The organism is Skermanella aerolata KACC 11604, assembly GCF_000936425.1.
GTDB lineage: Bacteria > Pseudomonadota > Alphaproteobacteria > Azospirillales > Azospirillaceae > Skermanella > Skermanella aerolata.
The window spans coordinates 57,672-115,342 of record NZ_AVFK01000023.1 but is presented as its reverse complement, the minus strand read 5'-3'; the positions used below and the strand labels follow the sequence as shown (position 1 = coordinate 115,342).

Below are 57,671 nucleotides of genomic sequence, written 5' to 3'. Positions count from 1 at the left end.
AGTGAAGTTCGCTTCCGCTCCAAATAGTGATTGAGGCCCCGGAGGGCCTCAATTTTCGCCCTGTGGGCCGCAGGCCGCTCAGCCGACATCAATCGCGGCCATGCCTGATCAGCGATTCGATCTGGCTCTTATGTTCGATGCCGACATCGCGCAGCATCTCGTCGTCGAGCTGTTCCAGGGATGCTGTCAGCCGAGCGATCTCGCGCTCGCGGCGCCAGTGGGACCACAGCTTCGTGATAAGCGCTCCTGCCTTGGCGCCCCAACTCCTGGAACCGGGAAAATCGACGCCACGCCGTGATCCACGGTACTCGATTTGATAAAGATTGGTGGGATGGAGGGACGCGCCGTACAGGCCGAAACCTTCGACGATGTATTGGAACCGCGTGTTCAGCATTTATCAAGATCCTCTTCGCTACTGGAAGGGACATCTTGCTGGCCGCATGTTACGGGGTGATCACAACCCGAAGCGACCTCGTTACAGCCGTAGCGCCGCTAGCCCTGACCGTCAGCTCTCAATCGTCAGTTCTCATTCACCTCGAAGTATCTGCAAACAGGTTCTCAGGTACGGTCGAGGTTCCAGCGCCCGATGCGGCTGTAGATCCCATCGCGCAGCCTCCTTACCTTCACATTGAGGTCATCCAGTTCCACGGGGGATTGGCCGGACGCTTCGAGCAAGGCTTCGCCGAGGCATCCAGCCCTTTCCTCCAATGCACGCCCCTGGTCCGTCAGCGCCACGATCACCTGCCGTTCGTTGTCGGGATTGCGAACTCGCTGCACCAGCTTGGCTAGTTCCAGGCGCTTCAGGAGGGGGGTGAGGGTGCTCGCTTCCAGCGCAAGCTGCTCGGCCAACCTGCCGACGGTCTGCCGATCCTCGTGCCATAGGAGGTTGAGGACGAGATATTGGGGATATGTAAGCCCCAGTGCGTCGAGCAACGGCTTGTAAGCTCGCTGGATGGCCATGCCCGCCGAATAGATGGCATAGCAGAGCTGATCCTCGAGGAGCGGCGGGCGTTTGGATTTGGCGGACATGATGGACTCCTTGCCACCTATATAGCACGTCTCGTAAAGATTCTTATCACGATAAATATTATGCTGGACGACACTCGCTGACTGAGCTACAAGGTTACTTATCGCGATAACATTTATTGCATAAGAAGGAGGTCCCGATGATCATCAGAACGCGCAACCTCATTGCCGCCCTCGCGGTCGCTGCCAGCGTCGCTGGCGCCAGCGCCGTGCAGGCCCAGCCCGCCCTTCCGTCCGCCTCGGCACAACCTGTCAGGAACATCGTGCTGGTGCATGGCGCCTTCGCCGACGGCTCGGGATGGCGGGGCGTATACGACGAACTCACCGCTCGCGGATACAGGGTCAACATCGTCCAGAACCCGCTGACGTCGCTCGCCGACGATGTCGCGGCGACCCGCCGCGTGCTCGATCGGCAGGATGGTCCGGTTATCCTCGTCGGCCATTCCTACGGCGGCACGGTCATCACCGAAGCAGGGGCAGATCCCCGTGTGGCAGGCTTGGTCTATGTCGCCGCCCTTGCGCCGGACGCCGGCGAGTCGACGCTCGACCAGTTCGCCGAGATCCCGCCGCCGCCGGACTTCGTCATCGAGGAGCAGTCGGACGGGTTCGGCTTTGTGAACGGTCCGAAGTTCAAGGCCGGCTTCGCCGGCGACACGAGCGATGCCGACGCGGCATTCATGCGCGACTCCCAGGTGCCGATCGCGATGTCCGCCTTCAAGGCCAAGGTCACTCAGGCGGCGTGGCGGATCAAACCCAGTTGGTTCGTCGTGGCGACCGAAGATGGCGCGATCGATCCGAAGCTCCTGCGTAAGACGGCGCACCGCATGGGAGCGGACACCGAGGAGGTGAAGGGCAGCCATGTCGTCTTTCTGACGCAGCCCAAGGCCGTCGCCGACGTGATCGACCGTGCCGCCAAGCACACCGCACACCCGGCGCGTTGAGACGACGGAAGCCTCTTCCGTAACTGCCTCACGCCGTCAGGGAGAAACCCGGCTTTCCAGGCACTGTGCCAGTGCCCCAGCAAGCTCCGTGGTGACCAGGGGACAATGCACAACCTCCGTCACGCCGGCAGCCGCCAAGGCCGGGGCGTCTACACTGCGCGCCGACCCTGTCGCCAGGATGATCGGCAGGCCCGGCGCCGCCTCATGAACAACTGCCGCTCCTTCGATCGCGATTCCGAGGGGGTGGCAGACCAGGGCGGCGTCGAACCGCATTCGCGTCGAACGGCAGGCATCCGCCGCGTCGCCCGGTTCGGTGAAGCCTACCGGTTCATAGCCGAGTGCCGCCAGGATCTCCTCGTTCCGGAGCAGCCGTTCACGCTCGACATCCAGGATCAGAATTGTCTCACCGCTGCCATACCGCGTCGCGGTGACGCGGGGTCGGCTCGGGATGTGTCCGGTCTGGTCTCGATCCGGTTCGCGAGCCGGTGCGGCGCAGGGCAGCAGAATCTCGAAGCGGGTTCCCTTTCCGGCAGCACTCCGCACGGCTATGGCTCCGCCGAGTTCCCGGACGATCTGGCGCGCCGTCGCAAGACCCAGCCCGTTTCCTTCCAGGCGGGTCGTGAAGAACGGCTCGAAGATGCGCTCCTGCGTGGCTTCGTCCATGCCACGTCCGGCGTCGCTTATCAAAACCGACATGTATTGGCCGGGGCCAAGTTCGTCCGGCCCGTGCCGGAACGCGGTTTTCGAAGCACGGACATCCAGATCGATGTCGATGGTTCCGGTGCCCTCCATCGCCTGTGCGGCGTTGTTGCAGAGGTTGAGGAAGACCTGCTGCAACCGGGCCGGGTCCGCCAGGACGACCATCTCCTGCGGAGCCTCCCGAACCTTCACCTCGACTTCGCCCGGAAGCCCTGGAAGCGAGGCATGAAACATCGATACCGTTTCCTCGATCAGGGCTTGGACACGGACCCGTTCCCGCTTGTCCGCTCCGGCACGGCCGAATGTGAGGATCTGATCGACAAGGTCGCGTGCCCGTTCGCCCGCGCGCCGGATCTCGTCGAGACTGGCGGCGGTCCTGCTTTCCGGTCTGACATGGGCTTGCGCTATCTCCGTGTATCCCAGGATGGCGCCGGCGATATTGTTGAAGTTATGGGCGACCCCGCTGGCAAGTGCTCCGACGGTTTCCATCCGGCGCGCCTGCTGAAGTTTCGCCTCCAGCCGCTGCTTTTCGCGGCTGAGGGTTTCCCGGTCGAGGGCGCTGGCGATGGCATCGAACGCCGAGCGGAACATGCCGTATCCATCGCCTCGGGCCAGGGGGCCTTGCCGCAAGGCATCGAAACCGAGAACGGCACCGGGACATTCGTCGCTGAAGGATGGGATGCACAGCCAACTGCGCAGGCCGACGGCTGCCAGGAGATCCATGTTGCCGCCCCGGGACAGGTGATCGACCCGCGGGATGTGGATGATCCCATCCTCTTCCGGCATCGACTGCCGTGCGAGTTTCAAGGCGCCGGCGGGCCAACCGCTGGGCAGGGTGTCCGAGCTGCCGGACCACTGGTAGACCTGTACCGGATCGCCCTCGATGACGAAGTAGGCCCGATCCGCCGATATGATCGCCGCAAGTTCCTCCAGCGCACGCTCGATGTGGTACCGGACTTCATCCGGCCGGGAGGTGATGAAACGCGTCGAGATGCCTGCGATCACATGCTCGAAATCGGCCCGCAGGCGCAGCGCCCGTGCCCTCGACTGAAGCTGGACGCCGAGATAGACCAGCAGGCAGACCAGCACTACCGACATCCCATACAGGATGTTTCGGAACATTTCGGCCGCACTCTCCGAAGCGTCCGCACGCGCGACGACAAGGTCGCGGACGCGATCCTGGTGACGCCCGCCGGCCGACGAAAACATCTCCTTCAGGATGCCGTCCGTTTCCGGCAGCAGGTTCCGAAGCATCCGGGCATGCTCGATCAATGGTTTGGAGGCGGGGGAATCCCAGCCTGGCGAGCCGCCGGCGGGTGCGCCGTCCAAGGACATCGCCCTGAGCCGCGCATCGACATCCGCAACGATCGGAGCGGAGGAGTCGAGCGTCAGATGCAGGATGGCGGCTGCCAGACCGCTGACCTGGGCGGCCCGGTTGCGGTCCTGCTCCTCCTTGATCAAGCGCTCGCCGAACACGATGAAGTAAGCAAGCGAGTTTTGCAGCAGCGCGTTCCGGCTCTTGAACCGTTCCGTCAATCCCTCGGTCTTGTCAACCGACCTCATCACCTCGTCGATCGCGGAGGCGATCTCGGGTTCGTAGCCAGCGGTTTCGCGCAGGCGGGTCACCGCTCCGCGCATCTCGTCAATTTCCCTGACCAGGGGATCGTAGTTGCGCAGCAAGCCCGAGCGCGCGCTGAGCACGTCGCGATGGAGCGCGCTTTCCGCCTTCTCCAGACGGTCGATCGCCAGAAGGGCGTCCTGGGAGGTTCCCACCTCGGCGCTCATTCCACGCATGGCTATCCAAGTCAGCAGGATCAGCAGCGTCGCGGCGGCGGCGACGGTCAAGCCGGTTCTCACCGCGATCCTCCGACCCGCGATTCCTCAACCTGGCGGTCCCGAAACTCGCCGGTAAGCGTCCGCAGGAACGCTACGATCACCTCCGCCTGCCGATCGGTCAGCTCCGAATTGAGCTGTGCCCGAGCCATCTTCCGGACCGCGACATCGAGTGTCGAAGCGCTGCCGTCGTGAAAATAAGGCGGGGTCGTCGCGACATTGCGCAAGCTGGGGACGCGCAGGACCGCTGGTTCCGGCGACGCCAGCGGATGAAAGATCCCATGCCGCTGGAACAGGTTGCCGCCGACATTGACGCCCTGGTGGCAGGATGCGCACCCAAGCGATTTGAACTGCCGGTATCCGTCGATCTCCTCGTCGGACAGGGCTGCCGTGTCGCCGCCGAGCCAGCGGTCGAACCGGCTGCCGGGCGTCAGCAGGGACCGCTGGAATGCGGCAAGGGCTTCAAGCAGTCCGGCAGCGTCCGGGTCGCGTCCGAACGCTGCCCGAAACCGGCCAACCATCTCAGGGTCCAGCTTCAGCTTACCGACCGCGTCGTCGATGCTGCCGCCCATGATCCGGGGGTTCTCGATCAACGCCTGCGCCTGGTCCTCAAGGGTGCGGAAGCCGCCCTCCCAGTTGAGCCGGAAGCTGAGCGCCGCATTGAAGACGGTGCTGGTATTAAGCGGGAGGTCGGACCCGTCGAGCGCCTTGTCGCGAGCGCTCCCGGTCGCACCGTTGGAGCCAAGATCATGGCACGAGGAACAGCTTCGCGAATTGCCGAGCGAAAGACGGGTGTCCCCAAACAGGCGTTCGCCGAGCAAGACTTTGAGCGGGTCCTCCAGCCGTGGCTCCGGGACCGGCGACACCGGCTCTTCGGCGGCGGCATGCCGCTCCAGCGGCAGCACCTGGGCCGGCAGGAGCGATCCGACTGCAAAGACGGCCACAAAGACGCCGGTCGCGCGACAGAGCAGCGCCCGCCGGAATGAAGTCGTCGCGTTGGTTCTGGTTGCTGCCGGGGGTCCGTCTTTCACCTTCGAAAACATTGCTTCTCCGACAAGAGGCGTTTCCCAGGAGACTGAAGGCAACCGGTTACGCGATCGTCACGGCTAGGAACTATCCTGTTACAATTGTAACCCGGCAGGGCATTCGCTGCCCGTACATCATGCTTGCGAGCAGGCATGACGGCGCAGTTTCCTCAAGAATCGCTGCGGCTTCGTCCGGCCGGATTTAACCGTTCGGGTTTAAAATGGCTCGACGGCGAGCGTGAAGACGTACCCGACGCCGCGCTCCGTCCTGATCACGCGCGGCGCGCTCGCGTCGATCTCGAGCTTCCGGCGCAGCCGCAGAACCTGGACATCTATGCTGCGGTCGAAGATGTCTTCATGGACCCGCGTGGCCTGAAGCAGATGCTCGCGCGTCAATGGTCGGCGCGGCGCGTCGAGGAACGCAAGCAGCAGCGCATACTCACCCTTAGTCAGCGAAACCGCATTGCCGGCAGGATCGAGAAGCTGCCGGGCACGGCGTTCGAGTTGCCAGCCGCCGAACCGGTATCCACCACGCTCCGGATCGCGGGACCGCGCCGCCCGTCCCATCTCCTGGCGCCTCAACACCGCCCGGACCCGTGCCAGCAGTTCCCGCAGGCTGAAGGGCTTGGTCACGTAGTCGTCCGCGCCAAGTTCCAGACCGATCACGCGATCGATCTCGTCGCGGCGATGACCGGTCATGATGATGATGGGAACGTCGGAACTGGATCTGATCTGCCTGAGCAGGTCCAATCCGTTTTCCTGGCCGAGCCGCAGGTCCAGAATGATCGCGCTGGGATGTATGCCTTTGAAATAACGGCACATGTCCTGTCCGTTGGCCACCGCGCTGGCCGGAACGTCATGATCCTGGAAATAACCGGTGACCATGCGCCGCATCGCCGGGTCGTCGTCTACGACAAGGATGTAGCCTGCCTTGGGTTCGCCTCCGCCCGACCTGTCGCCACCATAAGCCCGATCGTCGGAAGCCGATTCCGAATCCTCGGTACTTCCTGGCATTCGTCGCTGGGATTCCATCAAGTCTCCACTTTGCTGCCGGACAGGTTCCAGGCCGCTCCTGGACAGGGGGACGGCGCTGCCTGTCGGAAGCACGAGCGGGCCTGTCCGAATACCGCGACGGCCGGATGCAGGTTATGTCCGTACGACCTACGCTCCGCAGTGAATAGCAGCCCGGAAGGACAGGCGTCAAAGTCTAGAAAGTACATGCCCGTGTTCGACATATTTTCCGCAGAATCGTACTATACTTGACTTGACACTGAAAAGCCCTGTTCAGCAGGACAGTGAGAACCAAATAATGGTTCGGCAATATTCTACTTTGACCGATTTTACGACGATTTCCAATGTAATGGCGTGAGCGTTAAGTCCCCGGCATCGCTCTCAACCGGACGGCGGCCCAGCCATGTGGTCCAGCCAAGCCGCCCCTGGCGGCCAAGTTTCAGGTGCGGAACCTGATCGGCGCGGAGGACGAGCGCGAGCGTCCAGTCCAGTTCGTCGCCGACATAGTTACGCACCAACGGCACCGTCAGCCCGACGCTCTCGCCACCGGGCAGCAGCCGCTCATACTCTTCCAGGGTCAGCGGACCCATGACGATGCAGAAGCGGTGATAGAACAACCTGATGCGCCGGCCCACCGTGGCGGTGACGCCGAGCGTTCCGTTCTCAGGGTCCGAGCCGAGAGCCAGGCGCTGGCCCGGTGCGATCTCGACCCATTTCGGATCGAACTCCTGAATATCGACCGGCATCGCGAAGAAGCCGCTCAGGATTGCCCGGAGCCCTTCGGCATTGCGGGTGTGGGAACCGATGCGCCCAGCGAAGTGCAGTTTGGCCAGATCGGGCATCCCGTCCCGGCCCCGAAGCTCCTGCATGCCATAGCCGGCCAGGGCGCCGATCTGGGCCGCGAAGGCATCGTCGCCGGGGCGGTCGTGGGACACCGTCGGCTCGCTCGCCGCCCAGGCGCGGAACAGCAGGGAGGCCATGCGGTGATGGAAGATGTCGCCGAAGCTAGCGAACGCTTCGTCGCCGGCGTTGTGGAGACGCTGATGGGCATATTCGGTCAGGTGCAACGGCAGCGGACCGTTGGGACCGAACAGGCCGAAGAAGAAGGTCATGATCCGGGTACGGCCGCCGTCCGCCCTGACGCTGTCCAGAGCGCGGGGCGGGAAGATCGTGCTCGGGGACTGGCCAAGCCGAACCGGGTCCTCCTCCGGATGCCGCGACGCCCCGATCCTCGGACTGGTTGGCGAGCCGGCATCGATACGGCGCAGCAGCGCGAAGAAATCGAATTTCTCGGGTGCCCGGCTCGCCTCCCCGAGGATTTCGGACAGGGCGTCGTGAACCGGCGGGACGGCGGCGTCGGGCATCAGGCCAGACGCCGCCGTCCCGGTTTCATCGGCCATCGCATGATCTCCCCGCGCTGCGTCGTCCGCAGGACGCTCTCCGTAAAGGCGTTGATCGAGACGTACTGGGCAAAGAAGTGGTTCAGCACCGCGGCGAAGGGAAAACAACCGATGCCCTCGAAGGCGGCTTCATCAAGCGCCATCTCGATCTCCAGTCCGCGCGCCACCGCCGCAAGCCCGCCCGAAGGAAGACGGCGGACAATGGGACGCGAGTGGATGTTGCGCGTGCCCGCGACCTGCTGCATGGCACTGGCGTCGCTGGGATCGGCGTATAGCCGGAGCAGCGCCCGCAAGGCATCGGCTCCCCCTTCGTCGCTATCGGTGAGCGACAGATGGTTAAGCGACAGATGACTGATCAAATGCCAGGCGACCTCTCCTTCGGCCGGGGATGGGCGCGGTCTGGTGGGACCGGCGATGCAACGGATTCGGGCGACCGGTGCTCCGATTTCCAGGGTGAAATCGGTTTCGCCGCGACCGAGAGGCATCAGCAGCGGCAGGTCCCGGTTGGTACACAGGCATCGGACAGCCAGTTGCCGCAGGCTGGGACGGTAGGGTGCCGCGTGTGCATCGACGATGGAGACGAAGACGTCGCTCCCCCCATACGATGTCCGCTGCCCTTCCCTTTGCTCACGGCTGGAGATGAGCCGAGGTGCCCGCCGGATCGTATAATAGGAGCCGCCGGCCGCTTTCGGTTCGAGGTCCTCGATGGCGTAAAAGGGACGGAAGACCGTGGCAGCCGATCCGTCGTCGTGTTCACCCTGGACATCGAGCACGGAATGCACCTCGACATCGAGCGGACGGACCCGGTCGACGGGAAGATGGTGCTCGAAGGTCCGTTCGCTGACGACGATACGATCCGCCTGCCGTTCGAACAGGTTGGTGATCGGGCTGGCGAACAGGACCACCGAGTCCCGGCTGAGGCCCCGTTGCAACCGCGGCTCGATCCGGCGGAGCAGGAAGACGAGTTCGAGTTCCTCGTCGCTCGACGACCGAACGGCATCCGCCAGCCCTCCGATTTCCACGAACAAGGCCCGTTCCGGCAGGGCGAAGTATTCCTGCAAAGCCCGGTAGCCGGTGAAGGACCGTGCCGGGAAGGGCAGCAGCGCCTCGTCGTCGCCGAGCCCGACATGCAGGATATGGGCGGCGGCGATCACTTCCTGCCAGGGCGAGGGCCGGACAGTGGGCCGGGCGACGACGGCCGTGACATCGGCCAGGAGTTGTTCGGCGAGCGCCCCGCCGGTACCGCCCGCCGGCGGCAGGTAGAGCCGAAGCGACTTCAGCTTCAGGCGGTCGAAGGGCATGCCGTTGGTCGTGCGAAGCCGCACCCGCAGGGCGGCCGCCATCCGATGCCGCCTGTCGATCGCCAGTCCCGATAGCTCGGATGCCGCCGCGAAATAATCGACGGCGGCGACCGTGATCGGCCACAGATGGACATCCTGGGCGGTCCTGAACTCGCACTGGGTAACGGCATCGGCGGCCAGTTGCCCCACCAGCGACGTCCCGCGCGGTATGACGTAGCCGTTCTCCAGTCGGCCGCCCTCGCGATCCGGATCGAAACGCGCAATGCCCAGCGACGGCGTCGGCGCCAGGAAATGAGGATAGACCATTTCCAGCAGGTGCTGGGTGAATGCGGGAAAACGGGCGTCTAGCTTGAGCTGGACGCGCGCGGCCAGGAAGGCGAAGCCTTCGAGCAGGCGTTCGACATAGGGGTCGGAGACTTCGGCCGTGTCCATGCCGAGCCGGCCGGCGATCTTGGGAAAGGTGCGGGCGAACTCGCCTCCCATCTCCCTGATGTGGCGAAGCTCCTGATTGTAGAAGCGCAGGAACGTTTCGTTCATCTACTCCGCCTCGGTAAGTTGCTCGGCTATCCTGACGGTGTTGCGGTCCCGGTCCACTTCCGTCCGGAGCCTCAGGCGAAGCGGCACCGGCTCCGCCCACAGATCGGCCTCGATGATGAAGACCAGCGTGGTGTCGCTGGAGCCGGCCGGAAGCAGCTTGACCTGAACGCCGCTCATCAGGCGGGGTTCGAACACGGTCAGCGCTTCCTGGATCGCCCGTTCGAAGTGGCTGCGGTCCATGGCGCCGCCGCCCTGCCCGGCCAGCGGCCGCACGCCGTAGTTCAACACACCGGCCGCGACGTCAGGATAGGCAGTGAGATCGACGGAGGAGCCCAGCGGGGTCGCGTTCAACAGCCAGGAAACGTCACGCAGGATGACGGCGCGCAACTGCGAGAGCGAAAAGGTGCGCCCGCCATCCTCGGACACTCCCTCCCCGCCATCGGTGAGACGGTCCAGGAGCGAGGGCTGGACGAGATCGCGATAGCTGGCCTTGGGCATATGAGATGACCGGAGCAGGGGGAGGGGTTTCGAACCGGCGCGGCTATTAGGTCACCTTATCGGTGGCGCTGTTGGCGATCTGGCTCCAGGCGCTTTCGCCGGCATCGGCCAGTTGGCCGGTCTTGTCCTGCTTCTTGTAGGCGATCTTGCAGGCGCCAAAGCGGAAGACGATCGATTCGTCAGGGGCGGGATCGCCGTAGCTCCACTCGATGCGTTCGACCGCCAGCATGGAGAAGGTCCAGGTCAGGAACACGTTGGACTGCGCCTGGGTGCCCGCTCCCTTGTCGCCGGTCGATTTCAGCAACACCAACTGCACATTGTCGAAATGCGCGCCGCTGCCGCAGGCGACGAAGAGATCGGCGGACGCGGTATCCACCTGCTTCTTGATTGTAAACGCCTCGAACTCGGCCTTGCCGGCGCCGGCGCCGGCGGTGTGCGAGGTGATGTTCAACTTGTTCTCGAGCGAGAAGCTCCATTCGTCGCCAAGCGTGATCGCGTTGGTCTTCAGCTTCGACTCACCCTTGGGATGAATGCCGCTCTTCGAGGCTTGGGTGAAGAGAAGATAAGCATCGAAAGACATGATGAACTCCGGTGGAGAGGGATAACTCTTGAACTCATACCAACGGCATTAAACATTGACCGGTCTGGAGCGTTAGATGTCGGGCTGAAGAGGCCCGACCTACGCCAGAGTGTACTTGTAGGTCGGGCCTCTTCAGCCCGACATCTTTGCCGAAACTCACCTATCAAGCTTCAATGCCGTTGGTATCACGCCAGCTTGGCGGAAGGCAGCCGGGAGACGAGACGAAGCGAAACCGTCAGCCCTTCGAGCTGAAAATGCGGTCTCAGGTAGAAGCGGGCCTGGTAGTAGCCTGGATTGTCCTGGACTTCCTCGACGATGACCTCGGCGGCGGCCAGGGGTTTCTTCGCCTTGTCCTCCTCGCTCGCGAGGTTGGGCGACGAGTGGACGTAGTTCTGTATCCAGCGATTGAGCCAGGCCTCGACATCCGACCGGTCCTTGAAGGAACCGATCTTGTCGCGCACCAGGCACTTCAGGTAATGGGCGAAGCGCGACGTCGCGAACATGTAAGGCAGCCTGGCACTCAGTTCGGCATTGGCCGAGGCGTCCGGATCGTCGTACTTGACCGGCTTGTTGAGGGTCTGCGCCCCGATGAAGACCGCCATGTCGGTGTTCTTCCGGTGAAGCATCGGCAGCAGCCCGCTCTTGGAAAGCTCCGCCTCGCGCCGGTCGCTGATCGCGATCTCGGTCGGGCATTTCAAGTCCACGCCGCCGTCGTCGCTCGGAAAGGTATGGGCGGGGAGTCCCTCGACCAAACCACCGGACTCGACCCCGCGGATCTGCGACATCCAGCCATACAGTTTATAGGAGCGCGTGATGTTGACGCCCATCGCGTAGGCGGCGTTGCACCAGAGGTATTTGCCGCTGTCGCCGCCATCGACGTCCTCTTCGAAGGCGAATTCCGCGACCGGGTCGGTCTTGCTGCCATAGGGCAGGCGTCCGAGCGTGCGAGGCAATGTCAGCGCGATATAGCGCGAGTCCTCGGAGTCCCGCAGCGATCGCCAGGCCGCGTATTCCGGCGTCTGGAAGATCTTGGTGAGGTCGCGCGGATTGGCGAGTTCCTGCCAGGACTCCATGTTGAGGAGCTGAGGGGCCGCCGCCGCGATGAAGGGGGCATGCGCCGCCGCAGCGATTTGCCCCAAGGACGCGAGCAGCTCGACGTCGGGCGGCGTGTGGTCGAAGTGGAAGTCGCCGATCAGGCAGCCATAAGGCTCGCCGCCGATCTGGCCGAACTCCTCTTCGTAGATCTTCTTGAACAGCGGGCTTTGATCCCAGGCGATCCCCCGGTACTTCCGCGCGGAACGCGCCAGCTCCTTCTTGCTGGTGTTCAGCACCCGGATCTTCAAGGTTTCGTCGGTTTCGGTGTTGGAGACGAGCTGGTGAAGCCCGCGCCATGCCGCTTCCAACTGCTGGAAATCGGGATGATGGATGATCAGGTTCAACTGTTCGGTCAGCTTGCGGTCGAGTTCCGCGACGATCGCCTGGATCGTGGCGACGGCGTCGTCGCCGATCAGCTGGGTTTCGGCCAGCGCCTGCCCTGCCAGGGTGCCGACCGCGCGCTCGATCGCGTCGCGGTACTGTTCGGTGCGCGGCTTGAACTCGCGCTGAAGGAGCTGGGCAAAGCCATCGTCGGTCAGGGTGGCTTCCGCGACAGGCAATGCTGCCTGCTGCATCCGGGCCTGCTGCATCCGGTCCGGGCTCATGACTGTGCTTCTCCCTCGTCCGATGCGGCGCTTTCTTCAGGGCTGGCGAAAGTGCCGGCCTTGGCCGAGACGGCCTTCAGCAACTCGGGGTCGGCGAGAAGCTGGCCCAGCAGGCGTTCGGCGCCGCTTTTGCCGTCCATGTATGTCAGCAGGTTGCCAAGTTCCGTCCGGGCATCCAGGAGCTTCCGGAGGGCATCGACCCGGCGCGCCACGGCGGCCGGCGAGAAGTCGTCCATCTGTTCGAATGTCAGATCGACCGGCAGGCTTCCTTCACCGGTCAGGGAGTTTTTGACGCTGATCGCCACCCGTGGCTTCATCGAGCGAAGCCGGGCGTCGAAGTTGTCAATATCGATCTCGACCATCTTGCGATCGGCCAGATCCGGCAGCGGCTCGACGCGCTTTCCGGAAAGATCGGCCATCACCCCCACGACGAAAGGCAACTGGACCTTCCGCTCGCTGCCGTAGAGTTCGACGTCGTACTCGATCTGGACACGGGGCGCCCGGTTGCGGCGGATGAACTTCTGACTGCTTGCTTTCAACATGATTTAATCTTCGTCCTCTTCGATCGGTCCGGGACTGCGAAGCCCGGCCACGTTGCGGAACTGAGGAGCGCCATCGGGCGCCAGCTCCATCAGCAGCGCCAGAAAATCCCGCGACACCATCTGCTTGGCCCGCTCCAGCAGAATGGGGACGGGGCTCGACGGCTCGTTTGTGCGGTACCACTGGCAGATGCGGTCAAGCAGGCCGATCACGTCGGCGCGGCTGGCGATGCCGCCGGTCATGGATTGCGGCGGATCGTCTTCCCGCCCGGTCTCGATATCGGCCGGATCGACGGTGCGCCTGGGCCGGTGATCGTCGATCACCGACTTGACCTGCGCCAGCAAGTCCTTCAGCGGGTCCAGCCGGATCGTGTCGCCCGGTCCGACATGGGTCCGGATGCTGCCTTCGATGGCGGCCAGCGAGGCGAGGCACGATGCGATCGCGGCGCTCGCCTCGTCGAGCGCCGCCGGACCGGTCTCGCCGAACGCTCCCTCGACCTGAGCCAGCGTCGGACCTTCGCCATCCGGGTTGCCATGCCGGACCGCCTGCCAGTCGTTGAAGGCGAAGCTGCCGACACCACGGGCGGCCACAAGCGGAATACGCCGGATTTCGGCCAGCAATCCGGCAGCATCACGGAGATTGGCCAGCGCGTTCAGGCGTATCGTCTGATCGCCCCCGTCGTCGGCGTCGGGAGCCGGGTGCAGTTCGTCCCAGTAGCCGTCCAGATAACCGGCAATCAGCGAAAGGCCGCCGGCAAGCCCGGTAAACCCCTCGGTAGCGAGCCAGGCACGAGCCAGGGCGACCGCTATGCGGATATCCTTGCTGCGCCCTGCAAGTTCGACCCCTAGTTCGGCGACATGCCGCCAGTCCTGCGTTTCCCCGGCCACGGTCTGGTCGCCGGCCTGCCGCTCGGGGCCGGCACGGGTGGCGCGTTCGAACTCCAGGAAACCCGGATCGTAGTCCAGGGGCTCACCGCACGGGAATGCTCCGTCGATGGGCTCAAGCAATTCCGCATAATCAGCGCTTCGCATCTTTCGCCTTCCGGGCTTGCGATACTCCAGCGATGTCGATCCAATCGATCCGATGTTCGTTCGACACTGCATGCCGGGATTATTAAGTCATCACCTGGGATAAGTCGTCATACGGTATTGGCATATCGATATGCCGGCAATGAAATCCCCCTGAATTACATGGATGAATATCGTTATTACTTCAACGCATGGAAGAACAAGCCTGGACCTGTCTATGTTGAGGCCATCAAATCCAGCTTCCAACAAATCCACAATAGGCGGGCCGCGCGAATGTCGTGGAACAACAAGGTCATCTGGTCGGAGGGATTGTTCCTGCGGCCGCAGCACCTTCAGCAAGCCGATCGCTACATGGAGAAGTTCGTACGCGGCCGGACCCAGGCGCTCCGTGGTTACGGCTGGGGGTTCACCGAACTCCGGATCAACCGTGAACTCCTGAGCCTCGGCAAGATCGCCATCGAGTATGCAGCCGGCGTCATGGAGGACGGCACGCCTTTCGCCATCCCCGACGAAGCCGACCAGCCGGCCCCCTTCGCTCCCCCCGGCAACCTGCGCAACGCGGTCATCCATCTCGCGCTGCCGGCCTATCAGCCGGGCGCCGCCGAAGCGGATGCGAGGACCGGAGATGAAGTCGTCACCCGCTACACGATCGCCGAACAGGATCTCGCCGACGGCAATGCCGGAGAACGGGAGCAGGTCGCGATCGACATCGGCCGCCTGCGCTTCCGGCTGATCGCCGAAGGCGCCGAACGGACGGGTTTCATCTCCATGCCGATCCTCCGCCTGATCGAGGTCCGCGCCGACCATCAGGTCGTTCTCGACGAAAGCTTCGTTCCTCCGGCACTGGACTGCGCCTGCTCATTGGTACTGGCGAGCTACGTGACCGAGATCGAGGGCCTGCTCCATCACCGTGGCGAAGCCCTGGCGGCGCGGGTCTCGCAATCCGGGACCAAGGGCGTCGCGGAAATCACGGATTTCCTGATGCTCCAGATGATCAACCGTCACGAACCGTCCTTCGCTCATCTGAGCCGGAGTTCAACGGTACATCCCGAGACGCTGTACGGCCTGATGGTTCAGCTTGCCGGCGAGCTTGCGACATATGCCCGCTCGGACAAGCGGACGCCCTCCTATCCGACATACCGGCACGAGGATCTGACGGCGACGTTCCAGCCCGTCATCCAGTCGGTCCGCCAGTCGCTGAACACCGTTCTGGAGCAGACGGCGATCCAGGTTCCGCTCCGAGAGCACAGGTATGGGATTCACTTGGCCGAAGTGAACGACCGGACCCTGTTCCGGACCTCGGCCTTCGTGCTGGCGGTACGCGCCGATGTCGAAGCGGAGCGGTTGCGCCGCGCCTTCCCGTCCCAGGTGAAGATCGGCCCGGTCGAAAGGATCAAGGAACTGGTCAATGTGGCTTTGCCGGGAATGGTCGTCGATCCGCTTCCGGTGGCGCCGCGCCAGATCCCGTTCCATGTCGGCGTGACCTATTTCGAGATCGACCGGAACAGCGCCTTCTGGAAGGAGATGCAAACCTCCGGCGGTCTGGCCCTGCATGTCGCGGGTGATTTTCCCAACCTTGAAATGACCCTCTGGGCGATCCGCGGCGATTGAGCGCCGCGACCGGTCCATTTGCCCCGCCCATCCGTCTCATCGTGGAGGCACGAACCCATGCCATTGGTCCTGCGCGTCGAGGGGCCGGGAACGATCCGGTACCGTGGATCGGACCTGCCCGAACTGATCGAGATCGACGACCGGCTGACGGTCGGCCGCGACGAGAACAACGACCTCGTCCTGAGCGACGAACAGCGGGGCATTTCGACCGAGCACTGCCGCATCGAACGGATCGACCGGGGATACACAGTGTCCGACCGCAGCCGCAACGGCACCTTCCTCAATGACGACACCGTTGCGATCGGACCTGACAAGAATCCTCCGCTGGATGCCGGCGACCTGATCCGGATCGGCACATTCGCCCTTCATGTCGTCTCGGTACAGGCGCCGATACCGCTGTCAGCCCTGGATGAACCGGACCTTCCGCCCGTAGCCGCGGACGTCGAGGCTGTTTCCAATCCGACATTCCCCGGCCCGGCGCAATCGATGTGGCCGCTCGACGACGACGAAGAGCCGGCCGAAGACATGACCTTCCCGGATGCCGCCGCCAGGAACGCCTTCGCGGACCACCTACGGCCGGAAGCTTCGGCCTTCATCGCACCCGTCGTCGGGCACGAGCGGATTCCGGACGACTGGGAGTTTTCAGCCGAAACGCCGCCCCGCGACACCGGAAGGATCGACCAGCCTCCGCCGGCTGCCGGTTCCGAGCCAATCCTCATCGACAATCCCGTCCTCATCGACAAGCCGGCCGGGGACCCGGCGTCCAAAGCGGTCGATGCGATGCTCAACATCTGCGGGTTGACCCGAGGCGACGTGCCGGACGACCGCCTTGTCGAAGTGATGAGCCGCATGGCTCACGCCTTCCGCATAGCGGTCGGCAATCTCCACGACATGCTGGTCGCACGTTCGGAAGCCAAGCAGGAATTCGGGGCCGAGCGGACGATGATCGCGCGGCTGGACAACAATGCGCTGAAGTTTCCCATGGACCTGAACGCAGCCCTGCGGACGCTGATGATGAACGACGTTGCCGGCTTCCTGCCAGCCGAGCGGGCGGTCGGCCAGGCATTCGACGATATCAAGGCACATCAGGTAAGCCTGCTGGCCGCCACCCAGGCGACACTTCAGATGCTGGTGCGCCAGTTGGCGCCCGGATCGGTCACCGCCGGCATGAAACGCGGCCCCATGGCCGGATGGGTGCCGGTCCTTGGCAAGGCGCGCGCCTGGGACCGTTATGTCCAGTTGCACGGCAGGATCGACGACGATCTCGCGGCCGGCGACATGAAGATGCCGGGCGAGATTTCCTCCCGTGTCTTCGCGCCGCGCGCGACGGGCGGCGGGCCATTCCGCCGAAGGGCGAAGACCGCAACTCCCGCAACCGGGAGGCCGACGCCATGACCGCTGACCACACTGCCGACCAGACCGTAATCGTTCCCGCCGATGTTTTCCTGGGTCTCCAGCGGGGCTACGACACGCCAGACCCGTCAGGGCAGGATTCGTCAAGGCCGTGGGAGCGGATCAGCCTCGGCCGTACCAGTCTGCTCGTCATGGCGGCGGCGCCGCTGCTCAGCCTGTGCGGGCGCATCAAGGGTCAGGCATCCCATGCCGACGTCGATACCCTGCGCCTGCATGTCCTTGGCGAGATCGACCGTTTCGAGCGCAGGATCACGCCGCTCGGCCTGTCGGCGCGATCGATCCGGGCAGGCAAATACGCTCTCTGCGCGACGATCGACGACATCGTTCTCAATACTCCCTGGGGCGGCAACAGCATCTGGACGACCCGAAGCATGGTCGGCACGCTGTTCAGCGAAACCTGGGGCGGCGATCGTTTCTTCGATCTGCTGGCCCAACTGAAGCGGGACCCCGGAAACAACATCGACCTTATCGAGCTGCTCTATTACTGCATCAGCCTCGGGTTCGAGGGAAAGTACCGGATAGCGCCGCGTGGCGCATCGGAACTCGTCACGGTCCGCGAAGACCTGTATCGCCTGATCCGAAACGTCCGGGGCGACTTCGAGCGCGACATCTCTCCGCACTGGCGCGGTACCGGCCTTGGACATCGCAGCCTTGATGCCGTCGTGCCGCCCTGGGTTGCCGCATCCGTGGCTGCGGCCCTGCTGCTCCTGCTGTTCTCCGGGCTCGTCCTTGCGATCAACCAGCACTCCGATGCCGCATTTTCAGAGTTGGCGGCCCTGCCGCCGGCCGGCGCCGTCAGCCTGATCCGTGCGGCTCCCGCTCCTCCGCCCCCACCGCCGGAGGTCGCCGCCGGCCAGACGGAAGCGTTGCGGAAGTTCCTGGAACCCGAGATCCGTCAGGGGCTGGTATCGGTGCGGGAGGATGCCCAGACGATCGGCGTACGGATCGTGGGCGACGGGATGTTCCCCTCCGGCCGCGCCGAAGTAATTGAGCAATTCAAGCCGCTGCTGGCCCGCATCGGTCAGGCGCTGAACGACCAGCCGGGCGATATCCTGGTCACCGGCCATACCGATAGCCAGCCGATCCGTTCCCTCAAGTTCCCGTCCAACTGGGACCTCTCGCTGGCGCGAGCCAAGGCGGCGGCTGCGCTGATCGGCGGCGCCATGACGGAACCGGCACGGCTGACCTCGGAGGGAAGAGACTCAAGCCAGCCGGTCGCTTCGAACGACACGGATCAAGGGCGCAAATTGAACCGGCGGATCGAGCTGGTCATCTCCAAGGCCAAGTGAGGGAAAATTCCATGATCGATGCTCTGAAGCTGCCGATCTCCCTGCGGACGGGACTCATTCTCTGCGGCCTCGCCGTTGTATCCAGCGCAGCCTTCGTCGTCGGGCCGCTGATTTCGATCGGTGGTGCTGCCCCTTTCTCCAGCCTGGCCGGCAGCGTCGGTTTGGCCGCCTTGGCACCGGCGATCTACGGGGTAACGAGGCTGGCCGAGAGTTGGAGAACGTTCCGGCAGAATGCGGCCATGCTCGATGCGGCGGTCCGGCCGGACGCCGTTTCCCTTGGCGGAGCCGAAGACGCCCAGGAGAGTGCTGAGATCGCGCAACGCCTGCGGGAAGCCCTGTCGGTGCTCAGGAAGCGCCGTTTCCAGGGAGCCGCAGGCAAACGCTGGCTGTACCAGATACCGTGGTACGTCATCATCGGACCGCCGGGTTCCGGAAAGACGACGGCGCTGGTCAATGCCGGCCTCAACTTCCCGCTTGCCGACCGGTTCGGCCGGAATGCCATGCGCGGCGTCGGTGGAACGCGAAGCTGCGACTGGTGGTTCACCGACGAGGCCGTGCTGATCGATACCGCCGGCCGCTACACGACCCAGGACAGCGATGCCGGCAAGGACCATGCCGCCTGGCTGAGCTTTCTGCGCCTGCTGAGACGATACCGCCGCCGCCAGCCACTGAACGGGTTGCTGGTGGCAATCGCGGTCAACGAGGTAACTGAAGGCGGGGAGGAGGCGCGTCTGGCGCATGCCCGGCTGATCCGCCGGCGCATTCAGGAAGTGCAGGCCGAGTTGCAGATCCAGTTGCCGGTCTACCTGCTCCTGACCAAGGCGGACCTGATCTCCGGCTTTACGGAGTTCTTCGACGATCTCGGCCGCGAAGGCCGGCAGTCCGTCTGGGGCTTCACCTTTGATCGGGATGGTGACCACAAGAACGACCTGGACGTCACGCCGGTAGACCACTTCGGCAGTGAATTCGACGCGCTGGTCGGCCGGCTGGACGAAAGACTGATCGACCGGCTGAATCAGGAAAGCGATAGCGTCCGGCGCAGCGCCGTCTACAGCTTCCCGCATCAGGTCGCCAGCATCAAGGACGCGATGACCCAGTTCGTCGAGGAGGCGTTCCGGCCGAATTCCTTCGAGCAGGGGATCATGCTGCGCGGCGCCTATTTCGTCAGCGGCACCCAGGTCGGCACGCCGATCGACCGCGTCCTGGCCGCCATGAGAAGAAGTTTCGGAATCGGTCCTCAGCCGAAAGCGGCCGGTATCCAGCAGAAGCGAAGCTATTTCCTGAACCGCCTGCTGCGCGAGGTGGTGTTCGGTGAAGCCGGGCTGGCGGATGCCGATCCCCGAATCGAGCGACACCGGCGCCGTATCGCCTGGAGCCTTCATGGCGCGATCGCGGTCCTGTGCGTCGCGGCGGTCGGAGTGGCGGGAACCGGCTATATGCTCAATCGGACGCTGATCACGAAGGTCGAAGCCGCCGCTGGCGACTACACCGCGAAGGCGCGGGAGATGGACCTGGACCAAGTTGGCGATATCGACCTCGCCCGTGTCCTGCCCCTGCTCAACGATGTGCGCGACTTGCCCACCGGCTATGCGGAACGCGGATTTCCCCGCTCGTGGCTGGCGAGTATGGGTCTGGGCTTGGGCCTGGACCAGACCGAAAAGCTCGGATCGCAGACGGTCGGCGCCTATCGGCGCATCCTCGGCTCCGTGCTGCTGCCGCGCCTGATCCTGAGATTGGAGGATCAGCTCCGCAAGCGACGCGACGATCCGAACTTCCTTTATCAGGCTTTGAAGGCTTATCTCATGCTCGGCGGACAGGGACCGATGGACCGCGCCTTCGTCGAGCGCTGGTTCGAGTTCGAGATCAGGGCATCCTTTCCCGACCAGCAGGATGCCCCGCTGCGGCAGGATCTCGGCGGCCATATCAAGGCCCTGCTCGAGCGTCCGCTGCCGCAAGTAGGATTGGACGGCGATCTGGTGAGCCAGCTCCGCGCTGTCCTGAAACAGACTTCGCTCGCCAAGCAGACGCTCGACGCGATTGCCGCCAGTCCGGAGGCCGCCGCACTTCCCGGCTGGACCATAGCCGATCATGCCGGCCCGGCGGGTACCTGGGTCTTCCACCGCGCCAGCGGCCTGCCGCTGGCCGACGGCATTCCCGGTCTGTATACCCGCGACGGCTTCTTCAGGACCTTCCTGCCGCTGCTGCCCCATTACGCCGAAACGACGCGGCGGGAGGCATGGGTCCTCGGCGCCAAGCTGGCTAAGATGAGCCCGGAAGCCGAGGCGGAGCACGAACGCGATACCGTCGGTCTCTATCTCCAGGCGTTCGCGCTCCAATGGGACAAGCTGCTGGGCGATGTCGCCGTCAATTCGGCCAAATCCTATGACGATGCCCTGCGCACGCTCAGCATCCTGTCCTCGCCGACCTCTCCGATCCGCCTTCTGGTGGTCTCGGCCGGCACCGAAACAGCGCTGACACAGCCGACGGGCGATGCGGCGTCCCCCGACCGTCAGGCGATGGCCGACGAGAAACTCGCCAAGCTCCTGCTTCAGCAGCGGAACCCCGACAGCATCGCTGCCCTGGCCGAGCGCTTCAGCGGCGAGCATTTCCGGGAACTGCATGCGCTGAGCACGGTTCCGCCCGGCAGTTCGGCCAGCGCGCGACCGCAGATCGACGAGGTGATCGCCAATCTCGGCAACCTCTACCGCTCGCTCAACCAGGCCCGCTTCGGGGGCGCACGCTCCGGGGACGCGGGAGGTAGCCCGCTGCAAGGCAGCGCCGAAGGTGCCGCTGCCCTGGCCGAGATCGACACGCAGGCCGCCAGCCTGCCCGCTCCGGTCCGCCAGTGGATCACCGGCATCAGCAGGACCAGTTCCTCCATGTCGGCGGATGGCGTGCGCCAACGGCTCACCGATGCCTGGCTGGGAAGCGGCGGGCAGTTCTGTGCCCAGGCGACGGCTGGCCGATATCCCTTCGACAAGAACGGCGCCAGCGAAATCTCGCTCGAAGACTTCGCCCGGCTCTTTGCGAAGGGCGGGCTGATCGACAGCTTCTTCGAACAGAATCTCGCTTCTTTCGTCGACAAGTCCGGCAAACCGTGGCGATGGCGTAAATTCGGCTCGGTCGATCTGAAGCTGTCGCGGGAGTCCCTTGCCCAGTTCGAGCGGGCGGCACTGATCCGCGACAGCATGTTTCCGCCCGGCAGCGCCAGACCGGAAGCCGGCTTCCGCCTGACACTGGTGCGGACCAGCTTCGAGACCAGCGGGATCGACGTCTCCGTCGGCGGCAGGACGGCCAGCCTTGCTCCAGGGAGCGCTCAGTCGGCGCAACTGAGCTGGCCCGGAAACGATCCTGCCGCCGGTACCAGCGTGATCTTCAAGTCCGGTCTTCCCAATTCCCGTCCGTCCGCGATCGTCATCGACGGTCCCTGGTCGCTGTTCCGCCTGCTCGACCGCAGCGTGCTCCAGTCTGCCGCCGCGACGCGCGATCGTCTTTCCGTCCGGATCGCCAGCGGTCCCGCCGAGGCCGACCTCGTCCTTCAGGAAAGCAGCCTTGCAAACCCGTTCGGGGCGAATCCCGTCAGCGCATTCCGCTGCCCCAGAACGCTATAACTTGGGAGCCGTATCATGACCGTTTCACGCATCGGCTATTACGGCAAGCTTCCCGCCCGAGCCGACTTCGTCAGCCGCCGTCTGCCCGAGGATTTCATCAAGCCCTGGGATGCCTGGATTCAGTCGGCTCTCGCGGCCGGCGAATCCTGGGGCGGCGATTCCTGGAGGCAGCGCTTCCTGGCATCACCCACTTGGCGTTTCGCCCTGCCGGCCGGCACATGCGGCCGTGCCGGCTGGACCGGGGTTCTGCGCCCGAGCACGGATGCCGTCGGGCGCTGCTTTCCATTCGTGCTGGCGGCGGAACTGCCGGGCGCTGCCGACATCTTCACCGTCATGGATGCCGGGACCGGATGGTTCGAGACATTGGAAGCGATGGCCGGCGCGACCGACCGGCCCGATTTCGATCTCGGATGGCTGGACCGGCCCCTGCCGTCCCTCCGGTCCGCCGCCGGCGGACCAACCCGATGGCCGTCGCTCAGCGCCGCGCACTCCGGCGGGTTCTGGCACGAACTTCCCAGCATCCTTGCCGTGACGGCGGCACTGCGCCGACAGGCGGTATCCGGGCGGGATGCTGCGATCTGGTGGACCGCCGGCACGCCGGCGTTCGGCTCCGGCGTCGCCCTCACTTTGGGACTGGTCCCTCCCGCCGCCTTCCCTGCCCTGATCGACGGTTCCTGGGGCGACCATGGCTGGACGGTGACGGACGGCGCTACGCAGGCCGACGATCCGGACCCGGCCCCGCTGGAATGGGACCGGACGGCATGACGCCGATCATAGGGAGGTCGCCATGCGGCTGATCGTAAAATTCAACCTCGTGATCACGCTGGCTTTCGTCGCCGGCCTGATCGTGTCTGCCCTGCTGATGCGGGAGAGGTTCGTTGCCGATGCCCGCACCGCAGTCCTCGCAAATGCCCGGATCATGATGCAGTCCAGCGACTCGATCATGCGCTACACCAAGCAGGAGGTCACTCCCCTGCCGCAGGCGCTCGGACATGACAAGTTCGTCAGGGCGGCGGTACCGTTCTTCGCCGCCGGTTCGATCTTCGAAGACCTGCGCCAGCACTACCCGGATTATTCGGTCCGCAATGTGGCGCTCAACCCGACCAATCTGCGGGATCGTCCGACCGAATCCGAAGCCGACATCGTCAACGGTTTCCGGTCCTTTCCCGACCGAACCGAAATGGTGACCGAGCGGCAGACGCCGAACGGTCCGATCATGAGCCTGTCGCGCCCGCTGGTCGCGGCACCGGAATGCCTCGTTTGCCACAGCACGCCGGCCAATGCGCCGAGTGCCATGATCGACACCTACGGCAGCGCCAACGGGTTCGGCTGGCAACCCAACGAGACTGTCGGGGCACAGATCGTTTCGGTACCCCTCAGCCTGCCGCTCGCACGGGCCGAGAAGGCCGTCGTTCACCTGCTGCTCACCTGCGGAACGGTCTTCCTGTCGGTCCTGGCCGTGCTCAACCTCTTTCTCTATTACCTTGTCGTCAAGCCGATCCAGGACATGGCGAAGATCGCCAGCGATGTCAGCCTGGGCAAACCGGACACGCCGGAATACGAGTGCCGGGGCAGCGACGAGATCGCGACCCTCAGCCTGTCGTTCAATCGAATGCGTCGCAGCCTGGAAGGTGCCCTTCGATTGATCGAAGGCACATGACCGCTTTGCCGGAGAACCCGCACGGCGGGGGGAGTATCGTCAATGGAACTGCCCTATGAATTGGGTCGCTATGTCCTGCTGGAGCGTATCGGTTCCGGTGCGATGGGGTCCGTCTTCCGGGGCGAAGACCCGGTGATCGGACGTCCGGTGGCGATCAAGGCGATCCACGCGAACTTGCTGAACCCCGACGACCGCGCCCAGCATCTGGCGCGCTTCAAGGTCGAGGTGAAGTCGGCCGGACGCTGCCAGCATACCAACATCGTCGCGATCTACGACTACCTGGAGCAGGACGGCGACCCCCATATCGTGATGGAACTGGCGCCGGGCAGGTCGCTCCAGCATCTGATGACCGGGCAGCGCCGGTTCCCGGCAGCACTCGCGGCCGATCTGATCGGGCAGTTGCTGGCAGCGCTCGGCCACGCGCACGGGCGCGGCGTGATCCACCGCGACATAAAGCCGGCCAATCTGATCGTCGGCGCAGACCGGCGGCTGAAGGTCACCGATTTCGGCATCGCCCGCATTGGCGGCGGCGATATCACGGTCAACGGGATGATGCTCGGCACCCCAGCCTTCATGGCCCCCGAGCAACTCAAGGGCGACGATCTGGATCACAGGGCCGATCTGTTCGCCGCCGGCATGGTGCTGCTCCATCTGGTCACCGGGCGCTCACCCTATCAAGGGGCGAGCTTGGCCGGAATGCTGGTCGAACTTGCCTCGGATCGCCCCATCGATCCGCACCGTGCCGGCGATTTCGATCCGCGCCTGACGCCCGTGCTGAAACGCGCCCTCGCAAAGCAACGGGATGACCGCTTCGAGACGGCAGACGCCTTTGCGGAGGCCCTTGCATCGGCCGTGTCGCGGCCGGACGACAGCGAACTCTGGCCTGCCGAGGCGTCGACGGCGACAGGCGGCTTGCAATCCGACTTTATCGAGCGCGTCGAGCGCGAGTTGATGGAAGTGACCGGACCGATAGCCCGCATCCTGGTGCGCGAAGCGGGGAGACGCGCCGCGTCGGAGGAGCAAATCGTCTCCCAGTTGGCGGCCGGTATTCCCGATGCGCGAAACCGCGACCGGTTCCTGCATGCGTTCGCGACGCGCAGGCCGAAGGTGCCCTCCCCCTCCCCCTCTCCCCCTCCCTCCTCGCCCGAACTTGACAGCGGCGCCGGACTGTCGATGTCGCCCGAGGCGCTGGAGGCGGTACAAACGCTGCTGGTCAGCTTCATCGGACCCTTCGGTCGTATCCTGGTCCGCCAAGGCTCGTTGCGAGCGGCATCGGTCAGCCAATTCTACGACCAGTTGGCGGTTCACATAAAACACGAGAAGGACCGGGAAGCATTCCGCAGGAAGTTCCTGGAAGAATTCCCGTCGAAGTCTTGATGTTGTTTCGGACCGTTCAGCACCTGAATATCGATAGACCGGCTTTGCATGAAGCCTTTCCCTCACCGACTGGTAACTGTGACGCGACAGTCCCCAACCGCCGGCATCCGGCATTTCGGGCATGCAAGTTAAAGAAAGATCGCTGCGATGACGATCATTACCCGCAACACCGTATTCGGCCGGCTCGGCGAGTTCTCGATGAAAAGCCTCCAGGGTGCCTTCGAGTTCGCGACCCTGCGCGGCGATACTTATATCGAACCGGTACACTGGCTCGATCGCTGGCTGCGTTCCGAGGACAGCGATGCTTCGCTGATCCTCGATCGGCTTCAGGTTCCGCGCGACGCCTTGCTGAAGGACATCGAAGCCGCGCTGTCGAGCATGGTCCGAGAACGCTCCTCCAGGCTCGACTTCTCCCGTGAGCTTGAACTCGTCATGGAGCGAGGCTGGATCAGCGCAAGCCTGCTGTTCAGCCAATCCAGAATCCGCACCGGCCACCTGCTGCATGGCATGCTCGAGGACACGCGGCTGCGCCGGCTGGCCTGTGACATCTCACCGCTTCTCAAGCGTGTCGAGGCGGCCGCCATCGCGGAGCGCTTGGGCGACCTGACCCGGGGTTCCTCCGAGGGGGGATCGTCCGAAGAAGGCATCGATCTTACCGGCGACGCCGCTCCGGTGGCAGCCGTACAGCTCGCCGGTCACGAGACGGCTTTGGGCCGATACGTCACCGACATGACCGCGGAAGCGGAGGCCGAACGGATCGACCCGGCAGCCGGCCGTGAACGCGAAATCCGGCTGATCGTCGATATCTTGATGCGGCGTCGGCAGAACAACCCGATCGTCGTCGGCGAAGCCGGCGTCGGCAAGACCGCCGTCGTGGAAGCCCTGGCCGCACGGATCGCGAAAGGCGACGTACCGCCAGCCCTGCGCGATGTAAGGCTGCTGTCGCTCGATCTCGCCGCTCTCCAGGCCGGGGCCTCGGCCAAGGGCGAGTTCGAGAACCGTCTGAAACAGGTGATCGCCGAGATCGGCAAATCGGCAAAGCCGATCGTCCTGTTCATCGACGAGGCGCATTCCCTGATCGGCGCGGGTGGGACCGCCGGAACGGGCGACGCCGCCAACCTGCTCAAACCGGCATTGGCGCGCGGGACGCTGCGCACGATCGCCGCCACGACCTGGGCGGAATACAAGAAGCATATCGAAAAGGACCCGGCGTTGACCCGCCGGTTCCAGGTCGTCCAGATCGACGAGCCGGACGAGGAGCGCGCCGTCGCCATGCTGCGCGGGATGGTCCCGGTCTTTGCCGAACACCACGGGATCGCCGTGCTGGACGAGGCGGTCGTGGCTGCGGTCCGCTTTTCGCATCGCTATATCCAGGGCCGCCAACTGCCGGACAAGGCCGTTTCGGTGCTGGACACGGCATGCGCAAGGGTGGCGTTGAGCCAGAATGCGGTGCCGGCGGCGATCGAAGAGGCGATGCGGCGGATCGAGGTTCTCGATACCGAACTGACAGCCCTGGCGGCGGAGCGGCAAGTCGGCCGTCTGGACGAAGCGCGAGAGGACCTGCTGTTCACCCAGCTGGCGGCGGAACGGTCGGCGCTGGCCGGGCTCCAAGCGCGCCATGCCGAGGAGTCCGCCCTGGTCTCGCAAATCGTCGGGCTGGAAGCCCGTCTGCGCGACCGGGAATCGCCGGATGAACTCGATGATCTCCGGGGGCTGCGCGTCGATCTCGCGGCACTTCAGGGTGGGCGTCCCCTGGTGCTGCCCGCGGTCGACGAACAGGCCGTGGCAACCATAATAGAAAGCTGGACTGGTATCCCCGTCGGCCGGATGCTGTCCGACGAGATCGACGCGGTCCTGACTTTGGCCGATACGCTGAAGCGCCGCGTGATCGGCCAGGACCATGCGCTCGACGCCATCGCAAGACGGTTGGAGACCGCGCGCGCCGGCCTAGGCGACCCATCCAAGCCAAAGGGCGTGTTCCTGCTAGTCGGTCCGTCCGGCGTCGGCAAGACGGAGACCGCCCTGGCGCTGGCGGAGAGCCTGTTCGGCAGCGACGACAACGTCGTCACGATCAACATGTCGGAGTTCCAGGAGGCGCACACGGTTTCGACATTGAAAGGCTCGCCGCCGGGCTATGTCGGATATGGCGAAGGCGGGCGCCTGACCGAAGCGGTGCGCCGCAAGCCCTACAGCGTCGTCCTGCTCGACGAGATCGAAAAGGCGCATCCCGATGTCCACGAGCTTTTCTTCCAGGTCTTCGACAAAGGCTGGATGGAAGACGGCGAAGGCCGGCGGATCGACTTCCGCAATACGATCATCCTGCTGACGTCGAATGTCGGGTCCGACCTCATCCTGCGGCTGTGCGAGGATGCCATGCGGCTGCCGGCGCCCGAGGACATTTCCCGCGCCCTGCGCGATCCCCTGCTGGAGGTATTCCCGGCGGCACTGCTCGGCCGCATCTCAGTCGTCCCGTATTATCCGCTGACGGACGCAATGCTCGATCGCATAATCGGCCTGCGTTTGAGTGCCATCCGAAACCGCATCGAAGCGAGCCAGGATGCGCCGTTCACCTATGCCGATGCGCTGGTCGCCCATATCCGCGCACGTTGCGACGAGGTGGAAAGCGGAGGAAGGATGATCGACGCCATCCTGACCGGAACGCTTCTGCCGGATATCAGCCGGGAGATCTTGAGACGGCTGCGCGACCGGCAGCCGCTCACCGGCATCCATGTCGGCGTGGACCGGGGGGAACTGCGCTACGAGTTCACATGAGGCTTCCCTACGGCAGAATCGGGGGCGGCAGAATCGGGGGCGGCAGAATCGGGGGCGGTAGGATCGGGACTGGCTATGTTACCGGCGTAACCGTCTTTCGCCATGCTGACATGCGACGGTAGCTTGAAGTAACGATGATCCGAAGTCACACGAGGCAAGCGGATGGCCCCACGACCGGGCCGCCGTGAAAGATGCAAGGTGACAGAAGATCATGCAAACCGGTTTCGGAACGAGCGTCGAACGTCCCCGTCTGCGGTCGGTCGGCACCCCTCCCCGGCAGGATGCCCGGCAGGATGGTGGACGGCATCCATCCCCACACCGGCGGGTCAATCTCGCGGGTGTCGATCTCAATCTGCTGGTGGCGCTCGAGGCGCTGCTGGCGGAGCGCAACGTAACGCACGCGGCCGACCGGGTCGGTCTAAGCCAGCCGGCGATGAGCCGCGCATTGGGCCGGCTGCGAGGCTTGTTCGATGACGAGTTGCTGGTGCGATCGTCCGCCGGCCTCGTGCCGACCGTGCGCTCCGAACAACTGGCGGTAGAACTGCCCGAAGCCTTGAATATGCTGCGCAACCTGCTGACATCGCGGGAAACGGCGCCGGGATCGTGGGAAGCCACGGTCAACATCGACCTGCCCGATCATCAGGCGCTGGATCTGTTGCCACGGCTGCTCCCCCGGTTGCGGGACGTGGCGCCGGGCGTCACCGTCGTCACCGCCCCTCTCGGCACCCGGACGCTGCGCGGCCTTGAAAGCGGGGCCGTCGATCTCGCCGTCGGTCAGCTCACGACCACTCCGTTCGGCTTCTACCGCCGCACCATCCTGACCGATCAGTTCGTCTGCCTGCTGCGTGCGGATCACCCGGCACTTCATCCGGCACTTCGGGGCGGGACTCCGGAGGCGGAACGCTTGGCCGGCCTCCGCCATGTCGTGATAGCACCTCCGGCCCTGGAAGAGCCCGGCCTCGTCTACGATGCCGTCGCCATGCTGGAAGTACCCGATCCCAGTCCGGTCGCGGTGCAGAATACGATGGCGGCGGCGATGCTGGTAGCCGAAACCGACATGGTCCTGACCATCCCGCGCCGGACCGCGACCCGCATCGCGCGGATGCTGCCGCTGGCCGTCACGGCACCTCCGGCACCCCTGCCCGCTTACGAGCTGTCGCTGGTGTGGCACGAGCGTCTTCACCGCGATTCAAACTATGCGTGGCTGCGCGGCGAGTTGGCGGCCTGCCTGGCTCCAGCGGCCGGCCCGTCCGCTGGGAATGCCGACGCTCGCCCCCTCGCCGGAGCCGCGTGAAGCCGCCTCCCTTTGACCTTGAACCATACCGATCCTCAATCCGAAACGGGAGCATACGCCATGCCCTACCCGGCCGCATCTGGCAACCTTCTGGCCGACAACCGCTATGCGGAATTGACCTCGCCGGCACTCGACGCACGGAAAATCAAGCTGAGGTGGATGAAGGGTGAGGAACGGATCGGCGAACCGTTCCTGTTCGAAGCCAAGATCATCAGCAGCGACCCGATCAGGGAGTTGTCCCCCCTGATCGGCCAGCCCGCCACGACGGCCCTGAAGCTGGAAGGAGGAAAGACGCGCTACTTCAACGGCCTGATCACGCGATGCCGCTACGTCGGCATCGACGATACCCAGCGGACGAACTACCTGCTGGAAATCCGGCCCTGGCTGTGGCTGCTCGACCAGCGGCGAAACTCGCGCATATTCCAGAACAAGTCGACGATGGAAATCGTCAGGACCATCTTCGCCGATCATCCGCAAGCGGCCTTCATCGACCGCACGAAGCCGAGCGGCCTGCCGCCGCTGGAATATTGCGTGCAGCATGAAGAGTCGGACCTTGCCTTCGTCAGCCGGCTGCTGGAACGCGACGGCATCTATTACTACTTCGATCATTCCGCGGACCGGCACGAACTCGTCCTGGTCAACGACACGTCGACGCACAAGCCCTGCGATCCGGAAGAGATCGACACCCACCTGAACCTGAAGAACCCAGGCATCCGCGACGACATCATCTGGGAATGGCAGGAGGAAGCGGCCCTTGTCCCGACCCAGGTGATGCTGAACGACTACGACTTCGAGAAGCCGAATGCCGATCTCAAGCGGATCTGTCCGGTCGCCGAGACGGCTCCGGGTAAACGGGAGACTTACCATTATCCGGGCACTTACCGTTCGCTGTCCGAGGGACAGGTGCTGGCACGGCTTCGCGCCGAGGAAATCGCCTGCCAGGAATCCCGCGTCACGGTTTCGGGAAATCTTCGGCCGCTCAAGCCCGGCTATGTCTTCAAGGCGGCCAACCCCTTCGACGTGACCGAAGGCGCCGGCACCCGCCAGACCAGGAAACGCTATCTAGTGGTCGGCGTGACCTTCGAAATCCAGGGAGAGGGCGGCACCCGCGAGGACGGCGACCACGATCGCTGGTTCCTGTACCGGAGCCGGGTCGAAGCCCTGACGGCGACCACTCCCTACCGGCCGCCCCTGCGGACCCCCGCACCGGTGATCGCTGGGCCGGAGACGGCACTCGTCGTCGGTCATCCCGGCGAGGAGATCACGACCGACCGCTTCGGCCGCATCAAGGTGCAGTTCTACTGGGACCGCTACGGCAAAAAGGACGGCAACAGTTCGTGCTGGGTCCGTGTCGCGCAGAGCATGGCGGGACAAGGATGGGGCGGACTGGTGACGCCGCGCGTCGGGCAGGAAGTCGTCGTCGCCTTCGAAGGCGGCTGCCCGGACCGTCCGCTGGTGATCGGTGCGGTTCATAACCAGACCAACATGCCGGCCGCCAACCTGCCGCGCGATGCGACGCGCTCCACCTTCAAAACCCGGACGTCACCCGACGGGCTCGGCGCCGGCAACGAACTGAGGTTCGAGGATCGTCGTGGAGCGGAGCACGTCTATCTCAAGGCGCAGCGCAACCATGTGGTCGATGTGACGAACCTGTACGCGGTGGATGCCGGCGGAAGCGCTACGATCACCTCGAAGACCCGCACCGTTCTGGAAGGGGCCATGGTTTCGGGCGGCGCCATGGGCAGCAGGATCGAGGTGACGCCCCAGGGCATCGCTCTGCGCGTGAGTGGCCCGACAGGCGTTCAAAGCCTCGTGCTGGGGCCGGACGGGGTCACCCTGGAAGGTCTGGCGATCAAGCTGATTTCCAAGGGAATGATCTTCACGAAACCCGTGCCGCTGCCCCTGCCCCCGCCAGTCGCGGCGGCGTTCGAAGCAACCCAGCTCCCTCTCATAGCGAAAGCCCGGACGGACGCCCAACTGGATGCCGCCGAGGCGGAGCGTGACCGGACCTGAGAACCGCACCGGTTGTGAAGGCGGCATGGGGACCCATGCCGCCTTCACAACCGGCTAATATGCGTCGACCGGGTAGCAGGTTACGATCTTGTAGCCACCCTTGCCGTCCGTCTCGATGATCGCGGTCAGTGATCGGAGTTTGCCGTTCCGGCATTCCGCATAGGCGCCTTGAACACCCATCGTCCCTTCCGCGATCCGGACTGTGATGGATGACGACCCGACGGATACATCCGCCAGAGAAATCCGTTCCTTCTTCTTCGAGGATTTGATCCGTTCGAGATCGCGTTTGCCGTTCGACGTCTTGAAATAAGCGGAGAGTGCCGCATTCTGATCGCCGGGTGATTTGAAAGTCGAGAACTTCGCCCCAACCCGGAAATTATTGTTGAAGCGGGCGATCAGTTCGGCATCGGTCTTGTCGACGTGCCGTTCGCGCGAATGCATCGGCGCCCCGTGTTGCGATAGAGCGCCTTCCGACTTGTCGAGTATCCGCTTGGCATCTTTGTTCTTGAAAGTGGTGGAGGGTGGCATTCCAGTCTTCCTCTCGTTACGATCGCCGTCATCGGGTTTGCAGGCGTATAACCGCAGGCAGGTCGAGGAAAAGCATCGCCAAAGTCATCACGCCCGATGCGATGCCCGGACTTGACGATCATGCTCTCCCCTCCTGCGTTGTTACACGCAGACAGGATCGGGGAAGCTGGCTACCGGTTGATTTCAGTTTTTAACAACAATACTGCAAACGTAACCATTCTACGGCCCATCGAGGCGGATCCAAGGGTTCCGTCAGATCGCAGGGCAGCTTGTCGAGAGCGACCGCGAGGGATAGTTCCCGGTTTTGTTGCTATCTTCGCCCGACGAGCGGCTCTGGCGCTTCTCCGAGCTGCGTCAAGTCAAGTACCTCAACACCATAGTGGAACAAGATCACTAGCGGTAAAGCGGTTGATCCGGCCCAGCCTCGGCTTCAAAAGGTTGCGAACCGCGTGGCGCACCCTGGTTGGTCATGAAACTCTGGCGATGATGAGAAAAGGACAGGAAAAAGCGATCGGCGGGCACGACATTTTTGCCCAGGCCGCCTTCGTGAACGCGCTGCTCGACGTTGCCGCCTGAGGGTGATCTGTACCTGCGACAGCGCTGTCTCCATCAAGACTTTGCAACAGAACCCCAGCGAGGTCACTTCCTGACGTCTACGAACAGCTTCTGAGTTACGATTTCGCAGCAATGGTATCGTTACGAACTTTTGTCGGTGGGACTGTATCATGCTTTGCCCACCAAGCCTCGATGGCAGGCCATCCGATATCGCGGCGCACATCCGTACCAACAGTCTGGTCCGCTCGTCCAAACCTGTTCCAGTAGGCATAGTGCAGCGAACCAATGTACCAACCGGGCAGGATGTAGGCGTTCCAGGCAATCAGGCGGTCGAGAGCGCGCGTAGCGGCAACCAGATCCTCCCGGGTTGAGGCTTGCCTGATTCTACGAACCAGGTCGTCAACTGCCGGATCCTGAACGCCCGGGATGTTCAAGGTGTATTTCGTATTCGCGAACTCGGAAGCCCAATACCGCTCCCTGTCAGCTCCGGGAAATTCGGTGGACCTGAAGTAGTGGAAAGTCATGTCAAAATCGAAATCCGCCCTGGACCGCTGCTCGAATTGAGCCGCGTCCACCAGCCTCAGCCTAGCATCGATACCGACCCTGCGCAGACTGGCGACGAACGTCAGGATGATATTCTGAGCGTCGGCGTTGGCTGTTATGATCTCGATGGAAAGCTGTCGGCCCTCACCATTCACCAGCCGGCCATTCCTGATGGTATAACCCGCCTCACTGAACAGCTTCAGCGCTCTGCGCCGACGCTCGCGCTGAAATCCGCTGCCATCGCTGGCTGGCGGAACATAGGCATCGTCAAGGATCTCCTTTCTGATCCGATCCCGCCACGGCAGCAGAAGGGCAAGTTCCGCCTGTGTCGGCGGGCCTGCAGCGGCAAGTTCGGAGTTCGGGAACTGGGTGTGATTGCGATCAGCCCACCCGGAAAGCAGGACCTTGTCGATCCATTCGTAATCAAAAAGTTCTGTAACTGCTTCACGGACCACCCTGTCATCGAAGGGAGGACGGCGCAAATTGAAAGCGAAGTTCATGCTGCCCAGCGCGCCGCGCATTTGTGAAACCTGCTTCACCATGGGAACGCCGGTTTTTCCCGACGCCTCATCGTAAAGCAGCCATCGTCCCGGATCGAACTCAAACATCACGTCGATCAAGCCGGCCATGAAGGCCTGCGCTCTGACGTTGGCGTCACGATAGTAGTCAACGACCCACGTATCGAAGTTGTACAGACCTTTACGAACAGGGAGATCCCGCGCCCAGTAATCCGTTACCCTCTGGTACTGGATCCTGCGGCCGGGCAGGACTTGGGTGACGGAGTAGGGGCCGCTGCCCAGCGGAGCCTCCAAACTGTCCGTGCCAAAGCTTCTTGCTTCGTAGTAGTGGCGCGGGAGGATGTGCATACTGCCGATCAGAAAAATCAGGCTTGTGGCGTCCTTGGCCGACAAAGCAAATTTGACCTTGTAAGGGCCAAGAGCCCCGACGTCGGTGACATCCTTGTAAGCTGTGCGGAAGAATGGAATCGCTTGGTCATTTCTGGTCAGAAGATTGAAGGTGAAGACGACATCGTCGGAGGTAATGGGGCTGTCATCCTGCCATTTGGCGCTGGGATTCAAATTGAATACGACGAAGGAATGGTCATCCGCGATCATGGCACTTTCTGCAATGAGCGGATAAGCGGTCAGAGGATCGTCACGGGGTGATACGAAGAGCTGGTCGTACAGCAGATCAATATCAATTCCAGATTTCCTGAGCGAAAACGGCTCGAGATTGTTGAACGATCCAATCTCCGACAGTTTGATCATCCCTCCCTTGGGAGCTTCAGGATTGGCATAATCGAAGTGGTTGAAGCTTTCGGCGTATTGCCCCTCATTGCCGTGACCAATGGCGTAAAGCCTAAAGACGGTGATACCTTTAACGTTCTCCAGTGTCTGACTTTCGGTAGGTGCGACTTGAATCGAATTTAGTGCTAGAGCTGTGGAGGAACTTAGGATCAAGGCACAAGATGCACCCAAAAGAGACAAGATCCTACTCTTCGGTGAGAGCTGCAAGTACATCGCGTTTCCTCTATCCCATGAGCAATCCATTGCTTCATAAACATGCCTGCCTCATTTTAGTCACAGGTTAAATTATGGAAAAACAGCTTTTGGGGAACATCAGCCTAAAGAGCTGAGTTTAATCAGCCCAGCCGCCATGCTCGGTACGCTCGTTGTCATGCCAAGATTTCCGGCTTTGACAAGATCAACAGGCCCGCGCATTCAGCCAAGTTAAGTGCCACATAACCGATACAATCTTTCCATGCCGATCAGAACTTCTACTGGGTGCAGAGGCGTGTCGGGCAGATAAAGAAATACCAGTCCGTCAAGCGACGAGATCAGGCCATAGTCCATGCGATCGAAACAGGCCCCCATCAGGATGGGCAGACCTGATGCCAGCGCCGCGGCGAACGGCATCTGCCACGGCCGGTCAATGGGATGGATCGTCGTCAAATGGAGCAATTCCGCCCGCATCATCGCCTGGAACCTGAGATGGACCCGGAAGGTGCGCAGGGTGCGGCGGGAAATCAGATGGCGCTGGAGGTTGACGATGTCGTAGGTGGCAGCATGCATCGAAACGAAGCGCTGGGCAGATCCCAGCGACTTGAACCGCTGCATTCTGCGCTCCCGTCGCCGAAGCGGTTGGTGGGAAAGCTATCTGTACCTGTCGATGCGCGGCTTCAAGATCCACGTGCGGCGCGTGGCCGCGCTGGAGCGGGATCGCCGAACCGCATTGTCTTCAGCAGGAAATTAGCCGTGACGCCATGGGCGACGACACTGAGCAGCACGGTAAGGGCGATCACCGCCATCACCGTGTCGTTGCCGGACAACTGGGCATCGAAGACGATGATGGCGAATACGATACTGGCAAGTCCGCGCGGCCCGAACCAGCCCACGAACAGCTTTTCGGCCATGCTCATCCCGGTGCCGGTCAAGCAGAGATATACGGGAACCATCCGAATGACCGTCAAGCTGAGCACCGCATAGAGCAGCGCCGACCATGTGAACAGGTCGATCATGCGGGTAATCACGGCTGCTCCGAAGACGACCCATGTCAGCAGCGCCAATGTCTCGCCAATGCTTTCAGCGCCTTCCATCAACTTGTCCTCGACCGACTTGTCCTCGACGCTTTCGCGAAGCTTATTCAACATAAGCCCGCCCACGAAACACGCGATGAACCCGCTGCCTCCCAGCGCCTGCGCCGCAGCGAAGCAGGCGGCCGCCAAGGCCACGACCGGCACTTCCTGCCAATTTGGGCTTGTCCAGCCATGCTTGCCCGTCAGGCGCAGCATCAGCGCAGCACCGCCCGTCAACGTTAGGCCGACGACCAGACCGATACCGATCTCCTCCGTTACCACGCGGGCCATATGCATCGTGGAGCCGCCCTCGAGCTGGCTGCCGACCGCCAATCCGAGAAGGATCACCACCACCGGCACGCAGAGGCCATCGTTGAGACCACTCTCCAGGTTGAGCGCTTCGCGTATCGGCGCCGGCACCTCCCGGTTCGTCATGACAGGCTTGCCGAGCGCCGCATCCGTGGGGGCGAGTATCGCCGCCAGCAGCGCCATCTCGAGAACACTCAGCCAGGGGAACATCAGGGCGGCGAGCAGGTAGCCGAGCGCGATCGTCATCGGCAACCCGACCAGCAGAAGGCGCCCAGGCAAGTTGACGTGATATCTGACGGTGCCGAGATCCGCATTGGCGGCATCGGTGAAGAGGACCATGGCAAGTGTAAGCTCGGCCAGGACCCGTAGCCCCTCGGCGGTCACGTTGAGGTGCAGGATGTTCAGACCCACTGGCCCGAGCAGCAGCCCGACGCCTGTGAAGACGATCGGTCCGCTGATCCAGGACCGTTCGACCCGACCGGCGATGGCGCTGTAAATGAGCAAAAACAGGGCCAGGAGCGTGGCATTCTGGTACATACTGATCCCGATGGAGATCCAGCCAGCTCTGATAAACCGCGGGGCAGGCCGAAGGCGTCGATCGTGCTAAAACTTCGTCGCCGCCTGTTGGCGCGGAAAGATCGGCCGGGCAGCGACGAAGCGATTTCAATTATTTCAAGGCGACTTCCACGCCTCCAACGCCTAGGTTCAGGCGGGCACCTTTGGTGCTGGAGGTGACCTTTACGATGACACCTTTGGAATTCTCGAGATACCCTATCCCGCCGCCTCCAACCAGAGCGGCACCGGACGAGGCGGCCGAGTAGTTGCCTGCGAAATCATCCACATTGCTGAGCTTGTAAACATCCGCCCTCACGACGTTCGAACCGCCGCCGATGTCAGCCAAAGTCAAACCGGAAGCGGAAAACGGATAATCCTTGCCTTTGAAATGAAGCGTCCCGCTTCCCCAGGTATAACCCACACCAACAGCGGCGGAACCGCCGGTGAAGTCGACGGTCGCGTCCGGTAGGGGCTTGTTTTCCTGAGCAACGACCGGCGACGCTCCGATGGCCGTTATCATCGGTGCTGCCATGATAGAGCAGGCAAGCGCTGCGATCACACCATATCTGATCATATTCACCTCCAGCTACTGATTGATTTATTAAGCGACATCTCAACCATGTTTGATGAAGAAGACCAAGCCAGCGTGGGCGAGTCTTTGTTGAGAGTTTCATGACGTCTTAAGGAGACATTCGAATATTTATACGAGCGCCTTACGTATTACGAAATGATGATACCGTAACACCTGCGCTTCACCTCGAACGAGGCGCTGTTCGATTATCGACTGTTGTGGGCATCAGCACGAACCGCGTCCTGAATCGACGGACCCGTACAGGCGGGCAAGCACACGTACGGGCGGCCTCTTCTCAGGGTTCGGGCAGGTAACAGCCGATGCATGCAACGGTAACAGGCTAGGTAACAGCGACTTCCATCCACTATGATCCGTCGTGCGGTCAGTCATGACTATGACCTGCCATGACTATGACCTGCGCCGAAAAGAGCGGCGCCACGAAGACCGAGAAAGGCGCCGCCAAGTGATCTTTCCGGAGATAGGCCCTTTGCCGCCAATCTGGTGGCCAAGCTCTCAGGAGTGATGATAATGAAGGCCAATCCCACGCTCATGTTCAGCGGTGCGCTAACCTTGGTGGCGTTCACAGTGCCGTCAGCTTCTGCTGAGGCTCAGTTTCAAATTTAGAAACAAGGGACGAGCTTCGTCCTTATTATCGAAATCCACTCTTTTATGAATAATGCCGGAAATGACTCGACGCCCGTGATCGAGGATGAACGTGATCGAGGATGAACGCCAGGGAGTTCTAGATGCCTCAACGCCCGACAAGATTGACAAGCCTTTCAAGGTCTCCAGGGCCCGCGATGCCGGACAGATCGGCGAAACCGGTATTCGAGCTCTTTTTTCCGCTTAACCCTTTCAGCAGCATCCTCGAATACTGGACAGACTCTTTTCAACGGACCGTCCTGTTTTGGGACGTCATGCGTAAACGCGGCAACCAGGCGATCGAACATGCCGAAGCTGGAGAACCCCCGGTCCTGTCGTTCCGCAATGAAGTCGTGATCGATGGAAGAACGCTGGAGCGGCCCTGCAACTACATGCTGCTGCGCATCCTTCCCAACCCGGAATCCGGTGTACGGATCGATCCGGCGAAGCGCCCCTTCGTCGTCGTCGATCCTCGGGCGGGCCACGGTCCCGGCATCGGTGGCTTCAAGCCGGACAGCCAGATCGGCAATGCCCTGGAGGCGGGCCATCCCTGCTACTTCATAAGCTTCCTGCCCGAGCCGGTTCCCGGCCAGACGCTGGGCGATGTAGCGTCCGCCGAAGCTGCCTTCATCGAGCGGGTGCATGCGATGCACCTCGACGCCGAGGGCAAGCCCTGCGTCATCGCCAACTGCCAGGCGGGCTGGGCCATGATGGCGATGGGCGCCCTCCATCCCGATCTGATGGGGCCGATGATCATCGCCGGCTCGCCCCTGTCGTATTGGGCCGGGGTCAAGGGGCAGAACCCGATGCGCTACACAGGGGGACTGTCCGGCGGCACTTGGATGACCGCGCTTTCCAGCGATCTGGGGAATGGCCGCTTCGACGGCTCCCTTCTGGTATCCAACTTTGAGCGTCTCAATCCCAGCCATACCTACTGGAGCAAGCCGTACAACCTTTATTCAAAGATCGACACCGAAGAACAGCGCTACCTGGAATTCGAGAAATGGTGGAGCGGCTTCTTCCTGTTGAATGGGGAGGAGATACAGGCGATCACCGACGAGTTGTTCGTCGGAAACAAGCTGTCCACCGGCCAGATCGTGACCAAGGAAGGGCAGCGGGTGGATCTCCGCAACATCCGGTCGCCGATCCTGGTATTCGCCTCGTTCGGCGACAACATCACGCCGCCGCAGCAGGCGCTCGGCTGGATCCTCGATCTGTACGACAGCGTCGACGATATCCGCTCCCGCGAGCAGACCATCATCTACAATTTGCATCACGACATCGGGCATCTCGGCATTTTCGTGTCCGGCAAGATCGCCCGGAAGGAAACAGCGGAGTTTGTCGAGAACATCGATCTGGTCGACCTGCTGCCGCCCGGCCTCTATGAATTGATCATCGAGCCCAAGGGGCCGGACACCGTCGAGGGCGATCTGATCGTCGGCAACTACGTCACCCGTTTCGAGCCCCGTACGCTTGACGACATCCGCGCGTTCGGGGTCAACGACACGCAGGATGACCTGCGTTTTGCCACCGTAGCCCGGATATCTGACATCAGTCTCGGTCTGTACGACCTGTTCCTGCGGCCCTGGGTCCGCGCCATGACCACGGAAGCCGGCGCTCAGGCCATGCGGCGCATGAGCTCTCACCGGTCCAAGTACTACATGCTGTCCGACCTCAATCCGGCCATGCAGGTGGTCAAGGCGATGGCCGAGAGCGTACGGCAAACCCGGCGTCCGGCCCCGGATGACAATCCATACCTGAAGGGCCAGAACCAGGCTTCCGAACGGATCGTCCAGGCCCTGGATACCTGGCGCGATATGCGCGACGCCACGTACGAGGCGTTCTTCATGAACACCTACGGATCGCCGGTGCTGCAAGCGCTCGTCGGCCTGCACAGGCCGGGTGCGGAGGCGCGCCCACGGCGGGTCAGGGACGAAGCCTTCGAGGCGCTGGTGCGGAGGCGGCTTGAAGAGATCACGTCGCGGGTCGCGGAGGGCGGCAGCGTGGAAGCGCTGGTCCGCATCTTGATCCAGGTCCGCGAGAGTGGGGGTCCGATCGACGAGCGCGGTTTTCAGATGCTTCGCAGGATCGGCAAGGAGCGCCGGGATGAGAAGCGGATATCGTTGGACCGGTTCCGCCAAATTCTGAAGGAACAGGTCTTCCTGATGGAACTGGACCGGGAACGCGCCGTGGCGGCCCTGCCCAAGCTGGTGCCGGCGGAGCAGGACCGCCGATCCGTGGTCGAGGCGGCGCAGCAGCTTCTTGACGTGCACGGCACGCCGCATCCGGACGAACTCGCCCGGCTCCATCAGATCAAGCTGCTGCTGAACTTGGAAACGGAGCCGGCCGGCCGGGCCACTCACCGCCAAGCCGGCTGATTTCATCAAACTGGGAGTGAATCCATGACCGAAGCCAGCTCAGAAAAATTCGAAGGACTGATCACGCCCGACGAATTGCGCAAGATCACCGAAGACAAGGAAATGGCCGAGCTGCGCAAGGCGCTCGAGCACCAGAAGAAAGTCGAATCGGAGCAGAAGGATGTCTACCAGGCCTTCATGAACCAGCATGTCCACCCGGAAGCCAAGGCGCGGGTCACCGCAGCGGTACGCAGGGCGGCCGAGCGCGGTGAGAAGGAAATCCAGGTCATGCGTTTCTCCAGCGAGTTCTGTACGGACAGCGGACGGGCGATCAACAACTTCGAACCGAACTGGCCCGAAACGCTGACCGGTTTCGCCAAGGAAGCCTACGATGCCTGGGACCAAAATCTGCGTCCGCTCGGATATAAGCTGAGGGCTCAGATCCTGAACTACCCCAACGGCATGCCCGGCGATGTCGGCATGATCCTGTACTGGTAACGCTGGCGGCGGCAGCCGGTCCTGGCCGCCGCCGTCCGCCAAGGAAGGCCCCGAGGAATGAAACAGAGCGACGACGCATCGCCGGCCAGCGTGAACACGCCGGTCAACGTGAACATTCACGCCAGCTTACCAGCCCGCCGCCATGACAAGTACGAACGCCTGATCGCCCTGACCCGCGAAAACCCGGCGATCCCAACCGCGGTTGCGCATCCCTGCGACGATGCCTCGCTCCGCGCCGCGGTCGAGGCGGCCGAGGCCGGCATCATCGTACCGATCCTGACCGGTCCTGCCGTAAAGATCCGGGCCACGGCCGAAAAGGCCGGGCTGAACATCGCCCGCTACGAGATCGTCGATGCGCCGCACAGTCATGGCGCCGCCGAGGAGGCGGTGTTTCTGGTGCGAACCGGACGGGCCGAGCTGCTGATGAAGGGCAGCCTGCACACCGACGAGCTAATGAGCGAGGTCATGAAGCGGGACACCGGCTTGCGCACCGGTCGGCGGGTCAGCCACGCCTTCATCATGGACGTGCCGACATATCCCAAGCCGCTCGTCATCACCGACGCGGCGATCAATATCCAGCCGACGCTGGAAGACAAGGTCGATATAATTCAGAACGCCATCGACCTTGCCCGGGCGCTCGGCATCGAGAACCCCAAGGTGGCTATCCTGTCGGCCGTCGAGACGGTCAACCCGAAGATCCCTTCGACCATCGAGGCGGCGGCGCTGTGCAAGATGGCCGAACGCGGCCAGATCACGGGCGGGGTGCTGGACGGGCCGCTGGCGCTCGACAACGCCATCAGCGAGGAGGCGGCGCGGATCAAGGGTATCGACTCTCCCGTGGCGGGTCATGCCGACATCCTGGTGGTTCCCAACCTGGAAGCCGGCAACATGCTGGCGAAGAACCTGACCTTCCTGGCCAACGCCGATGCCGCCGGCATCGTCCTGGGGGCGCGCGTGCCGATAATCCTGACGAGCCGGGCCGACAGTGTAATGACACGCATGGCGTCCTGCGCCGTTGCCGCCCTCTACGCCCATCGCAGCCGCCTTGAAAACCCGATAAAGGGCTGATGCGATGCCGGACACCATCCTCGTCATCAATGCCGGCTCATCGAGCATCAAGTTCCAGCTCTTCGAGATCGCCGATGGCGCCGGCGAACTCACTCTGAGCCTGAAAGGACAGATCGAGGGCATCGGCTCCCACCCCAGCCTGATCGCCAGGAACAAGCAAGGGGAGATCGTCACGCACAGGATCTTCGCCGTCGCCGACCTACCAGACGCGCGGGCGGCACTCGGCCAATTGGCAAGCTGGCTGCGGGCTTGGCACGACGGGGCATTCCCGGTCGCCATCGGACACCGTGTCGTTCATGGCGGTCCCGACTACGACACGCATGTGGCCGTCGATGATGACGTGCTTGCCAAGCTGGAGGTCCTGGTACCGCTGGCGCCGCTGCACCAGCCGAACAACCTTCTGCCGATCCGGGCGATCCGTGCGACGCAGCCGGGTGTCTTGCAGGTCGCCTGCTTCGACACCGCCTTTCACCGGGGACACCCGGACGTAGCCGATCGCTACGCCATTCCCGAACAGCTCTACCTGGAAGGCATCCGCCGGTATGGCTTCCACGGCCTGAGCTACGAGTACATCACGCGATCGCTGCCCATCGTGGCGTCCGAGGTCGCCGGTGGCCGCATCGTGGTGGCGCATCTGGGCAGCGGCGCCAGCATGTGCGCGATCCGCGACGGCCGGAGCCTCGACAGCACGATGGGCTTCACGGCGCTGGACGGCCTGCCCATGGGCACTCGCCCCGGCCAGCTCGATGCCGGCGTCATCCTCCACCTGATCACGCACAAGGGCATGACTGCCGATGCCGTCCAGCACCTGCTCTATCACGACTGCGGGCTCAAGGGACTGTCCGGCATCAGCAACGACGTCCGTGACCTGCTCGCCAGCGACGATCCGCGCGCCAAGCTGGCTCTGGATTACTTTGTCTATCGGGCCGGCCTTGCCCTCGGCTCGCTGACCGCCGCGATCGAGGGCCTGGACGCCATCGTTTTCACGGCCGGCATCGGAGAAAACTCCCCCGTGATCCGGGCGCGGATCTGTCGGCAAGCCCGCTGGCTTGGCATCGACCTGGATAAGACGGCAAACGCGGCGACGGATGCGGCAGGCGCACGCCTGATTTCGTCTCCGGCCAGCCGGGTCAGGGTTTATGTCATCCCGACCGACGAGGAGCGCATGATCGCGCACCATACCCTGGAAATCTTCAGAAGGCAGCGCCGCTGAGCAAGTCCGTTGAGCTGGTTCCAAGAAGGACTCCGACAGATGTCATGGACGAAGAGAACAGCGATCATGGGCACCTTGGTGCTTCTGGGTTGCGAGCAACCGGCACCTCCGCCCGCCGAGTCGACGCTCGTCCGTGCCTTGGCGGTGCAGATGACGCAGTTCGACCGGACGACTGCCCTAACGGGCGAAATCCGGGCGCGCCGTGAAAGCAATCTGGGATTCCGCGTGGGAGGCAAGGTCACCGAACGCCCCGTGGACGTTGGAGATAAGGTTGCCGAGGGCGATCTGCTCGCCCGGCTGGACAACCAGGACCAGCTGAATGCCCTGCAAGCCGCCCAGTCCGATCTTGCGGCGGCACAAGCATCGATCGAGCAGAGCCGGACGCAGGCGGAGCGCCAGCGCAAACTTCTCGCCGATGGCTATACGACAAGGATCCAGTACGACAATGCCCAGCGGCGCTATGCCCAGGCACAGGCCGAACTGGCCGGAGCCGAGGCAAAGCTGAATTCGGCCCAGGACACGTTGTCCTACACCGAGCTGCGTGCCGACCGCGCCGGGGTCATCACGGCCAAGGCGGCGGAGCCGGGGCAAGTGGTGGCGTCCGGCCAGATGGTGGTGCGGCTGGCCGACCCGAACGAGCGGGAAGCCGTGTTCCAGGTTCCGGGAGCCGGTCTCCGGATCGACGGGAGACAGGCGGACCTGCCGCAAGTGGAAGTCCGCCTTGTCAGCGACCAGAACCTTATCGCCGACGGTACCATTCGCGAGGTTTCGCCAGGGGTCGATCCGGTTACCAGGACCTACACGGTCAAGGTCGCACTGACCGATCCGCCTCCGGCTTTCCTGCTGGGATCGTCGGTCGTCGGGCGGGCCAAACTGCCGACGCAGTCGGTCATCAATCTCCCGTCCTCCGCCCTGTTCCAGACGGCGGCGGGCGAGCCGGCGGTCTGGGTCGTCGATCAGCCGCAGGATACGGTCAGCCTGCGGCCGGTGTCCGTCCTTCAGTACGATACGGGAACGGTTACCGTAACAAGCGGGCTCGATACCGGCGAAACGGTCGTGATCGGCGGCAGCCAGAAGCTCAGGCCGGGACAGAAGGTCACGATCAGGCAGGGGAGCGGGGCATGATGAACAGGCGAGTTCCGACTTCGGGCACACGGCTGCTGCCGGCCGCATTTCTCATTATGGCCGCGACGGGAGCCATGACGCTCACAGGCTGCGAAGAGCGGAACGCGCATCAAGCCGACGCGGCTCCCGTGATCCGTCCGGTCCAGACCCTTACGGTCCAACCCGTGACCTTCAGCATGTCCGGCTCCGTGACCGGGACGATCGAGGCGCGGGCCGAAGCGGACCTGGGTTTCCGCATCGCCGGCAAGCTGATCGAGCGGAAGGTCGATGTCGGCGATCGTGTCCGGGCAGGCGACCTGCTCGCCCGGCTGGACGATCAGGACCAGCGAAACGCCTTGCGCACAGCCGAGGCCGATCTCGCCATCGCCCAGGCGGAACAGGTGCAGGCCAACAACGAGGAAGCGCGCAAGCGCGAGCTTCTCAAGAACGGCAATACTACCCAGGTGCTCTACGATGCGGCATTGCTGTCCAAGCGCACGGCGGATGCCAAGGTGGTGGCCGCCCAAGCCGCCCGGCAGACGTCCAGGGACCGGGTCGGCTACACCGAACTGGTGGCGGATCGGGACGGGGTCGTGACCGGCGTCGGTCCCGATGCGGGTCAGGTCGTCGAGGTCGGCGAAATGGTCGCGCGGATCGCCCAGCCGGAGGAGCGGGAAGCCGTGTTCAATGTCGCCGAGGCCGGTGTCCGATCGGCGCCGAAGGAGCCGGTGATCGAAGTGGCCCTGGCCGGCGCGCCGGACATAACATCGGTGGGCCACGTTCGGGAAGTCTCGCCCCAGGCGGATCCCGTCACCCGGACCCATACCGTCCGGATAGCGCTCGAGAGCCCGCCCGACGCGCTGCGCCTCGGAGCCACCGTGACCGGAAGGCTCAAGCAGCCGCCGGCTCCCGTGGTCGAGCTGCCGGCCCCGGCGGTGGTCCATGAGGCGGAACAGACCTTCGTCTGGGTCGTCGATCCGAAGCAGCAGACGGTCAAGCGCCGTACGGTCTCGACCCGGCCCGGACAAGCCGGCGGGCCGGTCGTCGTCACCGACGGCCTAGCCCAGGGAGACATCGTCGTCACCGCCGGCGCGCACAGCCTTGCGGAAGGCCAGCGGGTCCGGCTTGGAAAGCAAATCGAAACGGCGGCGGCACCATGACCGGCTTTAATCTCTCCGAGTGGGCGCTTCGGCACCGCTCCTTCACCTGGTACCTGATCCTTGCCCTGACGCTGGCCGGCGGCATCGCCTACACACGGCTCGGCCGGGAGGAAGACCCGGCCTTCGCCATCAAGACCATGGTGGTCCAGACCGCATGGCCCGGCGCCACCATCGACGACATGATCAATCTGGTGACCGACCCGATCGAGAAGAAGCTCGAGGAGGTGCCCTATCTCGACTACGTCAAGAGCTACACCCGGCCAGGATTTTCGGTCGTCTATGTCAACTTGAAGGACTATACGCCCGCCGAGGAAATCCCGGACCTGTGGTATCAGGTGCGCAAGAAGATCGCCGACATGAGGGGCTCCCTGCCGCAGGGTATTCAGGGACCGGTCTTCAACGACGAGTTCGGCGATACCTTCGGTACGGTCTACGCCTTCACGGCCGATGGTTTCAGCTACCGTGAACTGAAGGACTTTGCCGAAACGGCGCGGGCCGAACTGATGCGCGTGCCGGATGTCGGCAAGATCCAGTTCGTCGGCATCCAGAACGAAAAGATCTACCTGGACTTCTCGACCCGGCAGCTTGCGGCGCTGGGGATCGACCGCAATCAGATCGTCGCCGAACTTCAGGCGCAGAACGCGGTGGCTCCAGCCGGTGTCGTCCAGGCCGGCGATGAGAAGGTCACGGTCCGGGTCAGCGGCGAACTCGCCTCAGAGGAGAGTCTTCGAAGCATCAACCTGCGAGCCGACGGCAAGTTCTACCGGCTTGCCGATCTTGCGGAGGTCCGGCGCGGCTATGCCGATCCGCCGGCGCCGATCTTCCGCTACAACGGTGAACCCGCCATCGGCATGATCATCTCGATGGCCGCTGGCGGCAACGTCCTGGATTTCGGCGAGGGCATCCACGAGCGGATGCGTCAGGTCGAAGCGAACCTGCCGATCGGCATCAACACTCATCTGGTCGCCAATCAGTCCGTCGTCGTCGAGGAGTCGGTCGCCGGCTTCACCAAGGCGCTGAAGGAAGCGGTCATCATCGTCCTGGCGGTCAGCTTCGTCAGCTTGGGACTGCGCGCCGGGATCGTGGTGGCCTGCTCGATCCCGCTGGTGCTGGCGATGACCTTCATCGGCATGGAATACTTCGGCATCGCACTCCAGCGGATCTCGCTCGGAGCCTTGATCATCGCATTGGGCCTGCTGGTGGACGATGCCATGATCACCGTCGAGATGATGATCACCAAGCTGGAGGAAGGGCTCAGCCTGGATAAGGCGGCGACCTTCGCCTACACCTCGACGGCCTTTCCGATGCTCACCGGCACGCTGATCACTGTGGCGGGCTTCATTCCGATCGGATTTGCGCAAGGCGGTGCGGCGGAATACTGCTTCTCGCTGTTCGCCGTGGTGGCGATGGCGCTGCTGTTTTCCTGGATCGTGGCCGTCATGTTCGCCCCGCTGATCGGGGTCAAGGTGCTGCGGCCGCCCGATCCGAAAAAGCAGCATGCCGGGCATGGGGAGCCGGGCCGCCTGATGCGCGCGTTCCGGTGGAGCCTGCGTCTCGCCATGCGGGCAAGATATGTCGTGATCATTGTCACGGTGGCGCTGTTCGGCCTTTCCGTGTTCGGCCTGCGCTTCGTTCAGCAGCAGTTCTTTCCGGCATCCGATCGGTCGGAGCTGCTGGTCAACCTGACGCTGCCCCAGACCTCCTCGATCAAGGCGACGCAGGAAGTGGTGGACCGATTCGAGAAGGTGCTGGCCGCCGATCCGGAAATTGCCAGCTGGAGCTTCTACATAGGCCAGGGTGCCATCCGGTTCTATCTGCCCTTGGACGTCCAGCTCGCCAACGACTACTTCGCTCAGGCGGTGGTGGTGACCAAGGGATACGATCTCCGCGACGGTGTCCGGGCGCGGCTGGAAAAGGTGCTGAACGAGGATTTCTCGGACCTGAGTACCCGTGTCAGCCCGCTGGAGATGGGACCGCCGGTCGGCTGGCCGATCCAGTACCGGGTTTCCGGACCCGATGTCGGGCAGGTGCGGGAAGCCGCCTACCGGCTGGCCGATACGATCGGCACGAACCCGTATACGCTGCTGATCAATTACGACTGGAACGAACCGTCGAAGGTGGTGCGGGTCGATGTCGATCAGGATAAGGCGCGCCAGTTGGGGATCAGCTCCAAGTCCCTGAGCGAGGCGCTGAACGCCACGGTATCGGGCGCGATCTTCACCCAGGTGCGTGACGGCATCTACCTGATCGACGTGGTGGCCCAGGCCAGCAATGCGGAGCGCAGTTCGATCGAAACCCTGCGCAACCTCCAGGTCGCCCTTCCGGACGGCCGCACCGTGCCGCTGAGAGAGGTTGCAACGCTGCGCTACGACCTTGAGCAGCCGCTGATCTGGCGGCGCGAGCGCCTGCCTACGATCACCGTCCAGGCCGACCTGGTTCCACCACTCCAGGCGCCGACGATCGTAAATCAGCTCGCACCAGCGGTGGACCAGCTGCGGCAAAGCCTGCCTCCGGGATACTCCATCGAGGTCGGCGGCACGGTCGAGAACAGCGCCAAGGGCATGACGTCGATCACGGCGGTATTCCCGATCATGATCTTCGTGATGCTGACCATCCTGATGATCCAGCTCCAGAGTTTCCAGAAGCTGTTTCTGGTTATCAGCGTCGCCCCTCTTGGCCTGATCGGCGTGGTCGCGGCGCTCGTGCCGACCGGCACGCCGCTGGGCTTCGTCGCCATCCTCGGCGTGGTGGCACTGATCGGGATGATCGTCCGCAACTCGGTCATCATGATCGCACAGATCGACGAACATCTGGAGGCGGGGGAGCATCCCTGGGATGCCGTGATCAATGCCACGATGCATCGCGTGCGGCCGATCATGCTGACGGCGGCCGCTGCCAGCCTCGGCATGATCCCGATAGCACCTGAAGTCTTCTGGGGACCCATGGCCTACGCGATCATCGGCGGCCTGATCGTGGCCACGGTGCTGACCCTGCTGTTCCTGCCCGCCCTCTACGTCACCTGGTTCCGCATCAAGGAACCCGGCCGGGAGAAAGCGACGGAAGATACCACGGGACCCTTGCATGCCGGGGCGGCCGGGGAATGACGCGGGCTCGTCAATCGCAGGTCGGCTGGAGCGAAGCGGCAGCCGACATGGACGCGGCACAGGGAGGACACGCTATGGGCAGCGACGGGATAGCAGTCGACACTCCGGACATGAGCAAGCTTCTCCAGCAGTACGGGTGCGGGCCGATCCGGTTCACCGGGACGAGCGATGCGCTTTACGAGCGGCACCTCATGTTCGACAACGTTGCCGATCTGTCGACACTGGGGCCGCGGGAGCGCTTCGAGGCCGTCGCCCGCTCCGTCCGGGATGTCCTCTCGCAACGATGGGTGCTCACGGAGCAGACATACGCGCGACAAAACCCCAAGCGCGTCTACTATCTGTCCATGGAGTTCCTGGTCGGGCGCTCCCTGACCAACAACCTTCTGAATCTCCTTTTGGATCCTGTCGTAAAGCGGGCCACCGCCGACAAGGGCCTCGACTGGATCGCGGTGCTGGAGCAGGAGCCCGATGCCGGCTTGGGCAACGGCGGGCTTGGCCGCCTCGCCGCATGTTTCATCGACTCCATGGCCACGATGCAGCTTCCGGCAATGGGCTACGGGCTGCGGTACGAGTACGGCATCTTCAAGCAGACGATCCGGGACGGCTGGCAGGTCGAGCAGCCGGACAACTGGTTGCGGCGTCCCGACCCGTGGGAAGTCGTCCGGCCCGAGGAGAAGGTGGAGGTCAAGCTCGGCTGCTCGTTCGAGGTGCGCGGCGGGACCCTGGGGGTGATCGTCGGCAGGCCCTCGAGCCTGCTCGGCATCCCTTACGACCGCCCGGTCGTGGGCTATGGCGGAAAGACCGTCAACACGCTCCGGCTCTGGGCCGCCGCGGCACCCGACACCTTCGACTTCCAGGCCTTCAGCGCCGGCGACTTCGTGGGCGCGCTGGCCGAGCGGCTGACGGCGGAGTCCCTGACACGGGTGCTCTATCCCGACGATTCCACGAGCATGGGCCAGGGACTGCGTTTCGTGCAGGAGTATTTCCTCGTCGCCTGCTCGCTGGCGGACCTCGTGCGGCGCTTCCGCCTGCACAATTCCGACCAGGGGATTCCGAACTGGAGCAAGCTGCCGGCCAAGGCCGCCATCCAGCTCAACGACACGCACCCGAGCTTGGCCGTGCCCGAGCTGATGCGGCTCTTGCTCGACGAGGCGCGGCTTGGATGGGACGAGGCGTGGAACCTTACCCGTCAGACGCTGGCCTACACGAACCACACACTCCTTCCCGAAGCCCTGGAGAAGTGGCCGCTGCCCTGGTTCGCACTGCTGCTGCCGCGTCATCTGGAGATCATCCTGGAAATCGACCGTCGCCTCACGGAGGAGGTGCAGGCCCGCTTTCCGGGCGATGACGGCCGTGTCGAGCGCGTGAGCCTGATCGAGGAAGGCGCCGAGCGCAAGATCCGGATGGCCAACCTCGCCATCGTCGGCTCGCACAGCACCAACGGCGTCGCCGCCATCCATTCCGACCTGCTGCGAACGGTCACGGTCAAGGATCTGGCCGAGATGTTCCCCGAGAGCTTCAGCAACAAGACCAACGGCGTGACGCCCCGGCGCTGGCTTCTGCTGGCCAACCCGCATCTGGCCCGCAGCATCACCAACGCCATCGGCGACGGCTGGGTCACCGACCTTGGCGAACTGGAAAGGCTCAAGCCGCTCGCCGAAGACAAGGGATTTCGCGATGCCGTCCGTACCGCGAAGCGCGAAGCCAAGTCGCGGTTCGCCGATTGGCTCCAATCCACGTCCGGCGTAACCGTGGACCCGGATACGATCTTCGACTGTCAGATCAAGCGCATCCATGAGTACAAGCGGCAATTGCTGAATGCTTTGCGGGTGGTGGTGCTCTACAACCGCCTGCGCGAGAACCCGGATCTTGAGATGGCGCCGCGCACGTTCTTTTTCGCGGGCAAGGCAGCACCCGCCTATCACCTGGCCAAGATCATCATCAAGTTCCTGAACAATCTGGCCGGCGCCATCGATGGCGATCCGGCGGTGCGCGGACGCCTCAAGGTCGTGTTCCTGCCCGAGTACTCCGTGTCCCTGGCGGAGCGGCTGATTCCGGCCAGCGACGTATCCAACCAGATCTCGACGGCGGGATATGAGGCGAGCGGTACGAGCAACATGAAGTTCATGATGAACGGGGCCTTGACCATCGGAACGCGGGACGGCGCCACGATCGAGATGGCCGAAGCCGCCGGCGAAGACAACTTCTTCATGTTCGGCCTGACGGCGGAGCAGGTGGCCGGCAGCCGAAGCTGGTACAGCCCGCACTGGCATTATGACAACGAACCGGAAACCCGCGCGGCACTCGACCTGATCTTTTCCGACCACTTCAGCCGCTTCGAACCGGGCATCTTCGAGCCGCTGCGCCAGACCCTGCTGACCGGCGGCGACCACTACATGCACTTGGCGGACCTCAAGGCCTACCTCGAGGCGGACAATCGGCTGCTTGAGCTGTATCGCGATCCGGATGAGTGGGCTCGCAAGGTCATCGTGAACGTCGCCAGCTCCGGAAAGTTCTCCAGCGACCGTACGATCGCGGAATACGCGGCCGAGATCTGGGATGCGAAACCATGCCCAGTGCCCTGAGGTAATCCTGGGACGCAATCCTGGAGAACGCTCGCTTTACCGACCACTCGGTGAGGACAATGCTCGAAATCGACTCAAGGGTCGCGCGCCCGGACTTGGCAGACGGTCCGCTGCAAGGAACCAGCTCCCCGCTGGGAGCTTCGCCGTGCCGCGATGGGGTGAACTTCAGCGTGTTCTCCAAGCATGCCTCTGCGATCGAGCTGCTGCTTTTCGACGATGTCGATGACGCATGCCCCAAGCATGTGATCCGCATCGATCCCGCATCCGGCCGTACCGGACACTACTGGCACGTGTTCGTCCCTGGCATCAAGGCAGGCCAGATCTACGGCTATCGCGCCGATGGACCTCGGGACCTGGCGAAAGGCATGCGCTTCGATCCCACCAAGCTCCTTCTAGATCCGTATGGACGAGGCGTGATCGTTCCGGATCGATACAGCCGCGATGCAGCCAAGGGAGCCGGCGCCAATATCGCAACCGCGATGAAGAGCGTCATGGTCGACCCGAGCGACTACGACTGGGAAGGCGACGAGCCGCTGAGGCGGTCATCGGCGCAAACCATCATCTACGAAATGCATGTCAAGGGGTTCACCCGCCATCCCAGCTCCGGTCTCGGCGAAAAGACCCGTGGCACCTATGCAGGCCTGATCGAAAAGATCCCTTATCTCCGGCAGTTGGGGATCACCGCGGTAGAACTGCTGCCCGTTTTCCAGTTCGACGCGCAGGATTGCCCACCGGGGAAGGTCAACTACTGGGGCTATGCGCCGGTGTCGTTCTTCGCCCCGCATCAGGCCTACAGCTCGCGCCGGGACCCGCTCGGTCCCGTGAACGAGTTCCGCGACATGGTCAAGGCGCTGCACCGGGCGGGCATCGAAGTGATCCTCGACGTCGTGTTCAACCACACCGCGGAAGGTGGCCACGACGGACCGACGCTGTGTTTTCGCGGGTTGGACAATGCCGCCTATTACATTCTTGAAGAGGACCGCGAACGCTACGCCAACTACACCGGCACCGGCAATACCTTGAATGCCAACCACCCCGTCGTCCGCCGGATGATCGTGGACAGTCTCCGGTACTGGGTGAAGGAAATGCATGTGGACGGATTCCGGTTCGATCTCGCGTCGATCCTGGCGCGGGACCCGTCGGGACAGCCGATCCCGAACCCGCCGGTTCTGTGGGACATCGACACGGACCCGGCGCTCGCGGGCACCAAGCTCTTCGCGGAGGCCTGGGACGCGGCGGGCCTCTACCAGGTCGGCAGCTTCATCGGAGACAGTTGGAAGGAGTGGAACGGCAGGTTCCGCGATGACATCAGGGCCTTCTTTCGCGGCGAGCCTGGATCGGCGGCGCGGGCCGCCGACCGGTTGGTCGGTAGTCCCAACATCTACGGGCACGAGGAACGCGAGGCGGAGCAGAGCGTCAATTTCGTCACCTGTCACGACGGCTTCACCCTCAACGACCTCGTGTCCTACAATGCGAAGCACAATGAGGCCAATGGGGAGGGCAACCGCGACGGTGCTGACGACAACCGCAGTTGGAACTGCGGCGTCGAGGGGCCGTCCGAAGACCGGAGCATCGAGAGGCTGCGGAACCGGCAGGTGAGGAACTTCCTGACCGTTACGTTGCTCTCGCTCGGCATGCCCATGATCCTGATGGGTGACGAGGTGCTGCGCACCCAGTACGGCAACAACAACGCCTATTGCCAGGACAACGAGGTCAGTTGGTTCGATTGGAACCTGGTCGAGAAGCATGCCGATCTGCATCGGTTCGTAACCCTGCTCAATGCATGGCGGCGCCTGCGCGACATGACGCACGAGCGCCGGCGCTGGAGCTTGAACGAACTGATCCGCCACGCGAGCAAGACCTGGCACGGCGTAAACATCGGGCAGCCGGATTGGGGGGAGCATTCCCATGCCTTTGCTTTCGAGGCACGGCTTTACCAGGCCGGACCCAGCATTTACCTGATCCTGAACGCGTACTGGGAGGCGCTGGAATTCGAATTGCCGCCGGTATGCGGCACCGGATGCTGGCGTCGATGGATCGACACCTCGCTTGAACCGCCACAGGAGATCAACCCATGGGAGTCGGCGGTCCCGCTGTCCGGTCTCACCTATCATGCGGCGGCACGCTCCGTCGTCGTCCTGTTCGAAGGATCGGGCGAACTGCACGTCGATCCCCAACCGTTACACTCCCGCCGGTAAGCCAAACGGCACCAGCTCAGAAACCTTGACCCTGAGGCCAACAGGAGGATCACGCCATGAAGATCGGAATCGTCGGAGCCGGCTTCGTCGGCAGCGCTGCGGCATATGCCATGGTGATGCGTGGCGTAGGTACGGAAATCGTGCTGGTGGACCGCAACGACGACCTCGCGGTGGCCCAGGCCGAAGATATCCATCACGCGACCCCCTTCGCCTATCCCATGCCCGTCAACGCGGGCGGTTACGACGCGCTGGCCAACTCCGGCGTCGTCGTGCTGGCGGCGGGAGCCAACCAGAAGCCGGGCGAAACGCGGCTGGAACTTCTGGAGCGCAACGCCGCCGTGTTCGGCGACATCATCCCTCATGTGCTGGAAGCGGCGCCGCAGGCTATCCTGCTGGTGGCGACCAACCCGGTCGACGTCATGACCCAGGTCTCGCTGGGGATCGCGCGCAGGATCACCCCGGATTTCCCGGCTGGTCGCGTAATCGGGTCGGGGACCGTCCTGGACACCGCCCGGTTCCGGGCGTTGCTGGCCAAGCATCTCGGCATCTCGCCCAAATCGGTCCACGCCCATGTGCTGGGCGAGCATGGCGACAGCGAAGTGCTGCACTGGTCGGGCGCCGATGCTGGAGCGATGCCGGTTTCCGCCTTCGCCGACGAGATCCGCCGCCCGCTGACCGAAGCCGTCCGGGCGGAGATCGACCAAGGCGTGCGCGGGGCCGCCGGCAAGATCATCAAGGGCAAGGGCGCCACGTGGTACGGCATCGGCGGCGCGCTGGCGCGGATCGTCCAGGCGATTTCCGACGACGAGCGGGCGGTGATGACCTGCTCGATCGTCAACCCGGAAGTGGCGGGCGTAGAGAATATCGCGCTGTCGCTGCCCAGGATCGTCGGTGTGGACGGTGTGATCGGCACCATTCATCCGCACATGGATGAGCAGGAGACTGCGGCTCTGGCCCTCAGTGCCGGTATCTTGAAGGAGGCGGTGATGTCGCTGGGAGTTGGATAGAAGTTGGGGGTTATGGCCGGCAGGCCAGCCGTCGGGGGGCATCGATACTTTATCGAGAACAGGCAAAGTCGAGCTAAGGACCGATCATGCCGTTACTGTCGCCGTGCCGCTTCGGTATCGCCGCTGCCCTGCTGGCGTTTCTGTCGGGGTGTGACCTGCTCCACTCCGCCCTGTTCATCCCCAGAGACTTTCCTCCGCCCCAGGTCACTCAGACGGACAGGTGGCTGGTCATCGACGGGATTGTCGTTTCGGATCTGGTGCTCCTCGTCAGAAGCATGCCGGACAGCGTCAAGCTGGTGATCCTCGATAGCCCAGGCGGGCTCGCGGGAGCGGGTGACGCGGTCGCCCAGGAATTCCGTCGCCGCGGCATAACGGCATACGTGCCAGCCGACAGCATCTGTTACAGCGCCTGTGCGCTCATGCTGGCCGGAGCGATCACCCGCATCGTCCATCCCACGGCCAGGCTGATGATCCACGCCGGCATGGTTTCCGACGATGTGCCAACATCCCAGATATACGATCTGCTGGTTGGCGCCAATGCCCGGATGGTGCGCCGGTTCATCGAGTACGGGGTCGATGCGAACTTCGTCAGGGAAACCGTGCGGTTACCCCGCAAGAAGCCCGAACGAATACTGATGGCCGAGGAGGCCGTCGCGGTCGGGCTGGCGACAGGTATCGGCATTTTGCCGGAAGGCGACGCCGCTATCGAATAATACCAACGGCATTGAAGCTTGACCGGTGAGTTCCGGCAAAGATGTCGGGCTGAAGAGGCCCGACCTACAAAAACAAGCGCGGGCAAAAGCACGCTGACGTAGGTCGGGCCTCTTCAGCCCGACACCTAACGCTCCAGACCGGTTAATGTTTAATCTCGATGCCCTGATCATTGGCGGCGCCATGGTTGTCCGCCTTTCTTCACGCTGGTTCAGCGTCTATCCCTGTACCAGGGTCTCATAAAGCGCTTCGACAACCTGCCGCCGACAGAGTTCCGTGCCAACCGTCGTTACGGTCGCCGTCCCCGCCGCAACTCCAAGGGTGAAGGCCTCGCCGAGCGGACGACCGAGCGCCAAGCCCAGCGTCATGGCGCCGACAAAGCTGTCGCCAGCACCGACCGCGCTTTTGACCTCTACCTCGGGCGCGCGCAGCCACTTCACCCTGTCACCCGAGACAAGCAGCGCTCCTTCGTGCCCCATCGTCACCACCAAGTGTTCGACGGTCCCGGACACTACAAGGTCCCGAGCCGCCGAAACGAGGGTATCGGGATCCTTAAGATCCTTCCCAGTCAAACTTTCGAGTTCGCTGCGGCTAGGTTTGGCGAGATGGATGCCGAATCCGAAAGCGGACTTCAGGGCCGGGCCGGAAGTATCGAGGACGAACTTCGCGCCTTTCGTTGCGGCGATCTTGGCGACGTCCCGATAGAAATCCTCCGGCACGCCGCGTGGCAAACTACCGCTTGCGACGAGATAGTCGAAGTCCAGCATGGTTAGCTGCTCAAGGCAGGTGCGCCATTCCTCCTCCAGGATCTCCGGACCTTCGGGGGTGAAGCGGAACTCCTTGCCCGTGGAAATTTCATGGACGACATGACTGACCCGCGTCAGGCCCGCGATCGGCACCGTCCAATGCCGGACACCGATCCTCTTCACCATGGTGTCGAGGACACCGCCGGTCAGGCCACCCGCCAGGTAGACGGCCAATGATCGGCCCCCCAGTTCGTTGATCACGCGGGCGACGTTGATGCCGCCTCCGCCCGGATCATAGCGCTCGTCAAAGGTACGCACCTTGTGGGTCGGTCGGACGATCTCGGTGTTCGACGCAGCGTCGATGCTGGGATTCAAAGTCAAAGTCACGATGGGTTTCATCTTCTCCCAAACTCCTCCGCATGGTCTCAAGGCGATCAGCAAACCAGGAGCATGTCGGCTCCAGGCTTTTTCGGATGTATGTCATAGGAGTGACAGGACGATATTGACGAACAGCACCTTCACGATCGTCATGGCCGGAAAGATCATGGCGTATCCGATATCCGGCCGATCCGTCGGCGCCAGCCGGTTCGAGTAGGCCAGGATCGCCGGGTTGCCGGTGGCGCCGGCGACGATTCCCACCACGTCGTCGAACGGCATCCGAAAGACGAACAGGCCCAGCACGAGAACCGGCAGGACCAGTGCCGCCAGCACGACCACACCCATGCCCAGCATCAGGAACCCGGTCTCCGTTATGGTCGCCGCGAACGTGGGTCCGGAGGCCATTCCGACCTGCGCCAGGAACAAGGTCAGTCCGAGGTTGCGGAGCACCAGGTTGGCGGACAGCGGGACGGTCCAGTTCAGGCCGGCGGTGCGACGCTGGTTGCCCACGATCAGCGCCACGATCAAGACGCCCGCCAGCCCAAGCGCGATCGTGCCGATGCCCGGCAGCGGTATGGCGATCGCCCCGAGCAGGAAGCCCAGCGCCATGCCCAAACCGATGGAAATGTAACTGAATTCGGCGGTGCCCTTGATCGAGTCACCGAAGAACTTGCGCAAGGTCGGGAAGTCTTTGCGATTGGCGAGCAGCCCGACGCGATCGCCGAACTCGAGTACGAGATCGGGTCGCGCCTCGAGGTCGGTGTCGCCCCGGCGAACATGGACTACGACCGAGGTCTTCTCGCCCGGCAGGTCGAGATCTCCCAGCAACCGGCCCACCAAAGCCGGCCGGGATGCGAACACTCGGAGATAATCGAGATCCCGGCGATCTCCGGAGATACGGCCTGGGGCCGCCTCGCCCAGGACGTTGCGCATCTGATCGAGCAACGATCTGTTGGGGCAGACGGCCAGCAGAACATCGTTCTCGGCGACGAGGGTGTCAGGCGTCGCAGGCTGATTGTGGTGCTCGCGGCGCAGCGCCACGATCCGGACCTGTGCGGGAAGTGCTGCAGCCAGTTCGCTCAATCTCCTGCCGAAGAACGCAGGGTTCAGCAACACGATCTCGAGAAACTCCATGCCGGATTCCGAGGGCACCTTAATCTTCGGCTTCAGGAAAACGAGGGTGAGATACAGGAACAGAATGGGTCCGGCCACGCCGAACGGGTAAGAGACCGAATAGCCCACCGCCGGATCGTTGCCGAGCTTCGCGATGGCCGGCTGCAGCGCCGCCGTGCTGGTCCCTGATCCCGCAAACAGCCCGAGCGCATGTCCGGGGTTGAGTCCCGCCAGTTTTACGAACATCAGACTGACGACGCCCGACAGCAATACCCCGGCCATCGCCATCATGTTCGCCCGGATCCCGGCAGCACTTGTCAATCCGAGGAAGAACTGCTTGCCGTACTGAATGCCTACGGCGTAGAGGAAGAGCGAAAGCCCGAGAGTTCCGACCATCCGGGCCGGCGCCGCCTTAGGTGCAAACCAGCCCATAGCCAGCGCCACGAAGAGAACCGAGCCGACGCCAAGGGAAAATCCCTTGATGCTGAGTTCTCCCACGACATAACCTGCCGCGATCGTGAGGAACAGCGTCATCAACGGCTGTTGTTCGAGCATTGCCCGAATGAGTTCCATCAATCATCCCTTCATCGAGCGGCCGGGCATCTCTTCATTGAGTGACTGGGCCGTGGAACTTAAGGCGGACCGGATATCTGATAGGTAAATGGCACGTAGGTGTACGGCATCTGAAAGTAGTTGAAAACGGGGGTATCCACATAAGGCCGAAGCAGCTTCGACAGGTTCAAGCCGATGCCAACATAAAGATACTGTTTCCGCATATCGACATCAGGCCGTTCGCTGTAGGCGTCGTAGTTTCGAGCTCGAAAGCCGATGTGCAATTCAAGGGACTTCAGGTACGGGTTTTCAATGAAGTCAAATCCTTCGGCCTTGATCGCCATCAGGTAGCTAAGGCGCTCGTAGTCCGTGGTGATGTCCGACTGGTAGCCACCGCTCGTAAATGGATTGTATTCGACCCGAAGGTCGATCTTGCGCGA

General features: G+C 63.3%; 43 protein-coding genes and 1 pseudogene (1 of these 44 only partly in view). 24 read left to right on the top strand and 20 right to left on the bottom strand.

Features of this window, described 5'->3' with window-relative positions:
• Nucleotides 1-88: 88 nt before the first annotated feature.
• Nucleotides 89-394 (bottom strand): YjiS-like domain-containing protein, encoded by a 306-nt coding sequence (locus N826_RS24200; protein WP_044432971.1) that lies wholly within the window; start codon nt 392-394, stop codon nt 89-91.
• 164 nt (nt 395-558) lie between these two features.
• On the bottom strand, nt 559-1,029 hold the full coding sequence (locus N826_RS24195; RefSeq protein WP_044432970.1) for a MarR family winged helix-turn-helix transcriptional regulator: 471 nt from the start codon (nt 1,027-1,029) through the stop codon (nt 559-561).
• Nucleotides 1,030-1,166: 137 nt separating this feature from the next.
• On the opposite strand from N826_RS24195, the gene N826_RS24190 reads away from it, so the two are divergent.
• Nucleotides 1,167-1,967 carry an alpha/beta fold hydrolase gene (locus N826_RS24190; protein WP_044432969.1) on the top strand — a complete coding sequence of 267 codons (801 nt, stop codon included), beginning with the start codon at nt 1,167-1,169 and terminating at the stop codon, nt 1,965-1,967.
• 36 nt (nt 1,968-2,003) lie between these two features.
• Here the strand turns inward: N826_RS24190 and N826_RS24185 are convergent, their stop codons facing one another.
• The 10 genes from N826_RS24185 to tssA form a co-directional block, all read right to left on the bottom strand.
• Nucleotides 2,004-4,523: a two-component system VirA-like sensor kinase gene (locus tag N826_RS24185; protein ID WP_044432968.1), complete on the bottom strand. Its 2,520-nt coding sequence runs from the start codon at nt 4,521-4,523 to the stop codon at nt 2,004-2,006.
• Nucleotides 4,520-5,443 carry a cytochrome-c peroxidase gene (locus tag N826_RS24180; protein ID WP_211099367.1) on the bottom strand — a complete coding sequence of 308 codons (924 nt, stop codon included), beginning with the start codon at nt 5,441-5,443 and terminating at the stop codon, nt 4,520-4,522. Before N826_RS24180 ends, N826_RS24185 begins: the two co-directional genes overlap by 4 nt.
• Nucleotides 5,444-5,740: 297 nt before the next feature.
• The gene (locus tag N826_RS24175; protein ID WP_044432967.1) at nt 5,741-6,538 is read right to left on the bottom strand and encodes a response regulator; all 798 of its coding nucleotides are present in this window, start codon (nt 6,536-6,538) and stop codon (nt 5,741-5,743) included.
• A gap of 326 nt (nt 6,539-6,864) precedes the next feature.
• Nucleotides 6,865-7,935 (bottom strand): type VI secretion system baseplate subunit TssG, encoded by a 1,071-nt coding sequence (gene tssG, locus N826_RS24170; protein WP_211099366.1) that lies wholly within the window; start codon nt 7,933-7,935, stop codon nt 6,865-6,867.
• Nucleotides 7,899-9,773 (bottom strand): type VI secretion system baseplate subunit TssF, encoded by a 1,875-nt coding sequence (gene tssF, locus N826_RS24165; RefSeq protein ID WP_044432966.1) that lies wholly within the window; start codon nt 9,771-9,773, stop codon nt 7,899-7,901. Before tssF ends, tssG begins: the two co-directional genes overlap by 37 nt.
• Nucleotides 9,774-10,271 carry a type VI secretion system baseplate subunit TssE gene (gene tssE, locus N826_RS24160; RefSeq protein ID WP_044432965.1) on the bottom strand — a complete coding sequence of 166 codons (498 nt, stop codon included), beginning with the start codon at nt 10,269-10,271 and terminating at the stop codon, nt 9,774-9,776. It lies immediately after the preceding gene.
• Nucleotides 10,272-10,317: 46 nt separating this feature from the next.
• Nucleotides 10,318-10,851 carry a type VI secretion system tube protein Hcp gene (locus tag N826_RS24155; protein WP_044432964.1) on the bottom strand — a complete coding sequence of 178 codons (534 nt, stop codon included), beginning with the start codon at nt 10,849-10,851 and terminating at the stop codon, nt 10,318-10,320.
• 185 nt (nt 10,852-11,036) lie between these two features.
• Complete coding sequence (tssC, locus tag N826_RS24150) at nt 11,037-12,551, bottom strand: type VI secretion system contractile sheath large subunit (protein WP_211099365.1); 1,515 nt, start codon at nt 12,549-12,551, stop codon at nt 11,037-11,039.
• On the bottom strand, nt 12,548-13,093 hold the full coding sequence (tssB, locus tag N826_RS24145) for a type VI secretion system contractile sheath small subunit (RefSeq protein ID WP_044432962.1): 546 nt from the start codon (nt 13,091-13,093) through the stop codon (nt 12,548-12,550). Before tssB ends, tssC begins: the two co-directional genes overlap by 4 nt.
• A gap of 3 nt (nt 13,094-13,096) precedes the next feature.
• A complete protein-coding gene (tssA, locus tag N826_RS24140; protein ID WP_044432961.1) occupies nt 13,097-14,122 on the bottom strand; it encodes a type VI secretion system protein TssA in 1,026 nt (341 codons plus the stop codon).
• Nucleotides 14,123-14,392: 270 nt separating this feature from the next.
• Between tssA and tssK the strand changes: the two genes are divergently transcribed.
• The 10 genes from tssK (at nt 14,393) to N826_RS24085 (ending at nt 31,159) form a co-directional block, all read left to right on the top strand.
• Entirely contained in the window at nt 14,393-15,730 is a 1,338-nt protein-coding gene (gene tssK / locus N826_RS24135; protein WP_044433008.1) for a type VI secretion system baseplate subunit TssK, read from the top strand.
• A 57-nt stretch (nt 15,731-15,787) separates the two neighbouring features.
• Nucleotides 15,788-17,125, top strand: coding sequence for a type VI secretion system-associated FHA domain protein TagH (gene tagH / locus N826_RS24125; protein WP_052831942.1), 1,338 nt, complete (start codon nt 15,788-15,790; stop codon nt 17,123-17,125).
• Nucleotides 17,122-18,432: a type IVB secretion system protein IcmH/DotU gene (gene icmH / locus N826_RS24120; RefSeq protein WP_052831941.1), complete on the top strand. Its 1,311-nt coding sequence runs from the start codon at nt 17,122-17,124 to the stop codon at nt 18,430-18,432. Before tagH ends, icmH begins: the two co-directional genes overlap by 4 nt.
• 11 nt (nt 18,433-18,443) lie before the next feature.
• Nucleotides 18,444-22,043: a type VI secretion system membrane subunit TssM gene (gene tssM / locus N826_RS24115; RefSeq protein WP_052831939.1), complete on the top strand. Its 3,600-nt coding sequence runs from the start codon at nt 18,444-18,446 to the stop codon at nt 22,041-22,043.
• Between the two features lie 15 nt (nt 22,044-22,058).
• Nucleotides 22,059-22,808 carry a type VI secretion system-associated protein TagF gene (gene tagF / locus N826_RS40460; protein ID WP_052831937.1) on the top strand — a complete coding sequence of 250 codons (750 nt, stop codon included), beginning with the start codon at nt 22,059-22,061 and terminating at the stop codon, nt 22,806-22,808.
• A 22-nt stretch (nt 22,809-22,830) separates the two neighbouring features.
• Nucleotides 22,831-23,703 (top strand): c-type heme family protein, encoded by an 873-nt coding sequence (locus N826_RS24105; RefSeq protein WP_044432958.1) that lies wholly within the window; start codon nt 22,831-22,833, stop codon nt 23,701-23,703.
• Between the two features lie 42 nt (nt 23,704-23,745).
• Nucleotides 23,746-25,080 (top strand): serine/threonine-protein kinase, encoded by a 1,335-nt coding sequence (locus tag N826_RS40455; protein WP_052831935.1) that lies wholly within the window; start codon nt 23,746-23,748, stop codon nt 25,078-25,080.
• A gap of 147 nt (nt 25,081-25,227) precedes the next feature.
• Nucleotides 25,228-27,852: a type VI secretion system ATPase TssH gene (gene tssH, locus N826_RS24095; protein WP_044432957.1), complete on the top strand. Its 2,625-nt coding sequence runs from the start codon at nt 25,228-25,230 to the stop codon at nt 27,850-27,852.
• Between the two features lie 211 nt (nt 27,853-28,063).
• Nucleotides 28,064-29,146 (top strand): LysR family transcriptional regulator, encoded by a 1,083-nt coding sequence (locus tag N826_RS24090; protein WP_052831934.1) that lies wholly within the window; start codon nt 28,064-28,066, stop codon nt 29,144-29,146.
• 60 nt (nt 29,147-29,206) lie between these two features.
• Nucleotides 29,207-31,159: a type VI secretion system Vgr family protein gene (locus N826_RS24085; protein WP_147040693.1), complete on the top strand. Its 1,953-nt coding sequence runs from the start codon at nt 29,207-29,209 to the stop codon at nt 31,157-31,159.
• A gap of 54 nt (nt 31,160-31,213) precedes the next feature.
• On the opposite strand, the gene N826_RS24080 is transcribed toward N826_RS24085, so the two are convergent.
• Nucleotides 31,214-31,687 (bottom strand): RNase A-like domain-containing protein, encoded by a 474-nt coding sequence (locus tag N826_RS24080; RefSeq protein ID WP_044432955.1) that lies wholly within the window; start codon nt 31,685-31,687, stop codon nt 31,214-31,216.
• A gap of 408 nt (nt 31,688-32,095) precedes the next feature.
• On the opposite strand from N826_RS24080, the gene N826_RS43300 reads away from it, so the two are divergent.
• Nucleotides 32,096-32,263 (top strand): hypothetical protein, encoded by a 168-nt coding sequence (locus N826_RS43300; RefSeq protein ID WP_157599362.1) that lies wholly within the window; start codon nt 32,096-32,098, stop codon nt 32,261-32,263.
• A gap of 95 nt (nt 32,264-32,358) precedes the next feature.
• Here the strand turns inward: N826_RS43300 and N826_RS24075 are convergent, their stop codons facing one another.
• From N826_RS24075 to N826_RS24060, 4 genes are all read right to left on the bottom strand, one after another.
• The gene (locus N826_RS24075) at nt 32,359-34,272 is read right to left on the bottom strand and encodes an extracellular solute-binding protein (RefSeq protein ID WP_169789412.1); all 1,914 of its coding nucleotides are present in this window, start codon (nt 34,270-34,272) and stop codon (nt 32,359-32,361) included.
• Nucleotides 34,273-34,515: 243 nt separating this feature from the next.
• Entirely contained in the window at nt 34,516-34,902 is a 387-nt protein-coding gene (locus N826_RS45985; RefSeq protein WP_044432954.1) for a hypothetical protein, read from the bottom strand.
• 62 nt (nt 34,903-34,964) lie between these two features.
• Nucleotides 34,965-36,206: a cation:proton antiporter gene (locus N826_RS24065; RefSeq protein ID WP_044432953.1), complete on the bottom strand. Its 1,242-nt coding sequence runs from the start codon at nt 36,204-36,206 to the stop codon at nt 34,965-34,967.
• A 130-nt stretch (nt 36,207-36,336) separates the two neighbouring features.
• Nucleotides 36,337-36,798 (bottom strand): EipA family protein, encoded by a 462-nt coding sequence (locus N826_RS24060; RefSeq protein WP_052831928.1) that lies wholly within the window; start codon nt 36,796-36,798, stop codon nt 36,337-36,339.
• A 706-nt stretch (nt 36,799-37,504) separates the two neighbouring features.
• On the opposite strand from N826_RS24060, the gene N826_RS44290 reads away from it, so the two are divergent.
• The 12 genes and pseudogenes from N826_RS44290 to N826_RS24005 all read left to right on the top strand — a co-directional run bounded on the left by N826_RS44290 (nt 37,505) and on the right by N826_RS24005 (nt 54,444).
• Nucleotides 37,505-37,645, top strand: a complete 141-nt coding sequence (locus tag N826_RS44290; RefSeq protein ID WP_169789408.1) for a hypothetical protein — start codon at nt 37,505-37,507, stop codon at nt 37,643-37,645.
• On the top strand, nt 37,596-39,815 hold the full coding sequence (locus tag N826_RS24055; RefSeq protein WP_044432951.1) for a DUF3141 domain-containing protein: 2,220 nt from the start codon (nt 37,596-37,598) through the stop codon (nt 39,813-39,815). The genes N826_RS44290 and N826_RS24055 overlap by 50 nt, the downstream gene beginning before the upstream one ends.
• A gap of 24 nt (nt 39,816-39,839) precedes the next feature.
• Entirely contained in the window at nt 39,840-40,292 is a 453-nt protein-coding gene (locus N826_RS24050) for a hypothetical protein (RefSeq protein ID WP_044432949.1), read from the top strand.
• A gap of 138 nt (nt 40,293-40,430) precedes the next feature.
• Nucleotides 40,431-41,360 (top strand): annotated as a pseudogene (locus tag N826_RS24045) (bifunctional enoyl-CoA hydratase/phosphate acetyltransferase); the annotation flags it as partial.
• 4 nt (nt 41,361-41,364) lie between these two features.
• Nucleotides 41,365-42,573, top strand: a complete 1,209-nt coding sequence (locus N826_RS24040) for an acetate/propionate family kinase (RefSeq protein ID WP_044432947.1) — start codon at nt 41,365-41,367, stop codon at nt 42,571-42,573.
• Nucleotides 42,574-42,612: 39 nt separating this feature from the next.
• On the top strand, nt 42,613-43,698 hold the full coding sequence (locus N826_RS24035) for an efflux RND transporter periplasmic adaptor subunit (protein ID WP_044432945.1): 1,086 nt from the start codon (nt 42,613-42,615) through the stop codon (nt 43,696-43,698).
• Nucleotides 43,695-44,837, top strand: a complete 1,143-nt coding sequence (locus N826_RS24030) for an efflux RND transporter periplasmic adaptor subunit (protein ID WP_044432943.1) — start codon at nt 43,695-43,697, stop codon at nt 44,835-44,837. The genes N826_RS24035 and N826_RS24030 overlap by 4 nt, the downstream gene beginning before the upstream one ends.
• Nucleotides 44,834-47,941 carry an efflux RND transporter permease subunit gene (locus N826_RS24025; protein ID WP_044432941.1) on the top strand — a complete coding sequence of 1,036 codons (3,108 nt, stop codon included), beginning with the start codon at nt 44,834-44,836 and terminating at the stop codon, nt 47,939-47,941. Before N826_RS24030 ends, N826_RS24025 begins: the two co-directional genes overlap by 4 nt.
• Nucleotides 47,938-50,526 (top strand): glycogen/starch/alpha-glucan phosphorylase, encoded by a 2,589-nt coding sequence (locus N826_RS24020; RefSeq protein WP_244619594.1) that lies wholly within the window; start codon nt 47,938-47,940, stop codon nt 50,524-50,526. Before N826_RS24025 ends, N826_RS24020 begins: the two co-directional genes overlap by 4 nt.
• Before the next feature lie 59 nt (nt 50,527-50,585).
• Nucleotides 50,586-52,724, top strand: a complete 2,139-nt coding sequence (gene glgX, locus N826_RS24015) for a glycogen debranching protein GlgX (protein WP_044432937.1) — start codon at nt 50,586-50,588, stop codon at nt 52,722-52,724.
• A gap of 56 nt (nt 52,725-52,780) precedes the next feature.
• Nucleotides 52,781-53,731, top strand: a complete 951-nt coding sequence (locus tag N826_RS24010; RefSeq protein ID WP_044432935.1) for an L-lactate dehydrogenase — start codon at nt 52,781-52,783, stop codon at nt 53,729-53,731.
• An 86-nt stretch (nt 53,732-53,817) separates the two neighbouring features.
• Nucleotides 53,818-54,444 carry an ATP-dependent Clp protease proteolytic subunit gene (locus N826_RS24005; protein WP_044432933.1) on the top strand — a complete coding sequence of 209 codons (627 nt, stop codon included), beginning with the start codon at nt 53,818-53,820 and terminating at the stop codon, nt 54,442-54,444.
• Between the two features lie 216 nt (nt 54,445-54,660).
• On the opposite strand, the gene N826_RS24000 is transcribed toward N826_RS24005, so the two are convergent.
• The 3 genes from N826_RS24000 to N826_RS23990 form a co-directional block, all read right to left on the bottom strand.
• On the bottom strand, nt 54,661-55,575 hold the full coding sequence (locus tag N826_RS24000; RefSeq protein WP_211099364.1) for a 1-phosphofructokinase family hexose kinase: 915 nt from the start codon (nt 55,573-55,575) through the stop codon (nt 54,661-54,663).
• 93 nt (nt 55,576-55,668) lie between these two features.
• The gene (locus N826_RS23995) at nt 55,669-57,252 is read right to left on the bottom strand and encodes an aspartate:alanine exchanger family transporter (protein ID WP_044432930.1); all 1,584 of its coding nucleotides are present in this window, start codon (nt 57,250-57,252) and stop codon (nt 55,669-55,671) included.
• A gap of 59 nt (nt 57,253-57,311) precedes the next feature.
• On the bottom strand, nt 57,312-57,671 hold the 3' portion of the coding sequence (locus tag N826_RS23990) for a DUF2279 domain-containing protein (protein ID WP_169789411.1). Its footprint extends 495 nt past the window's final position; 360 of the gene's 855 nt are visible here — the last part of the coding sequence; its start codon lies beyond the right edge, outside the window; its stop codon occupies nt 57,312-57,314.

Bases quoted from the DNA above. Each gene is read 5' to 3' on its own strand.
- N826_RS24200 (WP_044432971.1), bottom strand. From the start codon at position 394: ATGCTGAACACGCGGTTCCAATACATCGTCGAAGGTTTCGGCCTGTAC.
- N826_RS24195 (WP_044432970.1), bottom strand. From the start codon at position 1,029: ATGTCCGCCAAATCCAAACGCCCGCCGCTCCTCGAGGATCAGCTCTGC.
- N826_RS24190 (WP_044432969.1), top strand. From the start codon at position 1,167: ATGATCATCAGAACGCGCAACCTCATTGCCGCCCTCGCGGTCGCTGCC.
- N826_RS24175 (WP_044432967.1), bottom strand. From the start codon at position 6,538: ATGCCAGGAAGTACCGAGGATTCGGAATCGGCTTCCGACGATCGGGCT.
- tssG (WP_211099366.1), bottom strand. From the start codon at position 7,935: ATGGCCGATGAAACCGGGACGGCGGCGTCTGGCCTGATGCCCGACGCC.
- tssF (WP_044432966.1), bottom strand. From the start codon at position 9,773: ATGAACGAAACGTTCCTGCGCTTCTACAATCAGGAGCTTCGCCACATC.
- tssE (WP_044432965.1), bottom strand. From the start codon at position 10,271: ATGCCCAAGGCCAGCTATCGCGATCTCGTCCAGCCCTCGCTCCTGGAC.
- N826_RS24155 (WP_044432964.1), bottom strand. From the start codon at position 10,851: ATGTCTTTCGATGCTTATCTTCTCTTCACCCAAGCCTCGAAGAGCGGC.
- tssC (WP_211099365.1), bottom strand. From the start codon at position 12,551: ATGAGCCCGGACCGGATGCAGCAGGCCCGGATGCAGCAGGCAGCATTG.
- tssB (WP_044432962.1), bottom strand. From the start codon at position 13,093: ATGTTGAAAGCAAGCAGTCAGAAGTTCATCCGCCGCAACCGGGCGCCC.
- tssA (WP_044432961.1), bottom strand. From the start codon at position 14,122: ATGCGAAGCGCTGATTATGCGGAATTGCTTGAGCCCATCGACGGAGCA.
- tssK (WP_044433008.1), top strand. From the start codon at position 14,393: ATGTCGTGGAACAACAAGGTCATCTGGTCGGAGGGATTGTTCCTGCGG.
- tagH (WP_052831942.1), top strand. From the start codon at position 15,788: ATGCCATTGGTCCTGCGCGTCGAGGGGCCGGGAACGATCCGGTACCGT.
- icmH (WP_052831941.1), top strand. From the start codon at position 17,122: ATGACCGCTGACCACACTGCCGACCAGACCGTAATCGTTCCCGCCGAT.
- tssM (WP_052831939.1), top strand. From the start codon at position 18,444: ATGATCGATGCTCTGAAGCTGCCGATCTCCCTGCGGACGGGACTCATT.
- tagF (WP_052831937.1), top strand. From the start codon at position 22,059: ATGACCGTTTCACGCATCGGCTATTACGGCAAGCTTCCCGCCCGAGCC.
- N826_RS24105 (WP_044432958.1), top strand. From the start codon at position 22,831: ATGCGGCTGATCGTAAAATTCAACCTCGTGATCACGCTGGCTTTCGTC.
- N826_RS40455 (WP_052831935.1), top strand. From the start codon at position 23,746: ATGGAACTGCCCTATGAATTGGGTCGCTATGTCCTGCTGGAGCGTATC.
- tssH (WP_044432957.1), top strand. From the start codon at position 25,228: ATGACGATCATTACCCGCAACACCGTATTCGGCCGGCTCGGCGAGTTC.
- N826_RS24090 (WP_052831934.1), top strand. From the start codon at position 28,064: ATGCAAACCGGTTTCGGAACGAGCGTCGAACGTCCCCGTCTGCGGTCG.
- N826_RS24085 (WP_147040693.1), top strand. From the start codon at position 29,207: ATGCCCTACCCGGCCGCATCTGGCAACCTTCTGGCCGACAACCGCTAT.
- N826_RS24080 (WP_044432955.1), bottom strand. From the start codon at position 31,687: ATGCCACCCTCCACCACTTTCAAGAACAAAGATGCCAAGCGGATACTC.
- N826_RS45985 (WP_044432954.1), bottom strand. From the start codon at position 34,902: ATGCAGCGGTTCAAGTCGCTGGGATCTGCCCAGCGCTTCGTTTCGATG.
- N826_RS24065 (WP_044432953.1), bottom strand. From the start codon at position 36,206: ATGTACCAGAATGCCACGCTCCTGGCCCTGTTTTTGCTCATTTACAGC.
- N826_RS24060 (WP_052831928.1), bottom strand. From the start codon at position 36,798: ATGATCAGATATGGTGTGATCGCAGCGCTTGCCTGCTCTATCATGGCA.
- N826_RS44290 (WP_169789408.1), top strand. From the start codon at position 37,505: ATGAACGTGATCGAGGATGAACGCCAGGGAGTTCTAGATGCCTCAACG.
- N826_RS24055 (WP_044432951.1), top strand. From the start codon at position 37,596: ATGCCGGACAGATCGGCGAAACCGGTATTCGAGCTCTTTTTTCCGCTT.
- N826_RS24050 (WP_044432949.1), top strand. From the start codon at position 39,840: ATGACCGAAGCCAGCTCAGAAAAATTCGAAGGACTGATCACGCCCGAC.
- N826_RS24040 (WP_044432947.1), top strand. From the start codon at position 41,365: ATGCCGGACACCATCCTCGTCATCAATGCCGGCTCATCGAGCATCAAG.
- N826_RS24035 (WP_044432945.1), top strand. From the start codon at position 42,613: ATGTCATGGACGAAGAGAACAGCGATCATGGGCACCTTGGTGCTTCTG.
- N826_RS24030 (WP_044432943.1), top strand. From the start codon at position 43,695: ATGATGAACAGGCGAGTTCCGACTTCGGGCACACGGCTGCTGCCGGCC.
- N826_RS24025 (WP_044432941.1), top strand. From the start codon at position 44,834: ATGACCGGCTTTAATCTCTCCGAGTGGGCGCTTCGGCACCGCTCCTTC.
- N826_RS24020 (WP_244619594.1), top strand. From the start codon at position 47,938: ATGACGCGGGCTCGTCAATCGCAGGTCGGCTGGAGCGAAGCGGCAGCC.
- glgX (WP_044432937.1), top strand. From the start codon at position 50,586: ATGCTCGAAATCGACTCAAGGGTCGCGCGCCCGGACTTGGCAGACGGT.
- N826_RS24010 (WP_044432935.1), top strand. From the start codon at position 52,781: ATGAAGATCGGAATCGTCGGAGCCGGCTTCGTCGGCAGCGCTGCGGCA.
- N826_RS24005 (WP_044432933.1), top strand. From the start codon at position 53,818: ATGCCGTTACTGTCGCCGTGCCGCTTCGGTATCGCCGCTGCCCTGCTG.
- N826_RS23995 (WP_044432930.1), bottom strand. From the start codon at position 57,252: ATGGAACTCATTCGGGCAATGCTCGAACAACAGCCGTTGATGACGCTG.